49 protein-coding genes and 2 tRNA genes (1 of these 51 cut by a window edge) are annotated in these 56,712 nt (G+C 67.7%); 29 read left to right on the top strand and 22 right to left on the bottom strand.

What is annotated here, in order from left to right; genetic code table 11:
- Positions 1 to 60: 60 nt before the first annotated feature.
- From ppdK to FZ029_RS14840, 3 genes are all read right to left on the bottom strand, one after another.
- Positions 61 to 2,754 (bottom strand): pyruvate, phosphate dikinase, encoded by a 2,694-nt coding sequence (ppdK, locus tag FZ029_RS14850; RefSeq protein WP_149269902.1) that lies wholly within the window; start codon positions 2,752 to 2,754, stop codon positions 61 to 63.
- Positions 2,755 to 3,108: 354 nt separating this feature from the next.
- The gene (locus FZ029_RS14845) at positions 3,109 to 5,364 is read right to left on the bottom strand and encodes an EAL domain-containing protein (protein ID WP_149269901.1); all 2,256 of its coding nucleotides are present in this window, start codon (positions 5,362 to 5,364) and stop codon (positions 3,109 to 3,111) included.
- 254 nt (positions 5,365 to 5,618) lie between these two features.
- Positions 5,619 to 9,371, bottom strand: coding sequence for a vitamin B12-dependent ribonucleotide reductase (locus tag FZ029_RS14840; protein ID WP_149269900.1), 3,753 nt, complete (start codon positions 9,369 to 9,371; stop codon positions 5,619 to 5,621).
- Positions 9,372 to 10,131: 760 nt separating this feature from the next.
- Here FZ029_RS14840 and FZ029_RS14835 point away from each other — a divergent pair.
- The gene (locus tag FZ029_RS14835; protein WP_149269899.1) at positions 10,132 to 10,584 is read left to right on the top strand and encodes a PRC-barrel domain-containing protein; all 453 of its coding nucleotides are present in this window, start codon (positions 10,132 to 10,134) and stop codon (positions 10,582 to 10,584) included.
- A 146-nt stretch (positions 10,585 to 10,730) separates the two neighbouring features.
- On the opposite strand, the gene rpsA is transcribed toward FZ029_RS14835, so the two are convergent.
- The 3 genes from rpsA to aroA all read right to left on the bottom strand — a co-directional run bounded on the left by rpsA (position 10,731) and on the right by aroA (position 14,677).
- Positions 10,731 to 12,437, bottom strand: a complete 1,707-nt coding sequence (gene rpsA, locus FZ029_RS14830) for a 30S ribosomal protein S1 (RefSeq protein ID WP_042694362.1) — start codon at positions 12,435 to 12,437, stop codon at positions 10,731 to 10,733.
- A gap of 190 nt (positions 12,438 to 12,627) precedes the next feature.
- The gene (gene cmk, locus FZ029_RS14825) at positions 12,628 to 13,326 is read right to left on the bottom strand and encodes a (d)CMP kinase (protein ID WP_149269898.1); all 699 of its coding nucleotides are present in this window, start codon (positions 13,324 to 13,326) and stop codon (positions 12,628 to 12,630) included.
- Between the two features lie 4 nt (positions 13,327 to 13,330).
- Positions 13,331 to 14,677 (bottom strand): 3-phosphoshikimate 1-carboxyvinyltransferase, encoded by a 1,347-nt coding sequence (aroA, locus tag FZ029_RS14820; RefSeq protein ID WP_149269897.1) that lies wholly within the window; start codon positions 14,675 to 14,677, stop codon positions 13,331 to 13,333.
- A gap of 409 nt (positions 14,678 to 15,086) precedes the next feature.
- On the opposite strand from aroA, the gene FZ029_RS14815 reads away from it, so the two are divergent.
- Entirely contained in the window at positions 15,087 to 15,476 is a 390-nt protein-coding gene (locus FZ029_RS14815; RefSeq protein WP_149269896.1) for a TIGR02300 family protein, read from the top strand.
- 164 nt (positions 15,477 to 15,640) lie between these two features.
- A tRNA-Ala gene (locus FZ029_RS14810) sits at positions 15,641 to 15,716 on the top strand.
- Between the two features lie 176 nt (positions 15,717 to 15,892).
- On the opposite strand, the gene FZ029_RS14805 is transcribed toward FZ029_RS14810, so the two are convergent.
- On the bottom strand, positions 15,893 to 16,744 hold the full coding sequence (locus FZ029_RS14805) for a transporter substrate-binding domain-containing protein (RefSeq protein ID WP_149269895.1): 852 nt from the start codon (positions 16,742 to 16,744) through the stop codon (positions 15,893 to 15,895).
- 183 nt (positions 16,745 to 16,927) lie between these two features.
- Positions 16,928 to 17,002, bottom strand: a tRNA-Val gene (locus FZ029_RS14800).
- A gap of 194 nt (positions 17,003 to 17,196) precedes the next feature.
- Here FZ029_RS14800 and FZ029_RS14795 point away from each other — a divergent pair.
- The 6 genes from FZ029_RS14795 to FZ029_RS14770 all read left to right on the top strand — a co-directional run bounded on the left by FZ029_RS14795 (position 17,197) and on the right by FZ029_RS14770 (position 23,305).
- Positions 17,197 to 18,153 (top strand): N-formylglutamate amidohydrolase, encoded by a 957-nt coding sequence (locus FZ029_RS14795; protein WP_149197830.1) that lies wholly within the window; start codon positions 17,197 to 17,199, stop codon positions 18,151 to 18,153.
- A 583-nt stretch (positions 18,154 to 18,736) separates the two neighbouring features.
- The gene (gene otsA / locus FZ029_RS14790; protein ID WP_149197829.1) at positions 18,737 to 20,146 is read left to right on the top strand and encodes an alpha,alpha-trehalose-phosphate synthase (UDP-forming); all 1,410 of its coding nucleotides are present in this window, start codon (positions 18,737 to 18,739) and stop codon (positions 20,144 to 20,146) included.
- 62 nt (positions 20,147 to 20,208) lie between these two features.
- On the top strand, positions 20,209 to 21,216 hold the full coding sequence (locus FZ029_RS14785) for a glucokinase (RefSeq protein ID WP_149269894.1): 1,008 nt from the start codon (positions 20,209 to 20,211) through the stop codon (positions 21,214 to 21,216).
- Between the two features lie 136 nt (positions 21,217 to 21,352).
- On the top strand, positions 21,353 to 21,736 hold the full coding sequence (locus FZ029_RS14780; protein WP_149197827.1) for a LysR family transcriptional regulator: 384 nt from the start codon (positions 21,353 to 21,355) through the stop codon (positions 21,734 to 21,736).
- A 120-nt stretch (positions 21,737 to 21,856) separates the two neighbouring features.
- Entirely contained in the window at positions 21,857 to 22,435 is a 579-nt protein-coding gene (locus FZ029_RS14775) for a YqaA family protein (RefSeq protein ID WP_085090362.1), read from the top strand.
- 33 nt (positions 22,436 to 22,468) lie between these two features.
- Entirely contained in the window at positions 22,469 to 23,305 is an 837-nt protein-coding gene (locus tag FZ029_RS14770; protein ID WP_149269893.1) for an RNA methyltransferase, read from the top strand.
- Positions 23,306 to 23,311: 6 nt separating this feature from the next.
- On the opposite strand, the gene FZ029_RS14765 is transcribed toward FZ029_RS14770, so the two are convergent.
- Positions 23,312 to 23,773 (bottom strand): hypothetical protein, encoded by a 462-nt coding sequence (locus FZ029_RS14765; protein WP_149269892.1) that lies wholly within the window; start codon positions 23,771 to 23,773, stop codon positions 23,312 to 23,314.
- 184 nt (positions 23,774 to 23,957) lie between these two features.
- On the opposite strand from FZ029_RS14765, the gene msrA reads away from it, so the two are divergent.
- The 5 genes from msrA (at position 23,958) to FZ029_RS14740 (ending at position 28,388) form a co-directional block, all read left to right on the top strand.
- Positions 23,958 to 24,599, top strand: coding sequence for a peptide-methionine (S)-S-oxide reductase MsrA (msrA, locus tag FZ029_RS14760; protein WP_149197824.1), 642 nt, complete (start codon positions 23,958 to 23,960; stop codon positions 24,597 to 24,599).
- 182 nt (positions 24,600 to 24,781) lie between these two features.
- Positions 24,782 to 25,315: a PAS domain-containing protein gene (locus tag FZ029_RS14755; protein WP_149197823.1), complete on the top strand. Its 534-nt coding sequence runs from the start codon at positions 24,782 to 24,784 to the stop codon at positions 25,313 to 25,315.
- Entirely contained in the window at positions 25,312 to 27,249 is a 1,938-nt protein-coding gene (locus FZ029_RS14750) for a DNA translocase FtsK (RefSeq protein WP_149197822.1), read from the top strand. The genes FZ029_RS14755 and FZ029_RS14750 overlap by 4 nt, the downstream gene beginning before the upstream one ends.
- Positions 27,250 to 27,276: 27 nt before the next feature.
- Positions 27,277 to 27,777, top strand: coding sequence for a DinB family protein (locus FZ029_RS14745; RefSeq protein WP_149269891.1), 501 nt, complete (start codon positions 27,277 to 27,279; stop codon positions 27,775 to 27,777).
- On the top strand, positions 27,774 to 28,388 hold the full coding sequence (locus FZ029_RS14740) for a pyridoxamine 5'-phosphate oxidase family protein (protein WP_149269890.1): 615 nt from the start codon (positions 27,774 to 27,776) through the stop codon (positions 28,386 to 28,388). Before FZ029_RS14745 ends, FZ029_RS14740 begins: the two co-directional genes overlap by 4 nt.
- Before the next feature lie 10 nt (positions 28,389 to 28,398).
- Here FZ029_RS14740 and FZ029_RS14735 read toward each other — a convergent pair whose 3' ends face one another.
- Both FZ029_RS14735 and FZ029_RS14730 read right to left on the bottom strand, forming a co-directional pair.
- Complete coding sequence (locus FZ029_RS14735; RefSeq protein WP_149269889.1) at positions 28,399 to 30,411, bottom strand: sensor histidine kinase; 2,013 nt, start codon at positions 30,409 to 30,411, stop codon at positions 28,399 to 28,401.
- A gap of 195 nt (positions 30,412 to 30,606) precedes the next feature.
- On the bottom strand, positions 30,607 to 31,350 hold the full coding sequence (locus FZ029_RS14730) for an MgtC/SapB family protein (RefSeq protein ID WP_149269888.1): 744 nt from the start codon (positions 31,348 to 31,350) through the stop codon (positions 30,607 to 30,609).
- Positions 31,351 to 31,621: 271 nt separating this feature from the next.
- On the opposite strand from FZ029_RS14730, the gene FZ029_RS14725 reads away from it, so the two are divergent.
- The 5 genes from FZ029_RS14725 to FZ029_RS14705 all read left to right on the top strand — a co-directional run bounded on the left by FZ029_RS14725 (position 31,622) and on the right by FZ029_RS14705 (position 35,828).
- On the top strand, positions 31,622 to 31,816 hold the full coding sequence (locus tag FZ029_RS14725; RefSeq protein WP_149269887.1) for a periplasmic nitrate reductase, NapE protein: 195 nt from the start codon (positions 31,622 to 31,624) through the stop codon (positions 31,814 to 31,816).
- Between the two features lie 9 nt (positions 31,817 to 31,825).
- Positions 31,826 to 32,092: a chaperone NapD gene (locus tag FZ029_RS14720; RefSeq protein ID WP_109075228.1), complete on the top strand. Its 267-nt coding sequence runs from the start codon at positions 31,826 to 31,828 to the stop codon at positions 32,090 to 32,092.
- Between the two features lie 72 nt (positions 32,093 to 32,164).
- A complete protein-coding gene (gene napA / locus FZ029_RS14715; RefSeq protein WP_149269886.1) occupies positions 32,165 to 34,663 on the top strand; it encodes a nitrate reductase catalytic subunit NapA in 2,499 nt (832 codons plus the stop codon).
- A 14-nt stretch (positions 34,664 to 34,677) separates the two neighbouring features.
- Positions 34,678 to 35,214, top strand: coding sequence for a nitrate reductase cytochrome c-type subunit (locus FZ029_RS14710; protein WP_174757210.1), 537 nt, complete (start codon positions 34,678 to 34,680; stop codon positions 35,212 to 35,214).
- Positions 35,211 to 35,828, top strand: coding sequence for a cytochrome c3 family protein (locus tag FZ029_RS14705; RefSeq protein WP_149269885.1), 618 nt, complete (start codon positions 35,211 to 35,213; stop codon positions 35,826 to 35,828). Before FZ029_RS14710 ends, FZ029_RS14705 begins: the two co-directional genes overlap by 4 nt.
- 88 nt (positions 35,829 to 35,916) lie before the next feature.
- Here FZ029_RS14705 and FZ029_RS14700 read toward each other — a convergent pair whose 3' ends face one another.
- Both FZ029_RS14700 and FZ029_RS14695 read right to left on the bottom strand, forming a co-directional pair.
- Positions 35,917 to 36,288, bottom strand: a complete 372-nt coding sequence (locus FZ029_RS14700; RefSeq protein ID WP_149269884.1) for a hypothetical protein — start codon at positions 36,286 to 36,288, stop codon at positions 35,917 to 35,919.
- A 12-nt stretch (positions 36,289 to 36,300) separates the two neighbouring features.
- Complete coding sequence (locus FZ029_RS14695; protein WP_149269883.1) at positions 36,301 to 37,128, bottom strand: hypothetical protein; 828 nt, start codon at positions 37,126 to 37,128, stop codon at positions 36,301 to 36,303.
- A 262-nt stretch (positions 37,129 to 37,390) separates the two neighbouring features.
- Here FZ029_RS14695 and carB point away from each other — a divergent pair, with 262 nt between their 5' ends.
- Both carB and greA read left to right on the top strand, forming a co-directional pair.
- Positions 37,391 to 40,639, top strand: coding sequence for a carbamoyl-phosphate synthase large subunit (carB, locus tag FZ029_RS14690; RefSeq protein WP_149269882.1), 3,249 nt, complete (start codon positions 37,391 to 37,393; stop codon positions 40,637 to 40,639).
- Between the two features lie 96 nt (positions 40,640 to 40,735).
- The gene (gene greA / locus FZ029_RS14685; RefSeq protein ID WP_085090382.1) at positions 40,736 to 41,209 is read left to right on the top strand and encodes a transcription elongation factor GreA; all 474 of its coding nucleotides are present in this window, start codon (positions 40,736 to 40,738) and stop codon (positions 41,207 to 41,209) included.
- A gap of 102 nt (positions 41,210 to 41,311) precedes the next feature.
- On the opposite strand, the gene FZ029_RS14680 is transcribed toward greA, so the two are convergent.
- The gene (locus FZ029_RS14680; RefSeq protein WP_247892311.1) at positions 41,312 to 42,241 is read right to left on the bottom strand and encodes a dienelactone hydrolase family protein; all 930 of its coding nucleotides are present in this window, start codon (positions 42,239 to 42,241) and stop codon (positions 41,312 to 41,314) included.
- A 181-nt stretch (positions 42,242 to 42,422) separates the two neighbouring features.
- On the opposite strand from FZ029_RS14680, the gene chrA reads away from it, so the two are divergent.
- Positions 42,423 to 43,718: a chromate efflux transporter gene (chrA, locus tag FZ029_RS14675; RefSeq protein ID WP_149269880.1), complete on the top strand. Its 1,296-nt coding sequence runs from the start codon at positions 42,423 to 42,425 to the stop codon at positions 43,716 to 43,718.
- 18 nt (positions 43,719 to 43,736) lie between these two features.
- On the opposite strand, the gene FZ029_RS14670 is transcribed toward chrA, so the two are convergent.
- On the bottom strand, positions 43,737 to 44,303 hold the full coding sequence (locus FZ029_RS14670; RefSeq protein ID WP_149269879.1) for an Lrp/AsnC family transcriptional regulator: 567 nt from the start codon (positions 44,301 to 44,303) through the stop codon (positions 43,737 to 43,739).
- 152 nt (positions 44,304 to 44,455) lie between these two features.
- Here FZ029_RS14670 and FZ029_RS14665 point away from each other — a divergent pair, with 152 nt between their 5' ends.
- From FZ029_RS14665 to FZ029_RS14655, 3 genes are all read left to right on the top strand, one after another.
- The gene (locus FZ029_RS14665; protein ID WP_149269878.1) at positions 44,456 to 45,448 is read left to right on the top strand and encodes a mitochondrial fission ELM1 family protein; all 993 of its coding nucleotides are present in this window, start codon (positions 44,456 to 44,458) and stop codon (positions 45,446 to 45,448) included.
- A gap of 159 nt (positions 45,449 to 45,607) precedes the next feature.
- Complete coding sequence (locus tag FZ029_RS14660) at positions 45,608 to 46,264, top strand: 2OG-Fe(II) oxygenase (RefSeq protein WP_149269877.1); 657 nt, start codon at positions 45,608 to 45,610, stop codon at positions 46,262 to 46,264.
- A gap of 78 nt (positions 46,265 to 46,342) precedes the next feature.
- The gene (locus FZ029_RS14655; protein ID WP_149197805.1) at positions 46,343 to 46,978 is read left to right on the top strand and encodes a 2OG-Fe(II) oxygenase; all 636 of its coding nucleotides are present in this window, start codon (positions 46,343 to 46,345) and stop codon (positions 46,976 to 46,978) included.
- Positions 46,979 to 47,288: 310 nt separating this feature from the next.
- Here FZ029_RS14655 and FZ029_RS14650 read toward each other — a convergent pair whose 3' ends face one another.
- The gene (locus tag FZ029_RS14650) at positions 47,289 to 47,870 is read right to left on the bottom strand and encodes a protein-tyrosine-phosphatase (RefSeq protein WP_247871555.1); all 582 of its coding nucleotides are present in this window, start codon (positions 47,868 to 47,870) and stop codon (positions 47,289 to 47,291) included.
- A 280-nt stretch (positions 47,871 to 48,150) separates the two neighbouring features.
- Complete coding sequence (locus tag FZ029_RS14645; protein ID WP_247892310.1) at positions 48,151 to 48,786, bottom strand: tRNA-uridine aminocarboxypropyltransferase; 636 nt, start codon at positions 48,784 to 48,786, stop codon at positions 48,151 to 48,153.
- A 431-nt stretch (positions 48,787 to 49,217) separates the two neighbouring features.
- Between FZ029_RS14645 and FZ029_RS14640 the strand changes: the two genes are divergently transcribed.
- Entirely contained in the window at positions 49,218 to 49,412 is a 195-nt protein-coding gene (locus tag FZ029_RS14640; protein ID WP_149269876.1) for a hypothetical protein, read from the top strand.
- Positions 49,413 to 49,420: 8 nt separating this feature from the next.
- Here FZ029_RS14640 and FZ029_RS14635 read toward each other — a convergent pair whose 3' ends face one another.
- Positions 49,421 to 50,356 (bottom strand): hypothetical protein, encoded by a 936-nt coding sequence (locus tag FZ029_RS14635; RefSeq protein WP_247892309.1) that lies wholly within the window; start codon positions 50,354 to 50,356, stop codon positions 49,421 to 49,423.
- A gap of 125 nt (positions 50,357 to 50,481) precedes the next feature.
- Entirely contained in the window at positions 50,482 to 50,922 is a 441-nt protein-coding gene (locus FZ029_RS14630) for an SH3 domain-containing protein (protein WP_246457671.1), read from the bottom strand.
- 283 nt (positions 50,923 to 51,205) lie between these two features.
- Between FZ029_RS14630 and FZ029_RS14625 the strand changes: the two genes are divergently transcribed.
- Complete coding sequence (locus FZ029_RS14625; RefSeq protein ID WP_188051944.1) at positions 51,206 to 52,018, top strand: EF-hand domain-containing protein; 813 nt, start codon at positions 51,206 to 51,208, stop codon at positions 52,016 to 52,018.
- A gap of 114 nt (positions 52,019 to 52,132) precedes the next feature.
- Here FZ029_RS14625 and hemN read toward each other — a convergent pair whose 3' ends face one another.
- The 3 genes from hemN to nhaA form a co-directional block, all read right to left on the bottom strand.
- Positions 52,133 to 53,545 (bottom strand): oxygen-independent coproporphyrinogen III oxidase, encoded by a 1,413-nt coding sequence (gene hemN / locus FZ029_RS14620; RefSeq protein WP_149269874.1) that lies wholly within the window; start codon positions 53,543 to 53,545, stop codon positions 52,133 to 52,135.
- A 69-nt stretch (positions 53,546 to 53,614) separates the two neighbouring features.
- Positions 53,615 to 54,049, bottom strand: coding sequence for a DUF4112 domain-containing protein (locus tag FZ029_RS14615; protein WP_149269873.1), 435 nt, complete (start codon positions 54,047 to 54,049; stop codon positions 53,615 to 53,617).
- A 162-nt stretch (positions 54,050 to 54,211) separates the two neighbouring features.
- On the bottom strand, positions 54,212 to 55,414 hold the full coding sequence (gene nhaA / locus FZ029_RS14610; RefSeq protein ID WP_149269872.1) for a Na+/H+ antiporter NhaA: 1,203 nt from the start codon (positions 55,412 to 55,414) through the stop codon (positions 54,212 to 54,214).
- Between the two features lie 330 nt (positions 55,415 to 55,744).
- On the opposite strand from nhaA, the gene FZ029_RS14605 reads away from it, so the two are divergent.
- Together FZ029_RS14605 and FZ029_RS14600 are read left to right on the top strand one after the other, a co-directional pair.
- The gene (locus tag FZ029_RS14605) at positions 55,745 to 55,996 is read left to right on the top strand and encodes a hypothetical protein (RefSeq protein WP_149269871.1); all 252 of its coding nucleotides are present in this window, start codon (positions 55,745 to 55,747) and stop codon (positions 55,994 to 55,996) included.
- 188 nt (positions 55,997 to 56,184) lie between these two features.
- Positions 56,185 to 56,712 carry the 5' portion of a TerC family protein gene (locus FZ029_RS14600; RefSeq protein ID WP_149197797.1) on the top strand. 192 nt of this gene lie beyond the right edge of the window, so only the first 528 of its 720 coding nucleotides appear in the window; its start codon is at positions 56,185 to 56,187; its stop codon lies off the right edge, out of view.

The raw sequence follows: 56,712 nt of genomic DNA, 5'->3' as shown, positions 1-56,712 counted from the left end.
GAAACGGCCCCTTTCCCTTGCGGGAAGAGGGCCGAAGTCGTTTCAGCTAGCCGAAGCGGCTCAGTCGCGCTTGACCGTGTCGCTGTTCAGCGCGGCCTGGGCGGCGGCGAGGCGGGCGATCGGCACGCGGTAGGGCGAGCAGGAGACATAGGTCAGCCCGACCTTCTCGCAGAAGGAGATCGAGGCCGGGTCGCCGCCATGCTCGCCGCAGATGCCCAGCTTGATGTCCGGGCGAACCTTGCGGCCGCGCTCGGTGGCGATCTCCACCAGTTCGCCGACGCCGGTGACGTCCAGCGACTGGAACGGGTCCTGCTCCAGGATGCCCTGGCGCTGGTACTCCGGCAGGAAGCTGCCGGCGTCGTCGCGCGACAGGCCCAGCGTGGTCTGGGTCAGGTCGTTGGTGCCGTAGCTGAAGAACTCGGCCGACTCGGCGATCTCGCCGGCCTTCAGGGCCGCGCGCGGGATCTCGATCATCGTGCCGGTCAGGTACTCCACCGTCACGCCAGTCTCGGCCTTCACCTGCTCGGCGGCACGGTCGATCACCGCCTTGAGGATGTCGAACTCCTTCTTGGTGATGATCAGCGGGATCATCACTTCGGGAATGACGGCCTCGCCGGTGGTCTTGGCGACCTCGGCGGCGGCGGCGAAGATGGCGCGGGCCTGCATCTCGTAGATCTCGGGGTACGAGATGCCCAGACGGCAGCCGCGATGGCCCAGCATCGGGTTCGCTTCATGCAGCTGGATGGTGCGGTGGCGCACCCGCAGCGGATCGGTGCCGGTGGCCTGGGCGACCTCCGCCATGTCCTCTTCGGTGTTCGGCAGGAACTCGTGCAGCGGCGGGTCGAGCAGGCGGATCGTCACCGGCAGGCCGGCCATGATCGTGAACAGCTCGACGAAGTCCTTCTTCTGGAAGGGCTCCAGCTTGGCGAGCGCCTTGCGGCGGCCGGCCTCGTCCTCCGCCAGGATCATCTCGCGGACGGCCAGGATGCGCTCCGGGTCGAAGAACATGTGCTCGGTGCGCGACAGGCCGATGCCCTCGGCGCCGAACTTCCGCGCGGTGCGGGCATCCAGCGGGGTTTCGGCGTTGGCGCGGACCTTCATCCGGCGGATGCCGTCGGCCCAGCCCATCAGGGTGGCGAAGTCGCCCGACAGTTCCGGCTGGATCGTCGGCACCTCGCCCAGCATCACCTCGCCGGTGGAGCCGTCGATGGTGAGGATGTCGCCTTCCTTCACGGTGACGCCGCGGACCGCCATCTGCTTGGTCTTGTAGTCGATGCGCAGGTCGCCGGCGCCCGACACGCAGGCACGGCCCATGCCGCGGGCAACCACCGCCGCGTGGCTGGTCATGCCGCCGCGGCTGGTCAGGATGCCGCGGGCGGCGTGCATGCCGTGGATGTCCTCAGGCGAGGTCTCGATGCGGCAGAGGATCACCGACTCGCCCTTGCCGGCCATCTGCTCGGCCTCGTCGGCGGTGAAGACCACCTTGCCGGACGCGGCGCCGGGGGAGGCCGGCAGGCCCTTGGCGATGACCTTGCGGTCGGCCTTGGGGTCCAGCGTCGGGTGCAGCAACTGGTCGAGCGAGGCCGGATCGATGCGGCGGACCGCCTCGTTCTGGTCGATGACGCCCTCGTTCGCCAGATCGACGGCGATCTTCAGCGCCGCCGGGGCGGTGCGCTTGCCGTTGCGGGTCTGCAGCATGAACAGCTTGTTCTGCTGGACCGTGAACTCGATGTCCTGCATGTCGCGGTAGTGCTTTTCCAGCTTGAGGCGGACCTCGTTCAGCTGGTTGAACACCTCCGGCATCACCTCCTCCATGGCGGGGAGGTCGGACTTGTTGGCGATCTTGCCGGCGATGGTCAGGTGCTGCGGCGTGCGGATGCCGGCGACGACGTCCTCACCCTGGGCATTCACCAGATACTCGCCGTAGAAGGCGTTCTCGCCGGTCGACGGGTTGCGGGTGAAGGCCACGCCGGTGGCGCAGTCGTTGCCCATGTTGCCGAAGACCATGCACTGCACGTTGACCGCGGTGCCCCAGTCGGCCGGGATGTCGTGCAGCTTGCGGTAGGTGATGGCGCGGGCGTTCATCCAGGACCCGAAGACGGCGCCGATGGCGCCCCACAGCTGCTCCTGCACATCCTGCGGGAAGGGCCGGCCCAGCTCGCGCTCGACCGCCTTCTTGTAGTCCTCGATCACCGCCTGCCAATCCTGGGCCGACAGGTCGGTGTCGAGGTTGTAGGACTTGTCGCGCTTGTGGTTGTCGAGGATGTCCTCGAAATGGTGATGCTCAACGTCGAGCACGACGTTGGAGTACATCTGGATGAAACGGCGATAGCTGTCGTAGGCGAAGCGGCCGTCGCCCGACCGCTTGGCGAGACCGGCCGCGGTCGCGTCGTTCAGGCCCAGGTTCAGGACGGTGTCCATCATGCCGGGCATCGACGCGCGGGCGCCGGAACGGACCGACACCAGCAGCGGGTTGACCGGATCGCCGAACTTGGCGTCCATCGCCTGTTCCAGCCGCGCGATGGCGGCGTTCACCTGCGCCGTCAGCTCCGGCGGATAGGAGCGGCCGTTGGCGTAGAAATAGGTGCACAGCTCGGTGGTGATCGTGAAGCCCGGCGGAACGGGCAGGCCAAGATTGGCCATCTCGGCCAGATTGGCGCCCTTGCCGCCCAGCAGGTTCTTCATATCGGCCCGTCCTTCGGTGGCACCGGCCCCGAAGCTGTAGACCCACTTGGATTCACCCTGGCTCGCCATCGCGGAATTCCTCTCGCCCCATGGTCGTCCGGCATGCGGGTGCTCCCCTTGTGCTCCACGGGCGATCCACCGGGCGGGTCTTTTCCGCTCAGCGAAACGCCGTGGTCAGTTTGCTTGACCGCACATGCCGCTGAGTGGACCTTCTATCGCCCCAAACGTTGGGACACAAGACAGTCGCGTGGTCTAGAACGGGATGACCTGCGCTTTGCCGGCAAAGGAGCGTTGCGACTATATCGTATTGCCGGATCCCCATTACTCCGGCGGAACCGCATAAGCACCGATTCGAATGGTGAAATGCGGTCGAAGTACCCCGTAAATCCAAAGAAAAACGGGACCATTTCCACTGCAAATGTTTCAGATGCTGAAGCAGGCGTCGGCCGGACACTCCACCCAGTGCTTGCCCTCCCCTGCCAGCCAGCGGACCAGCGCATCGGCCGGCATCGGCCGGGCGAAGCGGTAGCCCTGGCCGATGGCGCAGCCCTCCGCCTCCAGCATGAGGTGCTGGGCCTCGCGCTCCACCCCCTCCGCCACGACGGTCAGCCCCAGCGCCTCGCCGATCTGGATGATGGCGCGCACCAGCGGCCGGTTGGCGGCGTCGATGTCCAGTTCCTTGACGAAGCTGCGGTCGATTTTCAATTCGCCGACGGGGAAGCGCTTCAGGTAGCTCAAGGACGAATAGCCGGTGCCGAAATCGTCGATCGACAGGGTGACGCCCAGCGCATGCAGGGCATCCAGCGCGTCATGGACGCCGACCTCCTCCGTCATCATCAGCCGCTCGGTGATCTCCAGCGTCAGGTCGTTGGCCGGGATGCCGTTGGCGGCCAGCGCGGCACGGACCTGATCCGGCAGATCGCCGCGGGCGAATCGGACGGCGGAGACATTGACCGCCAGCCCCGGCACCGGTACCCCCGCCGCACGCCAGCGGCCGAGCTGCGCCACCGAAGTCTGCAGCACCCAGCTGTCCAGCCGGTCGATCAGCCCGCATTCCTCGGCCAGCGGCACGAACTCCACCGGCGACACCGCGCCCCAGCGCGGGTGGGTCCAGCGGATCAGCGCCTCCACCCGATGCAGGCAATGCGGCTTCAGTCGGACCTGGGGCTGGTAATGCAGCTCGAACGGAGCCTCCTCGTCCGGGCAGCCGGCCTCCTGGCGGTCCAGCGCCTCGCGCAGCGCCGCCTCCATCTCCAGCCGGCGCACCGCCTGTTCGTTCATGTCGCGGCGGAAGAAATGGCAGCGGTTGCGGCCGGCCTGCTTGGCCCGGTACATCGCCGCGTCGGCTTGGCGCAGCAGCGTGTCGAAATCCATGCCGTCGTCGGGATGCACAGCGATGCCGATGCTGGCGGTCGGGGTCAGCGTCAGATCGGCGACCGTCAGCGGCACCGACAGGGTGACAAGTACCCGTTCCGCCAGCAGCGAGGCATGGGCGGCGTCGCAGCCCGGCAACAATGCCACGAACTCGTCCCCACCCAGCCGGGCCAGCGTGTCGCCCTCGATGAACAGCAGCTCCAGCCGGGTCGCCACCTCCACCAGCAGCCGGTCGCCGACCGCATGGCCCAGCGAATCGTTGATGGTCTTGAAGCGGTCGATATCCAGGAACATCAGCGTCACCGGCTGCCGCGTGCGTCCGGCCAGCGCCAGTGCCGCGGTGGCGCGGTCGGCCAGAAGCTGGCGGTTGGGCAGCCCGGTCAGCGTGTCGAAATAGGCCAGCCGGTTGATCTCCGCCCGTGCCCGGTCATGTTCGATGGCGAGCGCGCACAGATGCACGCAGGCTTGCACCAGTCGGCGATGGAAGGGCGCGGCGGGACGCGGCTCGCGGTAATAGAGCGCGAAGCTGCCCAGCATGCGGGCGTCCCGCCCCTTGATCGGGTTGGACCAGCAGGCGGCCAACCCATGGGCGAGCGGAATCTCGCGATAGGGTGCCCAGCGCGGGTCTTCGGCGATGTCGACGGACATCGCCGCCTCGCCCTGGCTCATCGCGCTGCCGCAGCAGCCGACGTCCGGACCGATGGCCAGCCCGTCGATGGCGTTGGCATAGACGGCGGGCAGCGACGGGGCCGCGGCCACCCGCATGCGGTTCTCGGCGTCACGCAGCATCACCGAACAGGCGACCTCCGGCGCGCAGGCCTCCACCTGCCGGCAGAGGAAATCCAGGACCTGCTTCAGCGACCGGCCCGCGGCCACCAGTTCCAGAACATCCTGCTGCAGGCGTGCCACCGCCTCCGCCCGTTCGCGCTCGTCGAAATCGCGCATCTCGCACAGAAGCAGGACGTCGTCGCCGTCGGTCAGATGCTGCCAGTGCAGATCGACCGGGACCGGATCGCGGCGGGGAACGCGCAAGGCACCGGTGCCGGGCGGTGGATGGTCGTTCTCCTGCGCCCCATCCCACACCGCCTGCCAGTCACGGCCACCGAAATCGAGCAGGCCGGGCAGCGGGCGGCCGATCAGCGCATCCAGCGGGACACCGGCCAGCCGGGCGAAACCGGGATTGGCGCCGACGATGGTGCCGTCGGCCGATGTCCAGACCAAGGCCGCGCTCCATTGCGCGGCGGTCGCCCGCAACAGGCGATCGGACGGCAGGCGGTCGTCCAGCGCGGTCCCGGCCGAATCCATGACCCCTGATCCCTCCGGACATGCTTCGGGAACGCCGCGCCGGCGCCCCGGGGGAGTCAGCTAACATGAACACACGCGGCGCGGTCAAGGCCCCTCATGATCCGGCCATCCTGTTGCATCCACACAAGAATGGTTCCAAACAGCGCGCGGCGATTTTGTTCGTACACAAGCAAAAGGGAGGAAGCGGTTTCCCGCTCCCTCCCTTTCATCGTTCATCGTCCGGCGAGGCTCCCGAGGGAGCGCTCTGTGGAGGATCAGCTGCAGCCGGTGGTCGACCCGCAGCTGTCGCACTTCAGGCAAGTGCCGTTGCGGACCAGGGTCATGTTGCCGCACTCGCCGCAGGGATCGCCCTCGTAACCGCGGGCGCGGGCCTCGCGGATGCGGTCGAAGCGCTGGTCGCTGGTGCTGCCGCCATAGGCCGTGCCGGTGGCCGCGGTGGCGGCGACATGGCCCTGGGCGGTGGCGGCGGCGACCGCCGGGCTGGCCGCCATGGCAGCCTGGACGGAAGCCTGGGTGCCGGCCGACGCGGTGACGCTCACGGCAGCCGTGTCGGTGCCGGTGGCGGCGAAGGCCGCCGCGGCGCTGGCCCGCTGGGTCTGGCCACCCGTCTGGCCACCATGCAGGACGCGCAGGTTGTTGCGGACATAGCCGGTCGACGCGATGCGGCGGACGATGTCGGACGGCTGCACCTGGGTGTCCGGCAGGTCGCCCTGCTTGTCGCCGCTGCCCACGGTGAAGGGCACCAGATCCTCCGGCGTGGCGTGCGCCAGATCGGTGCGGTTCAGGTAGGAGATGGCGATCTCGCGGAAGATGTAGTCGATGACCGAGGTCGCCATCTTGATGGTGTCGTTGCCGGTCACCATGCCCGACGGCTCGAAGCGCGTGAAGGTGAAGGCCTCCACGAACTCCTCGAGCGGCACGCCATATTGCAGGCCGATCGACACCGCGATGGCGAAGTTGTTCATCAGCGACCGGAAGGCGGCGCCTTCCTTGTGCATGTCGATGAAGATCTCGCCCAGGCGGCCGTCCTCATACTCGCCGGTGCGCAGGTACACCTTGTGGCCGCCGACGTTGGCCTTCTGGGTGTAGCCCTTGCGGCGGTGCGGCAGACGCTCGCGCGAGCTGCTCTTCCGCTCCACCACCCGCTCGATCACCTTCTCGACGATGCGCTCGGTGATCATTTGGGCACGGGCGGCGGCCGGCGCCTCGATCACCGCCTCGACCGCCTCGCCATCCTCCTCGTCGTCGAGCAGGGCGGCCTGCAGCGGCTGGCTCAGCTTGGAGCCGTCGCGGTACAGCGCGTTCGCCTTCAGGCCCAGGCGCCAGGACATCAGATAGGCGTCCTTGCACTCGTCGACCGTCGCCGTGTTCGGCATGTTGATGGTCTTGGAGATGGCGCCGGAGATGAAGGGCTGCGCCGCCGCCATCATCGTGATGTGCGATTCCCAGGACAGGAAGCGCTTGCCGATGCGGCCGCAGGGGTTGGCGCAGTCGAACACCGACAGATGCTCGTCCTTCAGGAAGGGGGCGCCTTCCAGCGTCATGGCGCCGCAGCAGAAGGTGTTGGCCGCCTCGATCTGCGCCTTGGTGAAGCCGATGTGGCTCAGCAGGTCGAAGCCCGGAGCGTCCAGCGTCTCGGCCGGGATGCCCAGCGTCTGGGTGCAGAAATCGGCGCCGATGGTCCAGCGGTTGAAGACGAACTTGATGTCGAAGGCGGTGGCGAGGTTGCCCTCCAGCCGCTCCAGCAGTTCGTCGGTGAAGCCCTTGGCCTTCAGCGACTCGTGGTTCACGCCCGGCGCGCTCTTCAGCGTGCCGTGGCCGACGGCGTAGAGCGCGATCTCTTCGATCTGGTCCGGGGTGTAGCCGAGCGTCTTCAACGCCTCCGGCACCAGCCGGTTGACGATCTTGAAATAGCCGCCGCCGGCCAGCTTCTTGAACTTCACCAGGGCGAAGTCGGGCTCGATGCCGGTGGTGTCGCAGTCCATCACCAGACCGATGGTGCCGGTCGGGGCGACCACGGTGGCCTGGGCGTTGCGGTAGCCGTGGGCCTCGCCCAGTTCCAGTGCCTCGTCCCACACGCGGACGGCGGCCAGAGCCAGTTCCTGGTCCGGGCAGAGGTCGGCGACGAAGGGCACCGGCTCGACCGCCAGCCCCTCATAGCCGTTCATCTCACCGTTGGCGGCGCGGCGATGGTTGCGGATGACCCGCAGCATGTGGTCGCGGTTGGCCTCGAAGCCCGGGAACGGCCCCAACTCCTGCGCCATCTCGGCCGAGGTGGCATAGGCGACGCCGGTCATGACGGCGGAGATGCCGGCGCAGTAGGCACGGCCTTCATCCGAGTCGTAGGACAAGCCGGACGCCATCAGCAGGCCGCCGAGATTGGCGAAACCCAGACCCAGCGTGCGGAACTCGTAGGAGAGCTGGGCGATTTCCTTCGACGGGAACTGCGCCATCAGCACGGAGATTTCCAGCACGATGGTCCACAGCCGGCAGGCATGCTCGAACGCCTCGACGTCGAAGGAACCGTCCTTCAGACGGAACGACATCAGGTTCAGCGACGCCAGATTGCAGGCGGTGTCGTCGAGGAACATGTACTCCGAGCACGGGTTCGAGGCGTTGATGCGCCCCGAGGCCGGGCAGGTGTGCCACTCGTTGATGGTGCTGTCGAACTGCACGCCCGGATCGGCGCAGGCCCAGGCGGCGTAGCCGACCTTGTCCCACAGGTCGCGGGCGCGGACGGTCTTCACCACCTTGCCGTTGGTGCGGCCGATCAGGTTCCAGTCGGCGTCGTCCAGCACCGCCTGCACGAACTCGTTGGAGATGCGCACGGAGTTGTTGGAGTTCTGGCCGGAGACCGTCAGGTAGGCTTCCGAATCCCAGTCGGTGTTGTAGGTCTTGAACTCGATGGAGGTGAAGCCCTGGCCGGCGAACTGGATCACACGCTGGATGTAGTTCTCCGACACCTGATCCTTGCGGGCGGCGAGGATCGCCTTCTTCAGCTCCTTGTTCTCCTTCGGGTCCAGGCCCGACTGGGCGGCGGCCATCACCGCCGTCAGGTGCTTCTGGCAGATCTTGGAGCCGGTCACGAGCGCCGCGACCTTCTGCTCCTCGTTCACCTTCCAGTCGATGTAGCCTTCGATGTCCGGGTGGTCCATGTCCACCGTGACCATCTTGGCCGCACGGCGCGTGGTGCCGCCCGACTTGATGGCGCCGGCCGCGCGGTCGCCGATCTTCAGGAAGCTCATCAGGCCCGACGACTTGCCGCCGCCGGCCAGCTTCTCGCCCTCGCCGCGCAGCTTGGAGAAGTTGGAACCGGTGCCGGAGCCGTACTTGAACAGGCGGGCCTCACGCACCCACAGGTCCATGATGCCGCCCTCGTTGACGAGGTCGTCGGCGACGGACTGGATGAAGCAGGCGTGCGGCTGCGGATGCTCGTAGGCCGAGGCGGACGAGGTCAGCAGGCCGGTCTTGAAATCGACGTAGAAGTGGCCCTGGCTCGGGCCGTCGATGCCGTAGGCCCAGTGCAGGCCGGTGTTGAACCACTGCGGGCTGTTCGGGGCCGCCATCTGGGCGGCCAGCATGAAGCGCATCTCGTCGAAGAAGCTGCGGGCGTCGGCCTCGGTGTCGAAATAGCCGCCCTTCCAGCCCCAATAGGTCCAGGTGCCGGCCAGGCGGTCGAAGACCTGGCGGGCCGAGTTCTCACCGACGAAACGCTTTTCCTTCGGCAGCGCGGCCAGCTTTTCCTGGTCGGCTTCCTTGCGCCACAGCCAGGACGGAACGGTGTTCTCTTCCACGGCGCGGAGCGCGGCGGGAACGCCGGCCTTGCGGAAATACTTCTGCGCCAGGATGTCGCTGGCGACCTGCGAGAAGTTGTCCGGCACCTCGATGCCGGTCTGCTGGAAGACGATCGTTCCATCCGGGTTGCGGATCTCGCTGGTCGCCTGGCGGAAGCCGAGGCTGGCGTAGGCGTCCTGACCTTCGTGCGTGAAACGACGCTCGATCCGCATGATGAGACTGTCCCCTGCTTGGAGCACGCCGCGGCGCGCTCGAATGGAAATGTGGTGCGACCCGTACCGATCCGAAGCGGCCGGCGGTTCTGTCCGCCGTCCAGCCCGTCAACGCAGATGGCGCCGTACAAACAGGGGCCTCTTGCCCGACTGTCCGCCGTCGCCGCTGTGCTGCCGGGACCGGGGCCGCCGCTTGAGGCCGGCCGGGTCACGTGGGCCGCATCCTAGCCAGCGCGACGGGGCCAAGCAAGCCCCACTCTGCTAGATATTGTGGTTGACATGACCGAACCCCTCAAAACCTTGATCTTGTGGTGTTCAACCCGTTACCGGGGATCCTGTTCCCGCCCGCCAAGCAAATTTTTTGGGGGAGGCGGCGGCTGGGCCGCATCGCGGCCGGAAGGCACCAACTGTGGGCACTCAATGGCCGCCGGTGCCGAAGATGACCGGGGCACCCCCGATTAGAGCGCAAAACGCGCCCGACCGCCAGAGCTTCCTTGCAGTGAAAATCAACATGTTGTTGCTAATATGCCGTTGTACCCACCACCGATTCGCCACGGGGCGACTCGGACCAAGCCGGCGGAATCCCAGGGGCGACTCGAAAAGGCACACCATCCCCACCCCCGAGTCGCCGCCGGCCCGCCCAAGGTTCGGCACGGAAGAGGGGTAGGGACGGCCATCCCGCAACTAATTCATGCGTCCCCGGTTGAGGCGCATGGAGCCAAGGTGGATCCCGCGTGATCCTGGGGGAGGAGAGGCGCCCATGTTGAAGATCACCCACAAGATGTGGTTCACGTTGCCCGCGCTGACACTGCTGGTCGGCCTGGCGACTCCGCCGGGGGCCATGGCCCAGACCGTCATCATCAACGGTTCGACTCCGGCCGTCGGCGCGACGGTGGAGCGCAAGACCGGTCCCAGCGTCGACCAGTTGATGAACCGCAACGTCGTCGGCGCCGACGGGTCGAAGATCGGCACCGTGACCGACGTGATCCTCGACGACAAGGGCGAGGCCCAATACATCGTCATCCACTCCGGCGGCATTCTGGGCTTCGGCGGCAAGGACATCGCGGCCGACCTGACCCTGGCCGACCTGCGCACCGGCAGCGAGGCGATCCGGCTGCGCGAGGTGACTGCCGCCAGCGTCCGCGACATGCCGGAATTCCGCTACGACGACAGCATCACGTCCCTGACCCGCAGCCCGGAGCCGCAGCGGTAACAACCGAATGGAACAATGAAAAAGGCCGCGCCCCAACCGGGACGCGGCCTTTCTCTTACCCTTCCGGGAGATCGCGAGCACCCTCCCCTGCTCTCGGCGGACCGAAGGTCCGTCCGATCACCGCAGGGGAGGATGGCCTCAGACGATCACTCGTCGTTCTGCTGCTTGCGCTTCAGAGCGGCGCCCAGGATGTCGCCCAGCGAGGCGCCCGAGTCGGACGAACCGAACTCGGCCATCGCCTGCTTCTCTTCCTCCATCTCGCGAGCCTTGATGGACAGCGAGATGCGGCGGGAAGCGCGGTCGATCTGGGTGACCTTCGCGTCGACCTTCTCGCCGACGGCGAAACGGTCCGGGCGCTGTTCGGAACGGTCGCGGGACAGGTCCGACTTGCGGATGAAGCCGGTGTAGCCCTCGCCGACGGTCACTTCGATGCCGCCGTCCGTCACCTGCGTCACGGTGCAGGTCACGACCTCGTTCTTCTTCAGGCCGGCGGTGGCCGACTCGAACGGATCGCTGGCCAGCTGCTTGATGCCGAGGCTGATGCGCTCCTTCTCGACGTCGACGTCGAGAACCTTGACCTTGACGCGGTCGCCCTTCTTGTACTCGGCGATCGCCTCTTCACCCGACTTGTTCCAGTCGAGATCGGACATGTGGACCATGCCGTCGATATCGCCCGGCAGGCCGACGAACAGACCGAACTCGGTGATGTTCTTGACTTCGCCTTCCAGCTCGGTGCCAGGACCGAACTTGTCGGTGAAGGTCTCCCACGGGTTGTCCAGGCACTGCTTCAGGCCGAGGCTGATGCGGCGCTTCTGCGGATCGACGTCCAGGACCATGACCTCGACTTCCTGCGAAGTCGACACGATCTTGCCCGGATGGACGTTCTTCTTGGTCCAGGACATTTCCGACACGTGGACCAGGCCCTCGATCCCCGGCTCCAGCTCCACGAAGGCGCCGTAGTCGGTGATGTTGGTGACGCGGCCCTTGAACTTCGCGCCGACCGGATACTTGGCCTCGACGCCTTCCCACGGGTCGGCTTCGAGCTGCTTCATGCCCAGGCTGATGCGCTGGGTTTCCGGGTTGAAGCGGATGACCTGGACCGTGACGGTCTGGCCGATCTGCAGGGCTTCCGACGGATGGTTGATGCGGCGCCACGCGATGTCGGTGACGTGCAGCAGGCCATCGACGCCGCCCAGGTCGACGAACGCACCGTAGTCGGTGATGTTCTTGACGACGCCCTGGAGGATCTGGCCTTCCTTGAGGTTGGCCACCAGCTCCGAACGGGCCTCGGCGCGGCTCTCTTCGAGCACGGCGCGACGCGACACGACGATGTTGCCGCGCGAGCGGTCCATCTTCAGGATCTGGAACGGCTGCGGGGTGCCCAGCAGCGGGGAGATGTCGCGGACCGGACGGATGTCGACCTGGCTGCCCGGCAGGAAGGCCACGGCGCCCGACAGGTCGACCGTGAAGCCGCCCTTGACGCGGCCGAAGATGACGCCGGTGACGCGGGTCTGGTCGTTGAACGACTTCTCCAGCAGGGCCCAGGCCTCTTCGCGCTTCGCCTTCTCACGGCTCAGCATCGCTTCGCCGTTCTTGTCTTCCATCCGCTCGAGGTAGACCTCGACGGTGTCGCCCGCCTTCAGCTCGGGCGGCTGGCCGGCAACGGCGAATTCCTTCAGCGCGACGCGGCCTTCCGACTTCAGACCGACGTCGATGGTGACCATGTCGTTCTCGACGGCGACGACGCGTCCCTTGACGACCGTACCTTCGAGCGACTCGGCCGCGCCCAGCGACTCTTCGAGCAGAGACGCAAAGCTTTCCTTTTCGACCGTGCGGGCCAGTGACTGTGCCATTGAAACTCCTAAAGGTGGCGCGAAAGCGGCCCCGTTCCGGTCCCTCCCGCGGCAAAACGGGTGGAACCTCGACCGAACCGCCGCGCCGGGCACCACGCCCGGCGACTTGGTTGATGGTTTTCCGTGGAGGGAGTCGGACCCGTTCGCGCCGCCACCGGCGGCCCGTCAACGGAGGTCGGAAGCGGCGGCGTCAGGCCGTGGGCTTCAGACCGGTTTTCGAACCGATGTGGGCGACCGCCATCGAGAACACCTGATCGGCATCGAGAGCGGACGTATCAAGCACAAAAGCGTCGGCAGCCGGACGGAGCGGGGCCACCGCTCTCTGGCTGTCGCGCGCATCACGAGCCTTCATGTCCTCCAGGACATCGGAGGATATAGCCGGAATCCCCCGTCTCTGCAACTCCTTGAGTCGCCGTTCGGCCCGGACCTCCACCGAAGCGGTAATGAACAGTTTGGCCTGGGCATCGGGGCAGACCACCGTTCCGATGTCGCGCCCGTCCAGAACCGCCCCCGGCGCGCCGCCCGGCGGATGGGATGCGAAGCGCCGCTGGAAGTCGAGCAGAGCGGCCCGCACCTCCGGCACCGCCGCCACCTTGCTGGCCGCCTGCGCCGCCTCATCGGTGCGCAGCGCCACCTCCTGCAGGATCGGGTGTTCGGGGTGCAACTCATAAGCCGCGCGCGCCGCCGCCGCATTGTCGGCCGGGTCGCCGCCGGCCCGCAGGACCGACACGCCGACCGCGCGGTACAGCACACCGGTGTCGAGATGGGCGAAGCCGAAGGCGTCGGCGATGCGCTGCGACAGGGTGCCCTTGCCGCTGGCGGCCGGGCCGTCGATGGCGACGACGACCGCCCTGGCCGGAGTCTCCTGGTTGGAAAGCGGCTGCGTCATCGCCTCACGCCTCACCGATCTTCGCACCGAGCCGGTTCATCAACCCGACGAAGTCGGGGAAGCTGGTGTCGATGAAGGCGCCGTCGTCGACCGAAATCGGCTCTTCCGACGCCATGCCCAACACCAGGAAGCTCATGGCGATGCGGTGGTCCATGGCGGTGGCGACGGAGGCGCCGCCCTTCGGCCCCTTGCCGGTTCCCCCGGTGCCGTGCACCGTCAGGCTGTCGTCGGCGCCGACCTCGACCGACACGCCGCAGCGGGTCAGGCCTTCCGCCACCATGGCGAGACGGTCGCTCTCCTTCACCCGCAGTTCCTTCAGGCCCAGCATCACCGTGGTGCCTTCCGCACAGGCGGCGGCGGCGGCCAGGACCGGGTATTCGTCGATCATGCTGGGGGCGCGGTCGGCCGGCACCACGATGCCCTTCAGGGCACTGTGCTTCACCCGCAGGTCGGCCACCGGCTCGCCCGCCTGGTCGCGGCGGTTCTCGAAGGCGATATCGGCGCCCATCTCCACCAGCGTGTCATAGAGGCCGGTGCGGCGCGGATTCATGCCGACGTCGTTCAGCAGCAGGTCCGAGCCCGGCCGCAGCAGGGCGGCGACCGCCGGAAAGGCGGCGCTGCTGGGATCGGCCGGCACATGGATGGTTCGGCCGGTCAGTTCCGGCTGACCGATGACGGTGACGGCCAGCGCACCGTCCTCCAGCCGCTCGGTCGTCACGGTTGCGCCGAAATGGCGCAGCATCAGTTCGGTGTGGTCGCGCGTCGGCTCCGCCTCGATCACCGTGGTGGCCCCGGCGGTGTTGAGGCCGGCCAGCAGGATCGCCGACTTGACCTGGGCGGAGGCCACCGGCAGGCGGTAGGTGATCGGGACCAGCTCGCCGCTGCCGACCACGGTCAGCGGCAGCCGCCCGCCGGAGCGGCCGACGAAGCGGGCGCCCATCTCCTCCAGCGGCTTGGTGACGCGGGCCATCGGCCGCTTGTTCAGCGAGGCGTCGCCGGTGAAGACGCAGGTGATCGGATGGCCGGCGACCAGCCCCATCAGAAGGCGGGCGGCGGTGCCGCTGTTGCCCATGTCCAGAACCTGCGCCGGCTCCTGCAAGGCCCCCAGCCCAACGCCGCGCACGCGCCAGACGCCGTCTTCGCTCCGCTCCGCCTCAGCTCCCAGCAGGCGCATGGCGGCCGCGGTGTGCAGGACGTCCTCCCCCTCCAGCAGGCCGTGGATGACCGTCTCGCCCACCGCGATGGCGCCCAGCATCAGCGACCGGTGCGAGATCGATTTGTCGCCGGGCACACGGATGCTGCCCCGGATCGCGCCGGTGGTGGTGGAGCGCAGCGGCCTTGCGTGCGTCATGGGACGGGTCCTTCGGATCGGAACGGGAAGCGGATATGGCCGCCGTTCCTATCACAGCCCCCGCCCCGATGCGAGAGGGCCGGGGCTCTCCCCCCTCCCCTCCTTGGGCCCTCCCTCGGGCAGACCTGGCAAATACGGCCGGGCACCAATGAAAAGAGGCCGCCCGAAGGCGGCCCCGAGTTCAAGGAGGAAACCAAATGGAGGAGTTGCACACTGTGCAGGTCCGTTCTAGCGAGTTATGGTTAACAGCCTGTAAAGGCAATCCCTGCCCGGGCGGGATACCTCCTTCCCGCTGTTGCCGCGATGCAGCGGGAACCCGGCCGCTTCATCTTTTTTTTGACAAGCGTCTCAGGGCATGGCAAAGGGCGCCTCTTGAGAACCCCCTGATTTTTGTGACGGAGGACGTGGCGTGGCCAAACCCGAATGGGGCGTCAAGCGCATCTGCCCGAGCTGTGGCGCTCGTTACTATGACATGCGCAAGGACCCGCCGGTCTGCCCGAGCTGTGGCGCGCAGTTCGATCCCGAGGCTCTGCTGAAGTCCCGCAAGGCCCGTCCGGCCCCGGTCGACGACACCAAGAAGGTGGTGGCCGTGGCGGAGGACGAGGAAGAGGTCGAGGCTGAGACCGAGACCACGGAGCTGGAGGACGTCGAGGACGACATGTCCGTCGACGACATCGAGGAAGCCGACGACGCCACCGAGGATGAGGACGACGTCCTGATCGAGGACACGTCGGAACTGGGCGAGGACGACATGGACGAGGTCGTCGATGTCGAAGGCGAGGACGAGGAGGAGCGCTGACCGGCGCCCTTCCCGCTGACTGCTTTCCGGTGAGTGCGGGAGGTCCGGCGGGGTGGTGAAAAAAAGCGCGGCGGGGCGAATTTTCCGCTTGCATCACTCCACCGCCTGACTATTATCCCGCTCCACCAAGGCCGGACGGAAACGACCGGCCCCCAGAGTTAAAAGGGGCCATAGCTCAGCTGGGAGAGCGCTACAATGGCATTGTAGAGGTCAGGAGTTCGATCCTCCTTGGCTCCACCAAATCGATCAAGGGCTCGGCGAGCAATCGCCGGGCCCTTGATGCTTTTGCACCATGCTCCCGGTCGAACCGCCGGCTTTGCCCATACTTGCCGGTTCGGTCCGGACATATTGACGGACACATGCAGATGCCGCCGCGCTGGCAAACGGCGTGGCGGCATCCGCATGGTTCCGGCCGGCTACTTCAGCCAGCGATCGAACACCGCCTGATACTCGCCGGTGGCGACGGCACGGCGCAGCCACTGGTCGATCCACAGCTTCAGCACGATGTCGCGCGGCAGCAGGAAGGCCTTTTCCGAAAAGTCGAAGGGCTTGTCCGGATGGACGGCGCACAGCTCCGGATGCAGCTTCTGCTGAAGCCGGGTCTCCACCGCATCGGTGATCATCAGGTCGGCCTTGCCGGCGACGATCTGGTCGAAGATGGTGACGTTGTCCGGATGCACCTCGATCTGGGCAGTGTGGATGTTGGCGCGGGCGAATTTCTCGTTGGTGCCGCCGGGGTTGACGATCAGGCGGACGCCGGGCTTGTCGATGTCGGCGACGGTCTGGAAGCGGTCCTTGTTCTCGCAGCGGGTGATCGGCGTCTTGCCGTCGCGCATCAGCGCATCGGAGAACAGTGCCTTCTTCTGCCGCTCCAGCGTCACGGAAACACCACCGACGGCGATGTCGTACTTGTCGGCCAGCAGGTCGGGCAGCAGGTTGCCCCACGTCGTCTTCACGAACTCAACCTTGACGCCCAGCGCCTTGCCCATGGCTTCGGCGAGGTCGATGTCCATGCCCTCGAACTTCTGGGTCTGCGGGTTCAGGTAGGTGAAGGGCTTGTAATCCCCGGTGGTTCCGACACGCAGCGTGCCCGCCGACAGCACGGAATCCAGGCGCGACGCTTCGGTGGCCGTGCCGGCGGCCTGTGCGGCGGGAGCCGTCTGCGCCGCGGCTCCGGTGGGCGACAGGGCGGCGACGGCACAGACCAGAACCGCGCCGACGGCGACGGCAAGGCTCCGGCCGCGACGGCGCAGGGTACGGACAGGCATGAAGGATCCTCCCAATGCTTTGTTTGCGAACCGGATGGTACGGCGCAGGGAAGGATCTGGCGAGGGGGCTTGGCGGGGGAAGCAAACCGTGCGGGCGGAATGCAGATATGCGGCGTCCTTGGGGGTGCGGACGCGCCAAAATGGAGAAGGCCGCGAACCCGTTCCGGTTCGCGGCCTTCAGAATGGTGGGCGGTACTGGGATTGAACCAGTGACCCCTACGATGTCAACGTAGTGCTCTCCCGCTGAGCTAACCGCCCACTTTGGCAGCCGGTGGAGGAGCGCTTGGCGTCGTTCCGTCCGGCGTGGGCGGGTGTATACCGACCTCCTTGCCGACACGCAAGCCCTTTCATCGCCCCACCCGCTTTTTTTATCCGCCGGTGATAGAGCGGCGGCCAATCCCGTGACAGAGGTCCCGTGACACGGCGGCTGGCGTCCATTACATCATTCGACCATGGATGCCTCCTTCGACGCGCAGCGCGACGCCGGCGCCGGTCCCGATCCGGCCGCCGTCGCTTCGCCGCCAAACGCCCCGGCCTTCGAAATCCTGGCCCCGCAGAGCCAGAGGCTGCCGCTCGTGCTGGCGTCGCCGCACAGCGGGAACGCCTATTCCGCCGCGTTTCTCGCCTCATCCCGCCTGGATGCCCGCGCGTTGCGCAAGTCGGAGGACTGCTTCGTCGACGAGATTTTCGCCTTCGCCCCCGGCTTGGGCGTGCCGCTGATCCGCGCCCTGTTCCCGCGCGCCTATCTGGACGTCAACCGCGAGGCCTACGAGTTGGATCCGGAGATGTTCACCGATCCGCTGCCGGCCTATGTCAACACCCGCTCGCCCCGGGTGGCGGCGGGGCTGGGCACCATCGCCCGCGTGGTCGCCAACGGCGAGGACATCTACAAAGGCAAGCTGCGCTTCGCCGAGGCGCTGGATCGGGTCAGCCGCTGCTACACCCCCTATCACAACGCCTTGCGCCAGCTGGTGGACGCAACCCGCGACGCCTTCGGCCACGCGCTGCTGATCGACTGCCATTCCATGCCTTCCGCCAGCGCCACCACCGATGGAAGGCGGGGCAACGGACGAGGCGGCGGCCGCGGCGGCAGCCATCCCGACATCGTGCTGGGCGACTGTTTCGGCAACGCCTGCGCCCCGGCGGTGATCGACGCAGCGGAGGAGTATCTGTGCGGGCTGGGCTATGCCGTCAGCCGCAACAATCCCTATGCCGGCGGCTACACCACCCGCCATTACGGCCGGCCGCGCCAGGGCATCCACACGCTCCAGATCGAAATCGCCCGCGACCTCTACATGGACGAGGCGGCACTGACACCCCTGCCCTACCTGGACGTTCTCGCCCGCCACATGACCGAGCTGGTCGACACGCTGGGCCTGCTTCCGCCGCACAGGCTGGGTCCGCGCTGATCCGCGGATGAGGCGCCTGCAGGGGACCATTGCCCCGTCCCTGCCACAGTTCCGCCTTATCACGTCAAGGCCAAGCTTCGGCTTGGCACCGCCCCCCGCCCCCTTCCGGGCCGGCGCGCCGTCGCGTCGGATCCGGGCGCTTTTCCCATAAAAAAAGGGCCGCGGGCGAACCCGCGGCCTCAGTCTAGGGAGGAAACGCCCAAGAAGTGCGTTACGCCAATGTCCACGCCGAGGCGCGACCGTTGCCGCACTGCACAATATGAACGCGGCGGCGCCCGGCTTCAAGCTCAAAAAGAATTTCTTATTCATTACATCGCGTTAACCGGAGTTGGAGGTATCGCGAACCGGATAGCGCCTAGGCGGTTTATGTTGCACTGCACCATGACCTTTCGTGGAGTGATCTGACCCAAAGGACAGGAAGCACCGGACCTTCGGACCAGCGTCTTGAGCTTGACGGCCGGCGCTCGGAACCAAGCCCGCCCACGGTCGTTTCGTAGTGGTCCCGCATAGGGTGTCCGCAAGGACAGCCGGACTTCGCGGACTGCGGAACGCCCTGCCGGCGGCCAATAAGGAGAAGAACATCGTGAGCAGGCTCGTCGTCGTATCCAACCGGGTGGCCCTGATGGAAGAGGGCAAGCAGGCGGCCGGCGGTCTCGCCGTCGCCATCCTGGCGGCCTTGAAGAAGACCGGCGGCATCTGGTTCGGGTGGAGCGGAAAGGTCGTCGATGGCGAGTCCCAGGTGGAACCGACCCGGACGGAAGCCGGCAAGCTGACCTATGCCACGCTGGATCTGGGCCGCCGCGACCACGAGGAATATTACAACGGCTTTGCCAACCAGACCTTATGGCCGCTGTTCCATTACCGGCTGGGCCTGATCTCGGTGAACCGGCGCACGCGTGAAGGATACGAGCGGGTCAACGCCTATTTCGCCGACAAGCTGGAGCCGCTGCTGCGCACCGACGACATGATCTGGGTCCACGACTATCACCTGATCCCCTTCGGCGACGAACTGCGCCGGCGCGGCTGTTCGCAGCGCATGGGCTTCTTCCTGCACACGCCCTTCCCGCCGCCGGAACTGCTGACCGCCCTGCCCAACCACCGCGACCTGATCCGCGAACTGTGCGCCTATGATCTGGTCGGCTTCCACACCATCACCGACCTGCGCGGCTTCTGCGACTACATCCGCACCGAGACCGACGGCACGGTGGAACAGCGCGGCGCCTATGGGACGGCGATGATCCGCGCCTTCGGCCGCACCCTGCTGGCGAAGGTCTTTCCCATCAGCATCGATACCCCGGCGCTGGAAAGCCTGGCCCGCACCGCCGGCCGCTCCCGCCAGGCCGAACGGTTGCGCGAGAGCCTGGTCGGCCGCCGCCTGATCATCGGCGTCGACCGGCTCGACTATTCCAAGGGCCTGCCCCAGCGATTCGCCGCCTTCGAACAGCTTCTGGAAAGCTATCCGGAGCATTGCAACCGAGTCTCCTTCCTGCAGGTCGCCCCGCCCTCGCGCGAGGATGTGCCGGAATACATCGCCATCCGCCGCGAACTGTCGGAGATGGCCGGCCGCATCAACGGCCGTTTCGCCGAGTTCGACTGGCAGCCGATCCGCTACCTGAACCGCAGCTTCGGCCAGCGCGTGCTGGCGGGATTCTACCGGCTGGCCAACGTCGGGCTGGTGACGCCGCTGCGCGACGGCATGAACCTCGTCGCCAAGGAATATGTCGCCTGCCAGGACGCCGACGATCCGGGCGTGCTGGTGCTGTCGCAGTTCGCCGGCGCCGCCCACGAGATGGGCGAGGCGCTGATCGTCAACCCCTTCGACATCGAGGGCGTCGGCGATGCGCTGCAGCGGGCGCTGACCATGCCGCTGGGCGAGCGCAAGGAACGCCATGCCGCCCTGATGCAGACCTTGCGGCGGCACGACATCAGCTGGTGGCGCGAAAGCTATGTAGACGCACTGACCCGGGCACCGTATGACTTTCCGGTCACCTGAGCATCCGCTCGGCCCATCAATCGAGCATCCGCTCGGCCCACCAACAGCGCAGACCCGGATCCATGGCCGCCGACCTCTCCTCCGCCCCCAGTCTCGCCTCCAGCCTCGCCCCCATTCTGGTTGCCGACATCGGCGGCACCAATGCCCGCTTCGGCCTGATCGACGGCCGTATCGTGCGCGACACCCGCGTGCTGCGCTGCGCCGATTACTCCTCGATCGAGGATGCGGCCACCGCCTATCTGTCGGCGGTCGGACTTGCGGCGGTCGGCACCCCCGGCCGGCCGCGGCGCGGCGCCTTCGCGGTGGCCGGGCCGGTCACCGGCGATCACATCGCCATGACCAATCTGGTCTGGCAGTTCTCCGTCAACCGGGTGCGCGACGCCCTGGGGCTGGACGGGCTGGCCGTCATCAACGACTTCACCGCCGTCGCCCTGTCGGTGCCGCGTCTGGCTGACGAGGACCGGCGCCAGATCGGCGACGGTGCGCCGCAGCCAGGGGCCGTCGTCGGGGTATTGGGGCCGGGCAGCGGGCTGGGCGTGTCCGGTCTGGTGCCGGGCGCCAACGGCCGCTGGACCGCGCTCTCGGGCGAGGGCGGCCATGTCAGCATGGCGCCGATCAGCGACCGCGAGAGCGCCGTGCTGGGCCAGCTGCGCAAGAGCTTCGACCATGTCTCGGCCGAGCGGGTGCTGTCCGGGCCGGGCCTCGTCAACCTCTATGGCGCGCTGTCGATCCTGGATGGGCGGGAACCGGCCGCCCTCACCCCCGCCCAGGTGGCCGACAACGCCATGACCGGCAGCGAGCCCCATTGCGTGGAGGCGGTGGAGATGTTCTGCGCCATGCTGGGCACCGTCGCCGGCAACCTCGCCCTGACGCTGGGCGCGCGCGGCGGCATCTATATCGCCGGCGGCATCGTGCCGAAGCTGGGGACGCTGTTCACCCACTCCCGCTTCCGCAAGCGCTTCACGGAAAAGGGCCGCATGCGCGACTTCCTGGCCCCGATCCCCACCTATGTCATCACCCACGATCTGCCCGCCTTCCTGGGGCTCGCCGAGGCCGCCGGGGCGGAGTAGGTGCGATCTAGGCCGGGGGTGCGGCGGATCGCACCCCCAATCGGCGGCGCCCCCTTTCGCCCCACTTGCCGCTTGAACCGGTGGGGCGGACCCCACATGGTTGTTCCCATCCCTTTCGGATTCGTAACGGAACACCATGCCCGCCGACCTTCGTGTCCGCTTCCTGCACCCGTCGGGCGCCATCGGCCCCGGCAAGATCGCCCTGCTGGAGGCCATCGACCGCACAGGCTCGATCTCCGCCGCCGCGCGCGCGCTGGACATGACCTTCCGCCGCGCCTGGTTCCTGGTGGAGACGATGAACACCGCCTTCCGCGAACCGGTGATCCGCACCAGCGTCGGCGGGCGTGAAGGCGGCGGCGCCGGCCTGACCCCGTTGGGCCAGGAAGTGGTCGCCCGCTACCGCCGGACCCAGGAAGAGGCGCGCAAGGCCGCCGAGCCGCACCTGCGCTGGCTGGACGAGGTGCTGAAGGAGGAAGCTCCTGAAGAAAAGCCCGGCACGGGTCCGGCCGGAACGGGCTAACGCCTCCGGAGGGCTTCACCCTGTCCGGGGGCGGTCGAATTGGGCACTGGCGCACCGCGACCGTCGCGCCTAAAAGATGCCTCGTGCACCGCAACGGCAGCGACGAAGGACGGCCCATTCATGCTGAAGCGTCTTTACGACTGGACGATGGCCAAGGCCGCGTCGAAGGATTCGACGGCCTGGCTGGCCGGGGTGTCCTTCGCCGAAAGCTCCTTCTTCCCGCTGCCGCCGGACCTGCTTCTGGTGCCGATGGTCATCGCCAACCGCAAGGCGGCGTGGAAGCTGGCGACGATCTGCACGCTGGCCTCCGTCGTCGGCGGCATCGCCGGCTACATGATCGGCTATTTCCTGTACGAGACGATCGGCCGCTGGGTGATCGAGTTCTATCACCTGACCGACAAGTTCGAGCAGCTGCGCCACACCTTCGTCGAGTATGGGGCCGAGATCCTCATCATCAAGGGCATGACGCCCATTCCCTACAAGCTGCTGACCATCACCGCCGGCGTCGCGCATCTGCCGCTGTGGGTGTTCATCGGCGCCTCGATCATCTCGCGGTCGATCCGCTTCTATCTGGTGGCGGCTCTGCTGTATTTCTTCGGCCCGCCGATCCGCGCCTTCATCGAAAAGCGCCTGACCCTGGTCACCAGCGTGTTCGCGGTGGCGCTGATCGGCGGCTTCCTGGTGGTGAAGCTGCTGTAAGCCGCCACTTCTTTCCAGACAGACAGGACCTCCATGCCTCCGCGCGGGCGCCCGCCCCAACCCAGCCGCGCCCGTACCCGGACCGCCGCCCCCGTCCCCTCGTCAGCCCCGGAGCCCACCGAATCCCGCAAGCTGTTCCGCGTCGCCGGGCTGTCGGCCGTCTCCGCCCTCTTCACCCATGAGCCGGAGCGGGTGGAGCGCCTGTTCTTCGACGATCGGCTGAAACCGGCGGTGGGCGCCTTCTGCAAGGCGATGGCGGCGGCCCGCAAGCCCTACCGCATGGTGGAGGGCGACGAACTGGCGAAGGTCGCCGGCACCGTGTTGCATGGCGGGGTGGTGGCGCTGATGGCGCCGCGGACGCTGCCGCTGTTCGATACGGAGACCGCGCGCCGGGCGGCGGAGCCGCTGCTGATCCTGGACGGGGTCGGCAATCCGCACAATCTGGGGGCCATCCTGCGCACCGCCGCCTTCTTCGGCCTGCCCCGCGTGCTGGTTTCCGACCATCCCGGCCAGGCCCTGCCGTCGGAGGCGGCCTATCGCGTGGCGGAGGGCGGGTTCGAGTGGGTGACGCTTGAACGCGCGCCCGCCCTGCCGGCCGTGCTGAAGCGGCTGCGCGCCAGCCACCGGGTGTTCGGAACGGCGCTGGACCAGACCCGGCCGACGGTCGATGCCGGCGCACTGACCGGTTGGCGCGGCAAGCAGGGAGCAAAGCCCCCGGCGGTCGTCTTGGGCAACGAGGAGGACGGCATCCCGCCGGCCAGTCTGGCGGCGTGCGAGGCGGTGCTGACCATCCCCGGCAGCGGACGCGTCCAGTCGCTGAACGTCGCCGCCACCGCCGCCATCCTCATCCACGCGCTGGCCGCCGGGTAAGCCGGCTTAACCGAGCGCCGCGATCAACACCACCGCAACCACGGCCATCGAGGCCAGCGGCAGCAGTTCCACGCCGTCACGCATCCAGGTCGGCGCATTGCCGTGATGGCCGCCGGCATGGCCGTCCGCGATGTCGTCGGCCCAGCCATGGCGCGACGGCACCGCACCCGGAGCCGATACCGCCGGAGCCGCCGGGTTCGCCATATCGACGACTCCGTCGCCGCGGTGATAGTCGCCGCGCCGGCGTGCCAATGCCGGATTGGGGCGGCCCCGCATCAGGCGGGAATCGTCCAGTTCGACCTCGACTCCGGCAGCCTCCACCCGCTCGATCACCGCGGCGGTTTCCTCCGGGGTCATGGTATCGACGGGCAGGAGTTCACCCAGCGCTTCGGCGCTCAGGCGGTTGCCGTTGCGGCGGCCACGGTCGATCAGCGATTGGATGAGGCGGTCGTCGGCGGTGCTGGCCATGATGGCTTTTCCTTCTTCAAGGTCCTTGCGAGATACAGGTCAAACGCCTGGAACCGCCCGAAGGTTCACTGGCACACCCTTCCCCTGCGCCACCTTGCCGCGGCCCGGACTCCACCCGACATAAGTGGTCACTCCAACGGATCGTCATCGATCCACCGGATCGTCATTGATGGGAGACCCGACCATGCTGGGGCATTTTCTGCGCAAGCCGGCGACGCTGCCGACGCCGGAGGAGGCGCTGCCCGGCCGCAGCCAACCCGTTCCCGTTCCCGAACAGCATCACGTCAACGGCCATCGCCTGACCGGCCCCTACCCGCCGGGGCTGGAGGTCATCGACCTCGGGCTCGGCTGCTTCTGGGGGGCGGAGCGCAAATTTTGGCAGCTTCCCGGCGTCTGGGTGACCGCCGTCGGCTATCAGGGCGGCCACACCCCGAACCCGACCTATGAGGAGGTCTGCTCCGGCCGCACCGGCCACACCGAGGCGGTGCGCGTCGTCTTCGACCCGTCGATGGTGAAGGTCGAGGATCTGCTGCGCGTCTTCTGGGAATCGCACGACCCGACCCAGGGCATGCGCCAGGGCAACGATGTCGGCACCCAGTACCGCTCGGCCGTCTACACCCACAGCCCTGCCCAGAAGGCGGCGGCGGAGTCGACGCTGGCGGCCTACCAGGAACGGCTGGCCCAGGCCGGCTACGGCCCGATCACCACCGAGATCCGCGAGGCCCCGCCCTTCTACTTCGCCGAAGGCTATCACCAGCAGTATCTCGCCAAGAATCCCAACGGCTATTGCGGGCTGGGCGGGACCGGCGTCACCTGTGCGGCTTGATGGGCGCGGCCTGATGAAGCGCGGGTAAACGCCGGCCGGTAAAAAGCGGGGATGCGGCGCCGCTGCCGGGCTTAGCCCTTGCGGTTGCGCCGCACCGGCGCTTGCGGGTATGGTTCGGGCGGCTCTTGAAAGCTCCGGCGGCGTCACCGCGCGGGAGCGCCGCCCGTCCAGCTGCGATTGTCATGACCAAGGAAAGAACCGAGCTGGCGACGCCGTATCTCAGCGGCCTGCTCGAATTCTGGCTCACCAAATCCGTCGCCGGCCGTCCGCCGGTCCCCAGCAGCATCGCCCCGGCCGATTTGCGGCCGTGGAAGGACAACATCGCCGTGTTCGAGGTGATCGGAGAGGAATCCGGCACCTTCGTCTATTCCTATTACGGCAAGGCGCTGGCCGCCGCCTTCGGCCAGTCGCGCCTGGGCGCCACGCTGGACGACCTGCCGCCGGAACAGCGGGCATTGCTGCAGCCGGAATACGAGACGGTGCGCCGCGAACGGCTGCCCGTCGCCCGTGTCCACACCGCCGTCTTCGGCGGGCGCACCCGCAGCTTCGAGCGGCTGGTGCTGCCGATGTCCAGCGACGGGGTCAGCATCGACAAGCTGCTGGTCGCCGCCTACGAGATGACGCCGCGCGAACTGGCTGCGCGCCGACCCCTGCCGGGCGGCTCCTCCTCCGGTCCAGTCCCCCTCACCGTTCAGAAGCCGGGAGCCTCGGCATGACCCCGCGTATGCCGCATCTCGCCGCCCCGCCCACCCAGGCGGGCGTGGTGACCGCCGACGAGTTCAATCTGTGGTGCGCGCTGAACGGCCGCCCCTTCAACCTCGTCCCCAACCCGCGCCCCGACGGCCGCGTGATGTGGGATGTGGAGGTTCTGCCCGGCACGCCGCGCGCCGGCACCGTCTATTCCACCAACCTTTCGGACGAGGCGCTGGCGGTGGTCGCCGGCTTCGCCTTCCTGTCGGGCGTCGAATGGGCCTATGAGGCGCGCGACCCGGCGGAGGCCGAAGCGCCCGCCACCGCCCCGTGCGAGGCCGCCCCGGCTGCCGCAACCTCCGTTTCAGCCCCCATGCCGGCGGCGGTGGCACCCTGCGCCCCGGCCGCGCCCGCCGCTCCGGCGGAGCCGGTGGAGTATCCCGCCGTCTATTCGCTGCCCGCCGTCTCGCTGCTGCAGAACCCGCCGCCGCGCCCGGTCCAGCAGCATGACGAATCGGTGCTGGCCCGCAACGCACGGATGCTGGAAACCGTCCTGAAGAACTTCCGCGTCCGCGGCGAAATCATGGACGTGCGCCCCGGCCCGGTGGTGACGCTGTACGAGTTCGAGCCGGCCCCCGGCACCAAGTCGGCCACCGTCATCAACCTGACCGACGACATCGCCCGTTCGATGAGCGTGGTCACCGCCCGCATCGCCATCGTCCCCGGCCGCAGCGTCATCGGCGTCGAGCTGCCGAACCCGGTGCGCGAGATGGTCTACCTGCGCGAAAGCTTCGACCACGACGCCTTCCGCAACACCACGGCGCAGCTCGCCATCGCGCTGGGCAAGGACATCAGCGGCGAGCCGGTGGTGGCCGACCTCGCCCGCATGCCGCACCTGCTGGTCGCCGGCACCACCGGATCGGGCAAGTCGGTGGCGATCAACACGATGATCCTGTCGCTGCTCTACCGGCTGCCGCCCGAGCGCTGCCGCTTCATCATGGTCGATCCCAAGATGCTGGAGCTGTCGGTCTATGACGGCATCCCGCACCTGTTGACCCCGGTCGTCACCGATCCCAAGAAGGCGGTGGTGGCATTGCGCTGGGCCGTGCGCGAGATGGAAAGCCGCTACGAGGCGATGTCCAAGCTCGGCGTGCGCAACATCGAGGGCTACAACGCCCGCATGACGGAGATGATCGCCGCCGGCGAGAAGATGCCGCGCCGCACCCCGGCGCCGGGCGAGCCGGAGAATGTCTTCGACCTGACCCCGTCGGAGCCGACGCCGCTGCCCTACATCGTCGTCATCGTCGACGAGATGGCCGACCTGATGCTGGTCGCCGGCAAGGAGATCGAAGCGGCGATCCAGCGTCTGGCCCAGATGGCGCGCGCCGCCGGCATCCACCTGATCATGGCGACGCAACGCCCGTCGGTCGACGTCATCACCGGCACCATCAAGGCCAATTTCCCGACCCGCATCAGCTTCCAGGTCACCAGCAAGATCGACAGCCGCACCATCCTGGGCGAAGCCGGGGCGGAACAGCTGCTGGGCCAGGGCGACATGCTGTACATGCAGGGCGGCGGCCGCATCACCCGCGTCCACGGCCCCTTCGTCTCCGATTCGGAGGTCGAGGAGATCGTGCAATACGTCAAGGCCCAGGGCGCACCCAACTACGTCACCGCCATCACCGAGGAGGAAGAGGAAACCGCCGCGGTGGAGGACGAGGAGGGCGGTTCTGCCGCGACCGGCGACGACCTCTACATGCAAGCCGTCAATCTGGTGGTGCGCGAGGGCAAGGTGTCGGTCAGCTTCATCCAGCGTCAGTTGCAGATCGGCTACAATCGCGCCGCACGCCTGGTCGAGCGGATGGAGACCGAGCGCGTGGTCGGCCCGGCCAACCACCAGGGCAAGCGCGAAGTCCTGCTGTCCCACGCCGGCCTGTCCGCCAAGCGCGCGGGGGTTTGATCCTCTCTCCCCCGTAAGAGGCTCCCCATGGATCCCAAGCCGCATTTCGAGACCCTCGCCCGCTACAACCGCTGGGCCAACCGCCGCCTGTACGACGCGGCGGCGCAACTGTCCGACGCCCAGTTCCGCGAGGATCGCGGCGCTTTCTTCGGCTCGATATGCGGCACGCTCAACCACATCCTGGTCGCCGACCGGGTTTGGCTGGAGCGGATCGAGTGCAGCGGGCCGAAGCCGTCGTCGCTCGACGAGATCCTGCATGACGATTTCGCCGCGTTGCGCGCCGCCCGCGAGGCGGAGGACGAGCGCATCCTGCGCGTGGTCACCGCGACTCCGGCGGAGCGGTTCGAGTCGGTCCTCTCCTACCGCAGCATGGCCGGCGCGCCCTATGAGCTGCCCTTCGCCCAGATCCTGACCCACGTCTTCAACCACCAGACCCATCATCGCGGACAGGCCCACACGCTGCTGGGCCAATTTGGGCTGGCGACTCCGGTGCTGGATTTCGTCTATTTCCTGCTGGAGTCGAAATGAGCCGCCGCATCACCGACATCGCCGCACTGGAAGCCCTTTATGGCGAGCCGGCCACCGCCTCCATCGCCAAGGAGGTGCCGGCGCTGACCCCCGGCTACCGCGCGCTGATCGAGGCTTCGCCCTTCCTCATCCTCGCAACCAGCGGACTGGACGGGCTGGACGCTTCACCGCGCGGGGACGGGCCCGGCTTCGTCCGGGTGGCGGACGACCGAACCCTGCTGATCCCCGACCGCCGCGGCAACAACCGCATCGACAGCCTGCGCAACATCCTGGCCGATCCGCGGGTCGGGCTGCTGTTCCTGGTGCCGGGCCTGAACGAGACCCTGCGCGTCAACGGCCGCGCGGTCATCGACACCGATCCCGCGCTGTGCGGCAGCTTCGCCGTCGACGGCAAGGCGCCGAAGTCGGTGCTGGTGGTCACCATCGAGACGGTGTTCTTCCAGTGCGCCCGCGCCCTGCTGCGCTCCCGCCTGTGGGACCCGGCGGCCCAGGTACCGCGGAGCGACCTGCCGTCGGTGGGCGCATTGCTGGCGGAGGCCAGCGCCGGACGCGAGGGCGGCGACGCCTATGACCGGTCGCTGGCCGAGCGGATCCCGAAGTCGCTCTACTGAACCACCGCCGCTATTGCGCGGCGAGCCTGCCGACGGCCGGCAGCTTTCCGCCGTCATCGGGCAGCCTGATGGTGAAGACGGAGCCCTCGTCGCGCACGCTCTCCACCGTCAAAGTTCCGCCATGGGCGGCGACGATCTTCTGCGTCATGTAGAGCCCCAGCCCCGACCCCTTGGTCCCACGCGAGGACGAGGCGCGGAAATAGATCGAACCGATGCGCTCCACCTCGTCGGGGCTCATGCCGAGGCCCCGGTCGGCGACGCGGATGACGATGCCGCCCCCATCCTCGCCGGCGCTCACCCGAACCGGCGTTTCCGGAGGCGAGTAGCGCAGTGCGTTCTGCACCAGATTGCCGATCGCCACCCCCAGGAACGGCGCGTCGGCCAGCAGAGCGCGGTCGGGGACCTCCACCGACAACTCCAGACGCTCTTCCGCCTCCGTCCCCGTCAGGCCGGCCCGAACCTCCTCCAACAACTGGCCCAGCGCCACCGGCTCCGGCTTCAGGGCCAGCGCCCCCTGGTCCAGCGCATCGGCGGACAGGAACAGTTCCACCAGTTCCGCCATCTTGCGGGTGGTGTTGCGGATGCGCTGCAGCCGGGTCACCGCCGACGGTGCCTCCACCGCGCCCGACAGCTCGATCATCTGCGCGGCGCTGTCGATGGAGGCCAGGGGGGTGCGGAACTCGTGCGACAGCATGGCGACGAAGCTGCGCTGCTCCTCCGCACGCTTGGTGGCGAAAGCCGATTCCTCGCGGGCGCGCAGCCGCTCCGTCTGCAGGCGGCCGATGCGCAAGGCCAGACCGATGCCCAGCACCAGCACCGCCAGCATCGAAGCGACCTGATAGGGATCGGCAAAGAAGAAGTCGGCGGGCAGGACACCGCGCAGGATCATCTGCGCCATCGTCAATCCGGTGAGCGACACCAGGGTGCTGGCGAGATAGAAGCGCGGAGTCGGGTCGCCGCGATTCAGCCAGGCCATCCGCGCGGTCAGCACCAGTGCAATCACCACCACGATCAGCGCCGACACCGTCACCACCGGATTGGTCAGGGCATAGAGCGGTGAAACCGTCGACGGCAACATCAGCAGGGCCAGCAGCGCCAGCCCCTGGTAACAGCGGCGAAGCCAGGGCGCCCAGGTCCGCAGGTCGAGAATATAGACCCACATGATCAGCGCCGCGGCAAAGCCCAGGAAACCGCTGCTGCCCACCATCATGTTCATGAACCAGCCCGGCAGGTCCGGCAGCAGGGTGGCGGCGATGCCGTTGGCGAACAGGTAGTAACAGAAGACGGTGGCGACATAGCCGGTATAGGCGAGCAGCGCACCGTCGCGCAGAAGCAGGCCAAGCGCGACATAGCCCAGGACCAGGATGCCCAGCACACCCAGGAACAGGCCCTGGAACAGCAGATCGGTCGTCTGGTGGCCGATATAGGCGGAGGGTGACCACACCCGCGCCGACAGGCGGATGGCGCTGACCGAATCGATGCGCAGATAGAGCGACACCGGCTTTCCCTCCGGCAGGGTCAGCGGCAGGGCGTGCAGACGGGTCTTCATCGGCCGCTGGCTGAAGGGGACGAAATCGCCCAGCCGGACCAGCCGGTAGGCGGCGGCCTCCTGCGGCCGGCCCCCCGCCGCCTTTGCCGCTGCCGTCGCCTTTGGAATGAACAGGTCGAGATGGTCGATATAGGCCTCGCCCATCTCCAGCAGCCAGTCCGCCGGGGCGCCGGGGGCGCGCATCAGGTCGAAGCGGTACCAATGGATGTCGCGGGTCTGGCCGGCGCCGCGGAAATCCTCCCGCGGCTCCATCCCGCCCTCGGCATCGGCGTTCAGAACCTCGGCGAAGTCCATCTTGCGGTCGGGATCGATCAGCCGGGCGAAATGGCCGGCCAGAGTCGCGCTGGTGGTGGTGGGGCCAAGCAGCAAGGGCTCCACGGCCGCTCCCGCCGCATGCGCCACACCGGCGAACCACGGCAGGGCCGCCCAGAGCAGGACGAACAGCCTTGCGATCCGGCGAAGACGAACGGACATCGAAGCCGCGGGAGCCGCGTCGCATGCGCCGCCGACGGACCGCCGGGCCGGCAAACAGCCTTTCCCGCTTCCGCCTCCACGGCCGTTGTTCAAGTCCGTCGTCATCGTAAGGCATCGATAAAGCTAAAGTTTTAGGAAAAGATTAAGCTGGTATGCATTTTGTCTTCCTGAATTTCCGTGCTTTTTCAGACCGGCTCAGATGCGCGAGGGGGACAGCCTGAACTCAACGACGGCGTCGGTCGAGGCGAGGGCGCCGACCAGCGCCATCGGATCGGGATCGCCCTTTCCCTGCAGCACCAGCTGGCATTCGAATTGGCCGCTGCCGCTGGCGAGGTGAAAGGCCCAGTCGATCACCTCGAACCCGTGCGCCTTGGCCTGCGCCCGCAACGCCTCAGGCGGCGGCGCCTTGTCGCGGGGGAAAACCAGCATCAGATGGACCACCGACTGGTGGGGCAGCAGGCGCTCGATCGGCCGCAGCAGGCTCATCACCAGGATGGACAGCACCGCTCCGGCGACGGCCGCCGCATAGAAGCCGAGCCCGATGATGATGCCGATGGCCGAGGTCGCCCAGATCGACGCGGCGGTGGACAGGCCGCGGATCGACAGCCCTTCGCGCATGATGACCCCGGCGCCGAGGAAGCCGATGCCGGTGACGATGCCCTGGATCACCCGCGTCGGATCGCCGGCCAGCGCCACCCCCTGCGCCGCCCCCTGCGTCCCGATGCCGCCATACCACATCGACGGGTAGGCGTTGACCACCGTCAGCGCGGCCGACGCCAGGCAGACCAGCCCATAGGTCCGCATCCCGGCCGCCCGGCCGTGATAGCTGCGCTCGTACCCCAGCAGCAGCCCGACCGCCAAAGCCCCTAAAAGATGAAGGAGAATCAACCCGTTGGTCACCAGTTCGGCCGACGACCAGTAGGAGCGCAGCAAATCCATGGTCCATCCTATCGCAAACCGGAGCCTCCGGTTCATGCCCTCGGCGCCAGTCTAGCGCAGCCGGGGCCGGAGCGCCCGCGCGGCGCAAGGCGCCATTCCGTCACAGGGCGTGTATGGCCTCGCTTGACCTGCATCAATTCCAGCCCACCGGAAAGTACCGATACTCAGGACCGAAAACCGGTACCTAAGGACCAACCAGAAGGACTGGTTGCCGCGACCGGCTCAAACCGTTCCCGCCCGATCCATTCCCGCTCTGCCCGAGAGTGTCACCATGAGGCCCATCCCCTCCCCCGTCCTGTCCCATCCGTCCGACCGGAAGGCGACCGACTCCGCGCCGGCCCCGACCCGCCGGGCCGAAGGGCTGATGTTCCTGTGGCTGGCATTCCTGGTCTGGCCGCTGATCGCCGTCGGTACCGTCTCCGCCTACGGCTTCTCGATCTGGATGTACCAGCTCCTCACCCACTGAGTCCCCGACATGCCCCGCGCCCCCGAAGTCCACATCTCCAGCCTCGTCATCCAGCACAGCCCCGACCGCACCGACGCGGTGCGCGAGGCGGCGGCCTCCGTCGCCGGGCTGGAGTGGTGCGCGGCGGAGAACGGCAAGGCGGTGGTGACCCTGGTCACCGCCAGCGCGGCCGAGGTCGTCGACCGCATCGCCGTGCTGAACGCCGTCCCCGGCGTGCACAGCACCACCATGGTCTACCACCACTATGAACCCGCGGACGCGATCGACGCCGCCTGACGGCACCGCCATCCGGGCGCGCCGCATCCGCTCTTCCGACCGAATTTCCTCCAAGACTGGAGTCTCCTTGCCATGTTCCTGTCCCGCCGCGAATACCTGAAGGCGCAAGCCGCCGCTGCCGCCGCCGCGGCGGCCGGAATCTCGCTGCCCGCCTCCGCCGCCAACATCCTGACCGGTGAAGGCGCCAAGCTGAACTGGTCGAAGGCGCCCTGCCGTTTCTGCGGCACCGGCTGCAGCGTGATGGTCGGCGTCAAGGACGGCCGCGTCGTCGCCACCCACGGCGACGTGAAGGCCGAGGTGAACCGCGGCCTGAACTGCGTGAAGGGCTATTTCCTGTCGAAGATCATGTATGGCGAGGACCGGCTGAACCAGCCGCTGCTGCGCATGAAGGACGGCAAGTTCGACAAGGACGGCGAGTTCGAGCCGATCACCTGGGATGCCGCCTTCGACATCATGGCGCAGAAGTGGAAGGAGACCCTGAAGAAGAAGGGCCCGACCGCCGTCGGCATGTTCGGCTCCGGCCAGTGGACCATCTACGAGGGCTATGCCGCCTCCAAGCTGATGAAGGCCGGGCTGCGCTCCAACAATCTGGATCCGAACGCCCGCCACTGCATGGCGTCGGCGGTGGCCGGCTTCATGCGCACCTTCGGCATGGACGAGCCGATGGGCTGCTACGACGACATGGAGAACGCCGACGCCTTCGTGCTGTGGGGCTCCAACATGGCGGAGATGCACCCCATCCTGTGGACCCGCGTCACCGACCGCCGCCTCAGCCACCCCGGCTGCAAGGTCGCCGTGCTCTCCACCTTCGAGCACCGCAGCTTCGACCTCGCCGACATCGGCCTGGTCTTCACCCCCGGTTCCGACCTGGCGATCCTGAACTACATCGCCAACCACATCATCAAGACCGGCCGGGTGAACAAGGAGTTCATCGAGAAGCACTGCAACTTCAAGCGCGGCCGCGACGACATCGGCTATGGCCTGCGTCCCGACAACCCGCTGGAGCAGAAGGCGAAGAACGCCGCCAAGGCCAACGACTCCGATCCGATCACCTTCGACGAGTTCGCCAAGTTCGTCGAACCCTACACGCTGGACAAGGCGCACGAGCTGTCGGGCGTGCCGAAGAACCGGCTGGAGGCGCTAGCCGAGCTGTACGCCGACCCGAAGGTGAAGGTCGTGTCCTTCTGGACCATGGGCTTCAACCAGCATGTCCGCGGCGTCTGGGCCAACAACCTCGTCTACAACATCCACCTGCTGACCGGCAAAATCTCCCAACCCGGCAACGGTCCCTTCTCGCTGACCGGCCAGCCCTCGGCCTGCGGCACCGCGCGCGAGGTCGGCACCTTCTCCCACCGGCTGCCCGCCGACATGGTGGTGACCAACCCCGAACACCGCAAACACGCCGAGGAGATCTGGAAGCTGCCGGAGGGGACCATCCCCGACAAGGTCGGCTACCACGCCGTCCAGCAGGACCGCATGCTCAAGGACGGCAAGCTCAACGCCTACTGGGTCATGTGCAACAACAACATGCAGACGGCCCCGAACACGGCGAAGGAGACCTTCCCCGGTTACCGCAACCCGGAGAACTTCATCGTCGTCTCCGATCCCTACCCGACCGTCACGGCGCTGGCCGCCGACCTGATCCTGCCCACCGCCATGTGGGTGGAGAAGGAGGGCGGTTACGGCAACGCCGAGCGCCGCACCCAGCTGTGGCGCCAGCTGGTCGATGCGCCGGACGGCGCGCGGTCCGACCTGTGGCAGATCATGCAGTTCTCCAAGCGCTTCCAGATCGAGGAGGTGTGGCCGGAGGAACTGCTGAACAAGAAGCCGGAGCTGCGCGGCAAGACCCTCTACGACGTGCTGTTCCGCAACGGTCAGGTCGACCGCTTCCCGCTGTCCGACCTCGACCCGAACTACAACAACTTTGAGGCCAAGGAAGCCGGCTTCTACGTCCAGAAGGGCCTGTTCGAGGAATATGCCGCCTTCGGCCGCGGCCATGGCCACGACCTGGCGCCCTTCGAACAGTACCACCAGGAACGCGGCCTGCGCTGGCCGGTGGTGGACGGCAAGGAGACCAAGTGGCGCTACCGCGAGGGCTCCGACCCCTACGTGAAGGCCGGCGAGGGCATGCGCTTCTACGGCAACAAGGACGGCAAGGCCAACGTCTTCGCCCTGCCCTACGAGCCGCCGGCCGAGGCGCCCGATGCCGACTATCCGTTCTGGCTCAGCACCGGCCGCGTGATCGAGCACTGGCACAGCGGGTCGATGACCATGCGGGTTCCCGAACTGCGCAAGGCCTTCCCCAATGCCGTGGTCTTCATGCACCCCGACGACGCCAAGGAGCTGAACGTCCGGCGCGGCCAGGAGGTGCGCGTCACCTCCCGCCGGGGCGAGGTGCGGGTGCGGGTCGAGACGCGCGGGCGCAACAAGCCGCCGCGCGGCCTGGTCTTCGTCCCCTTCTTCGACCAGACGGTCCTCATCAACAAGGTGACGCTCGACGCCACCGACCCCATCAGCAAGCAGACCGACTACAAGAAATGCGCGGTCAAGATCACGCCCGTGAACGCCTGAGGAGTGTCGGCATCATGAAGACCCGTTTCCTGATTGCCGCGCTGGCCCTTCTGGCCGGCGTTCCGGCCCTGACCATCGGCGTCGCCACCAACGGCGTGGCCGCCGACAAGCCCGCGGTTTCCAGCGGCATCGTTTCCAGCGGCACCGGCACGGTCGGGGGGATCAAGGTCCCCTCCGCCAACCACCCGATCACGCTGGATGTCCCGGCCGAGGCGACCCACCGCGAGATCACCGACGACCAGAAGCGCGTGCGCAACTACGCCGACCAGCCGCCGCTGATCCCGCATGCCATCCGCGACTACCAGATCGACCTGAACATCAACAAGTGCCTGACCTGCCACGACCGCCGCAACACGGCCGGCTCGCAGGCGCCGATGCTGTCGGTCACCCATTTCCAGGACCGTGACGGCCAGACCCTGGGCACGGTGGCGGCGCGCCGCTACTTCTGCACCCAGTGCCATGTGCCGCAGACCGACGCCCAGCCGATCGTTCCCAACAGCTTCCAAGACTTCGACTCGGTCCTGGGCCATGCCCAAGGCGGCCAGAAATGACGATCCGCTCCGCCCTGCTGGGCCTCTGGCGGCTGTTCGCCCGTCCCAGCGTCCATTTCAGCCTGGGCTTCCTGACGCTGGGCGGCTTCATCGCCGGCGTCGTCTTCTGGGGCGGCTTCAACACCGCCCTGGAGGCCACCAACAAGGAAGCCTTCTGCATCAGCTGCCACGAGATGCGCGACAATCCCTATGAGGAGCTGAAGCAGACCATCCACTTCACCAACCGGTCGGGCGTGCGCGCCAGCTGCCCCGACTGCCACGTCCCGCATGAATGGACCGACAAGATCGCCCGCAAGATGCAGGCGTCGAAGGAGGTCTGGGGCAAGATCTTCGGCACCATCGACACCCGCGAGAAGTTCCTGGACAAGCGCCGCGAGCTGGCCGAGCACGAATGGGCGCGGCTGAAGAACAACAACTCGCTGGAATGCCGCAACTGCCACAGCGCCGATTCGATGGACATCACCAAGCAGAATCCGCGCGCAGCCAAGATGCACGAGACCTACCTGTTCACCGGCGAGAACACCTGCATCGACTGCCACAAGGGCATCGCCCACCGCCTGCCCGACATGCACGGCGTGGAGCCGGGCTGGAGCATGAAGACCAGCGCCAAGTAAGGATCAGGTTGCTGCAACAGCCCCGTCTCCGGAAGGAGCGGGGCTGTTTGCGTTTCACGGGAAACGTGGGGGCATTCGAAGCCGACACCTACCCCAGCATCGCCACCACCCACAGAGCCAGCAGCGTCACCAGCACCGCCTCGCCCAAGCCCACCAAGCCGCGCAAACCCAACGCCACCCACCAACTCGCCCAATCGCGCCGATGGCGGACCTCCTTCAGCAGGCGTTCCTGGATGCCGCCTACGGTGCGGCGGGCCGACAGGCCGGCGATGCCGCCGACCAGCGCCACCACCCCCGTACCCAGCACGAAATACAGAGCGCCCTTCCAGCCGGCGAAATGATCGGGATCGTTCAAGTAATGCCCGGCGCCGACGATGATCCACACCGCCGCCGGCCAGACGCCGACGATCTCCGGTCCTGGCCCATTCTGCGGCGGTCCTTCCTTAGGTTGCTCGCCCATCCCCGCCGCTCCTCAACCGCCCGGCACGTGGCGGTAGGCGAGCACGCGCGTTGCCGGACCACCCTCGACATCGGCCAGCGGCAGCAGCAGTTCGACGAACTTCGCCCCCGGCAGCATCGGGTCGTCGCGCACCAGCAGGCAGCGCGGCTCGCCGCTCTCCAGGCAGGCGCGCAGGTCGGACAGCCAGCGCTGCGCCGCCTGCTCCGGATGGCAGTCGGTCACCCGCCGCGTCGTCGGCCGCTCGGCCAGCCGGCGTTGCAGGGCGCGGCCGCAGGACTTGTAGACGAAGTCGCTGCCGTCGGCGGTCGGCTCCATCAGGGCGATGCGCGGCACGCTCTCGCGCACCTGCGAGGTGTCGATCTCGGTCGCCAGCGGCATGCGGCGCTTGCGCTTCAGCCGGAGCCAGTGGGTGTAGAGCACCCGGACCTGCGGCGACTGCTCCACATCGATCGGGTCGGCCCGGCAGGGCGGCGGCGGCACGTCGAGCACCGGCGTCGCCACCGGCGCGTCGGCAAAGGCGGCGGCGGCCGGCACCGGTTGGGAGACGGGAGGCACCGGCCGCGACGCCGCGGCGGTGACCAGCGTGTGCGCCTGTCCCGCCGGCGTGTGGCCGATCCGTCCGCCATGCTTCTTCAGCATCGGCAGCGGCGCCCAGGCGGTGCAGGTGTGATAGCCCTTGGTGATGCGGCGGTAGTCCTGGCTGCTGGCGGTGCGGCATTCGCCCTCCACCCCGTGGCGGGCGACGTACACCAGCGTGTTGTCCTCCGACAGCGCGCGCTCCCCGCCCCACGAGACGCAGGCGGCGCAGGCGCGGCTGTCCTTGGCGAATGCGTGGCTCATCGGGGCGTATCTCCAAAGGGTATGCGAAACGGGAGAATGGGAATTGATGCGTCCCTTTCCCCATCGGTTCAAGGGCCGCATGGGCCGGAACTGTCCTGCCCGAGATTCAGTCATGCGAGGGTGGCATCCATGCCACCCCTTCCCCCCCGGCCCGGAACCCCCTATAAGGGGGCCTTGCACGACATGCCCATCCCCGCTCTCCGTCTCCGGTCCTCCGGCGCCGGGGGGTTTTCGGCTGACCACACTTCAGAGAAGCGGACCCATGCCCAAACGCACCGACATCAAATCCATCTGCATCATCGGCGCGGGTCCGATCGTCATCGGACAGGCTTGCGAGTTCGACTATTCCGGCGTTCAGGCGTGCAAGGCGCTGCGCGAGGAAGGCTATCGGGTCATCCTCGTCAACTCCAACCCGGCCACCATCATGACCGACCCCGGTCTGGCCGACGCCACCTACATCGAGCCGATCACCCCGGCCGTCGTCGCCAAGATCCTGGAGAAGGAGCGTCCCGACGCCCTGCTGCCGACCATGGGCGGCCAGACCGCGCTGAACACGGCGATGGCGCTGTCCGACGACGGCACGCTGGAGCGGCTCGGCGTGGAGATGATCGGCGCCAAGCGTGACGTCATCGCCAAGGCCGAGGACCGCATCCTGTTCCGCGACGCCATGGACAAGCTGGGCCTGGAGTCGCCGAAATCGCGCATGGTCCGCACGCTGGACGAGGCGATGGACGCGCTGGAGATCGTCGGGCTGCCGGCGATCATCCGTCCCAGCTTCACGCTGGCCGGCACCGGCGGCGGCATCGCCTACAACCGGGCGGAGTTCGAGGACATCGTGCGCGGCGGCCTGCGCGCCAGCCCGGTCGGCGAGGTGCTGATCGAGGAATCGGTGCTGGGCTGGAAGGAATATGAGATGGAGGTCGTGCGCGACGGCGCCGACAACTGCATCATCGTCTGCGCCATCGAGAACATCGATCCGATGGGCGTCCACACCGGCGACTCGATCACGGTCGCGCCGGCGCTGACGCTGACGGACAAGGAATACCAGATCATGCGCAACGCCTCGATCGCGGTGCTGCGCGAGATCGGGGTGGACACCGGCGGGTCGAACGTCCAGTTCGCGGTCAACCCGGCCAACGGCCGCCTGATCGTGATCGAGATGAACCCGCGCGTGTCGCGCTCCTCGGCGCTGGCGTCGAAGGCCACCGGCTTCCCGATCGCCAAGATCGCCGCCAAGCTGGCCGTCGGCTACCGCCTGGACGAGCTGACCAACGACATCACCGGCACCACGCCCGCGAGCTTCGAGCCGACGATCGACTATGTCGTCACCAAGATGCCGCGCTTCACCTTCGAGAAGTTCAAGGGGTCGGAGCCGCTGCTGACCACCTCGATGAAGTCGGTGGGCGAGGCGATGTCGATCGGCCGCACCTTCCAGGAGTCGGTGCAGAAGGCGCTGCGCTCGATGGAGACCGGCCTGACCGGCTTCAACGAGCTGAAGATCGGCGGGGAGGAGAACCCGGACCGCACCGCCATCCGCGGCGCGCTGGCCACCCCGACCCCCGACCGCCTGCTGGTGATCGCCCAGGCCTTCCGCCACGGCTTCACCATCGACGAGGTGCAGGCCGTCTCCAAGTACGACCCGTGGTTCCTGGAGCAGATCAAGGAGATCACCGACCGCGAGGCGACGATCCGCGACGGCGGCCTGCCGACCGACAAGGCCGGTTGGCTGAAGCTGAAGCAGATGGGCTTCTCCGACGCCCGTCTGGCCGAGCTGGCCAAGACCAGCGAGGCGGCGGTTGCCGCGGCGCGCCGCATGGCCGGCGTCACCCCGGTCTACAAGCGCATCGACACCTGCGCCGCCGAATTCGCGTCGGCCACCCCCTACATGTACTCGACCTACGAGACCGACGGGACCGGCGAGGCGGAGTGCGAGTCCGAGCCGACCGAAGCGAAGAAGGTCGTCATCCTCGGCGGCGGTCCGAACCGCATCGGCCAGGGCATCGAGTTCGACTATTGCTGCGTCCATGCCGTCTACGCCCTGCAGGAGGCCGGCATCGAGACCATCATGGTCAACTGCAACCCGGAGACCGTCTCCACCGACTACGACACCGCCGACCGCCTGTATTTCGAGCCGCTGACGGCCGAGGACGTGGTGGAACTGGTGCGGGTCGAGCAGCGCAACGGCACCGTGCTGGGCTGCATCGTGCAGTTCGGCGGCCAGACCCCGCTGAAGCTCGCCGCCGCGCTGGAGGCCGCCGGCATCCCGATCCTGGGCACCTCGCCCGACGCCATCGATCTGGCCGAGGACCGCGAGCGCTTCCAGAAGCTGCTGCATGAGCTGAACCTGAAGCAGCCGGCCAACGGCCTCGCCCGCTCTCTGGAGGAGGCCGAGGCGGTCGCCACCCGCATCGGCTTCCCGGTCGTCATCCGCCCGTCCTACGTGCTGGGCGGCCGGGCGATGGAGATCGTCCACGACATGGCCGGGCTCCAGCGCTACATGGGCACCGCCGTGCAGGTGTCGGGCAAGAACCCGGTGCTGATCGACAGCTACCTTCAGGACGCCATCGAGGTCGACGTGGACGTCGTCTGCGACGGCACCGACGTCTATGTCGCCGGCGTGATGGAGCACATCGAGGAGGCCGGCATCCATTCCGGCGACAGCGCCTGCGCCCTGCCGCCCTACACGCTGCCGGCCGACATCATCGCCGAGATCAACCGCCAGTCGGACGCGCTCGCCCATGCGCTGAAGGTGGTCGGCCTGATGAACGTGCAGTTCGCGGTCAAGGACGGCACCGTCTACATCCTGGAGGTCAACCCGCGCGCCAGCCGCACGGTGCCCTTCGTCGCCAAGGCCACCGGCACCGCCATCGCCAAGATCGCGGCCCGCGTCATGGCGGGCGAGAAGCTGGGCGCCTTCACCCTGAACGGCCCGACCCCGCCGCACACCGCGGTGAAGGAAGCGGTCTTCCCCTTCGCCCGCTTCCCCGGCGTCGACATCGTGCTGGGTCCGGAGATGAAGTCGACGGGCGAGGTCATGGGCCTCGACCACAACTTCGCGCTCGCCTTCGCCAAGGCGCAGCTCGGCGCCGGCGTCACCCTGCCGGTCAAGGGCAGCGTCTTCGTCTCGGTCAAGGACCACGACAAGCCGGCGCTGGCGGTGATCTCCAAGAAGCTGCACGAGATGGGCTTCCGCATCCTCGCCACGTCCGGCACCGCCAAGGTGCTGAACGATGCCGGCGTGCCGGCGGAGACCATCAACAAGGTGGTGGAAGGCCAGCCGCACATCGTCGACGCCATGATCAACGGCGACGTGCATCTGGTCATCAACACCACGGAAGGCGCTCAGGCGCTGGCCGACAGCTTCAGCCTGCGTCGCACCGCGCTGACCTACAACATTCCGTATTACACCACCGTAGCGGGAGCACGCGCGGCGGTGGAAGCGATTGCCGCACTCCGGAACGGCAGCCTTGAAGTCGCCCCGTTGCAGTCGTACCTTAGCGGATCGTATTAAGGACGGACGACGGCGCGGCGGACCTCCTCCGCGCCGTCTTCGTCCTTGATGTCGCTTTGGACAGGTCGAACGACTGCAAGCGGTGATGGACCGAACATGGAAAAAGTTCCGATGACAGCGGCGGGCTTCAACCGCCTCCAGGAGGAATTGAAGCACCTTAAGATCACCGAACGCCCGGCGGTCATCAAAGCCATCGCGGAAGCCCGCGAACATGGCGACCTTTCGGAAAACGCCGAATATCACGCGGCGCGCGAACGTCAGAGCTTCATTGAAGGCCGCGTTCTGGAGCTTGAGGACAAGATCAGCCGGGCGGAGGTCATCGACCCGGCCAAGCTGACCGGCAACACCGTGAAGTTCGGTGCGACCGTGACCCTGGCCGACCAGGACACGGACGAGGAGACGACCTATCAGATCGTCGGCCAGGACGAGAGCGACATCAAGAACCGCCTTCTGTCGATCCAGGCGCCGCTGGCCCGCGCCCTGATCAACAAGGCCGTCGGCGACAGCGTGGAGGTCTCCACCCCCGGCGGCTCCAAGCTGTACGAGATCGTTTCGGTCGAGTTCCGTTGAGGGTGTAACCCTCTCCCCCAAAATCCCCCTCTCCCCCCCGGGGAGAGGGTCGGGGTGAGGGGGATGCACAGGGTGGATTCTCGGTAAGGGGCCGCCGCCCCCTCACCCCCCAAGCTTCTCCTTGAAGAACTCCATCACCCGCCGGATCGCGTCCGAGCGGGCGTCTTCGTTCGTGCCGACATGGGCGGTGCCGCCGGGGGCGGTGGCGAGGTCCTGGCGCTTGCGCACCGGGGCGTCCGGCGCATCGAAGCCGTGATAGGCGTCGGGATAGACCACCAGATCGACCTTGTCCTTGACCCCGTCGCGGCCGGCCAGCTCGACGCAGCTCTCCGGCGGGGTCCAGTCGTCCTTGCCGCCGACCAGCAGCAGCAGCGGGCCGTCGGGTTGCCAGTCCTCGTCGCTCAGCGGCGCCCTGCAGCCGGGGTAGAAGGCGACGGCGGCGCGGAAGCCGCCCTCCTCCGTCCCGGCCGGCCCACCCTCGCCCGCCCCATAGGCGGCCAGCACAGTGCCGGCGCCCTGCGACCAGCCGATCAGGCCGATGCGGTCATGGTCGACCTCCGGCCGCTTGCGCAGGAAGGCCAGCGCCGCCCAGGCATCGCGCTTGCGCTCCACCGTGGCGCGGACGGTGCGGTCCTTCAGCGCGGTGGTGCAGACCTCCTCCACGTCGCGTGGACCGAAGCTGTCGACCATCAGCACCTCGAAGCCCTGCCGCTGCAGGTGGGTGGCCCACCAGACATGGCGCGGCGACACCCGGCCGTTGCGGGCAAAGAGGCCGCCGCAGCCATGCAGCATGACCACCGCCGGATGCGGGCCGTTTCCGGCGGGGCGCAGCAGCCGGCCGCTCAGCATCGTCGGCGCGCCACCGGTCAGATCCCCGTCGACGGACGGGAAACGCACGATCTCTTCGGCATGGACGCCGACGGCGGCCTGCGCCGGCCCCGCCAGCGCCAATTGTCCAAGAGCCGTCAACCCGACACCGGCACACAACGCCGCGCCCAACACAGCCGCGCGACCGCGGGCGGAAGCCTTCATTCTGCAACGTCCCCGACGTCCGGCGCCGGCCACGACGGCGGCGCTCGCGGTTGCAATATTAAACCTCCGCGATGCGGAAGACCATGGGCGCCCCGCAATTGTCCCCATCGCCGGGATTGGGTGTCGGTGGCTTCCCTGCGGCGGCTGCCTTGCGGCGGCGTTTGCGCTAGGGTGCGGGATCATGATCGAATCCCCCTCCCCCACTCCGCCCTTCGGCGCCTTCTGTCTCTATTGGCTGCGGCTGGGGCTGACCAGCTTCGGCGGGCCGGCCGGGCAGATCGCGATGATGCAGGGCGAGCTGGTCGACCGCCGCCGCTGGATCGATCAGACCCGCTTCCTGCATGCGCTGAACTTCTGCATGCTGCTGCCGGGCCCGGAGGCCCAACAGCTCGCCACCTACATCGGCTGGCGGATGTATGGCGTGCGAGGCGGGCTGGTGGCGGGCGGGCTGTTCGTGCTGCCCGGCGCGCTGGTGCTGCTCGCCCTGTCCTGGATCGCCGCCGCCCATGGCGACGCCGGACCGGTCGCTGCGCTGTTCGACGGCATCAAGCCGGCGGTGGTGGCGATCATCGCCGCCGCGGTCTGGCGGATGGGCCGCCGCACGCTGAAGGGGCCGGCGGCCGTCGCCATGGCCGGAGCCGCCTTCCTGGCGCTGTTCGCGCTGCACCTGCCCTTCCCGCTGGTCATCGGCGCGGCGGCGGTGGTCGGCGGCGTGGCGGCACGCATGGGCCGCCATTGGTTCGCCCACCCGCATCCGTTGGCCGACGGCGATGCCGGCCCGGTGGAGCCGGCGCCGGGACGCGGCCGGCTGGCGGCCCTTGCGGGCCTGTTCGTGCTGCTGTGGCTGGTTCCGGTCGTGGCGGTCCTGCTGGCCTTCGGAACCGATCCCTGGCGGGGCATCGCGGCGCTGTTCACCAAGGCTGCCTTCGTCACCTTCGGCGGCGCCTATGCCGTGCTGCCCTACATCGCCGGGCAGGCGGTGGACGCCTATGGCTGGCTCGGCCCGCGCGAGATGGTCGACGGCTTGGCATTGGCCGAGACGACTCCGGGTCCGCTGATCCTGGTGACGCAATATGTCGGCTTCTTCGCCGGCTGGAACCGGCCGGGCGCGCTGTCGCCGGCGCTGGCGGGGACGCTGGGGGCGGCGCTGACGACCTACCTGACCTTCCTGCCCTGCTTCCTGTTCATCTTCGCCGGCGCGCCCTATGTGGAGCGGCTGATCCACAACCGTCTGGCCACGGGGGCGCTGGCCGCCATCGCCGCGGCGGTGGTGGGGGTGATCCTGAACTTAGGCGTCTATCTGGGTGTGGCTGTGCTGCTGCCGGACGGCCAGACGGCCGGGCACCTGATCTGGACCTGGGCCATCATGCTGGCCGCGCTCTATGCGCTGACCCGCCGCAACATGGCGATCCACTGGGTGGTGCTGGGGGGAGCGGCGGCGGGCCTGCTCCAGGCGCTCGCCGCATCTTCCCTGTAAAACGAGCCCCTGCCCCGCTCAGCGCCGGGTGGCGCGGGCGGGCGTCTCGGTCTCGTCCTCGACGAAATCCTCGTCCTCGTCGTCCTCGGTCCCTTCCGGGATGTCGGGCGAATCGACGTCGATGGGAACGCCGGGGGTGTGCTTGCTGGTGCGGATCGACAGGGCCGACTTCACATGGGCGACGTTGGGGGCCGCCGTCAGCTTGGTCGTCAGGAAGCGCTGGTAGTCGTCCCAGTCCTCCGCCACGATCTTCAGGATGAAATCATATTCGCCGGCCAGCATGTTGCACTCACGCACCAGCGGCCAGCTGTTGACGAGCTCCTCGAATTTCTTTAGGTCCGCTTCGGCCTGGCTGCTGAGGCCGACCTGGGCGAACACCGTGACACCGAACCCCAGTGCATCGGGGTTGACGTCGGCGTGGTAGCCACGGATGAATCCCGCCTCCTCCAGCGCGCGGACGCGGCGCAGGCAGGGCGGAGCGGAGATGCCGGCACGTCGGGCAAGCTCCACATTGGTCATCCGGCCGTCGTTCTGCAGATCACGCAGAATCCGACGGTCAATTCGGTCGAGTTTGACCCGCCGCATGGTTTACTCGGTCGCTCCGGGGGTGATTTGGAGAAAGGATATTACACGGGCATGGTGTCTACGCCAAGACGGAAACCCCCGCAAGGGCGAGCAACCCGGATAACGGTCTTTTCGCCGCAATCCCCTTCGCAGCCTCAACGATCCGAGTTCTCATGCAACCTTTGACCTGCTGGCCCCTTACCTGCTGGGTCGTGTCGGACGGCAAGGCCGGCATGGAAAACCAGTGCATCGGCCTGGCGGAGTCGCTTGGCCTGACGCCGGTCGTCAAGCGCGTCCACCTGCGCACGCCCTGGCGCCAGTTGACCCCCTACTGGCGCATCGGCAACCGCTTCGCCGCCGGTCCGAAGGGCGATCCGGTGGAGCCGCCCTGGCCCGACGTGCTGATCGGCACCGGGCGGCAGTCCATCGCCGTCTCGCTGGCGGTGCGCCGCCAGTCGGGCGGCCGGACCTTCACCGTCCAGATCCAGGATCCGGTGATGAACCCGCGCCGGTTCGACCTCGTCGTCGTGCCGCGCCACGACAAGCTGCGCGGCGACAATGTGCTGGTGACCCGCGGCGCCCTGCACCGGGTGACTCCTGCCATCCTGGCCGACGCGGCACAGCGATTCGCTCCACGGCTGGCCCATCTGCCGCACCCGCGCATCGCCGTGCTGATCGGCGGCGACAACGGCGTCTACCGCCTGACGCCCACCATCATGGGCGACGTGGCCGAACGGCTGGCCAACCTGACGCGCAGCCACGGCGCCGGGCTGATGGTCACCCCGTCGCGCCGCACCGGCGCCGACAACGAGGCGATCCTGCGCGCCCGCCTGTCCGGCCTGCCGGCGGAGGTGTGGGACGGCACCGGCGAGAACCCCTATTTCGCCTATCTCGGTTTGGCGGATGCGGTGGTGGTGACCTGCGACAGCGTGTCGATGACGTCGGAGGCCTGCTCCACCGGCAAGCCGGTCTATGTGATCGAACTGGAGGGCGGATCGCCCAAGTTCCGCGCCTTCCATGACGGGCTGTACCAGGACGGCATCACGCGGCCCTTCGACGGCTCCCTGGACCATTGGCACTATGCGCCGCTGAACGAGACGGAGGTGGTGGCCGACGAGGTGCGCCGCCGCCTGTCCCTGCACCGGAAGCGCTTCGGCCTGTCCTGATGACGCCGGCGGGGTGCGGCGCGACCAATGCGCGCACCCCGCTGGTAAGACCGGTTTGGGTGCGGAGTTCCGCCGTGGGCCGTGCCATAAGCGCTGACGAACCGGCCGTCTCCGAAAAGCACGGTCCGGGGCCGTCCTTCCATCCGGAACTTCGCCGCCATGACCACCCCCGACGCCGTTTCCGCCTCCTTCCTGCGTTGCCTGGAAAACAGCCGGCTGTTCGACCAGCCGTACAATCACTGGCTGCTGTCCGAGGCACTGCCGGAGGAGTCCGCCGACGCCATCGCCGACCTGCCCTGGGGTCCGCCCCCGGTGTCCGACACCTATGGCAAGCGCGAGACCAACAACGCGTCGCGCACCTATTTCGGCGAGGAGAACCGCGGCAGGTACGCGGTGTGCGAGACGGTGGCCCAGGCCTTCCAGAGCCGCCCGGTGGTGGACGCGATCCAGAAGACCTGCAACGTCGACCTGACCGGCACCAGCCTGCGCATCGAATATTGCCAGGACACCGACGGCTTCTGGCTGGAGCCGCACACCGACATCGGCGTCAAGAAATACACGATGCTGATCTATCTCTCGAAGGGGCCGAACTGCTCGCACTGGGGCACCGACGTGCTGGACGAGAGCCGGACGGTGGTCGCCCGCGCGCCCTACGCCTTCAACGAGGGGCTGATCTTCATCCCCGGAAGCAATACCTGGCATGGGTTCGAGAAACGTCCGATCGACGGCGTGCGCAAATCGATCATCGTCAACTATGTCGGCCCCGAATGGCGGGCGCGGCAAGAATTGTGCTTCCCAGACAAACCTGTTGCATAAAACTTCCGTCGTGGTTAAGTGACGCCGGTTTTGGGGGGCAAAGCCATCGTCGGCACGCTCTTTGGGAGTTCCGTAGCCATGTCCATGCTTGATCTGGACAAATTCCGCGCCACCCCCCTGCAGCACGATCCCTATGATTTCCTGTGCGTTCCGGGTTTCGTGAAGCGGGAGTTTCTTGAAGAGCTGCACCGCGACTATCCCAAGGTCGACAAGCCCGGTTCGATCCCGCTGGGCGTCTTCCCGCAGGGGCCGAGCTTCGACCGGATGATCGGCGAGTTGAAGGGGCCGGAGGTCTGCAAGGCCTTCTCCGACAAGTTCGATCTGGATCTGTCGAAGTATCCGACCATGTTCACGGCGCGCGGCATGTGCCGGCCGACCGACGGCAAGATCCATCCGGATTCGGCCAGCAAGGTCATCACCGTGCTGATCTACATGAACCCGCCCTGGGAGGCGACCGGCGGCCGCCTGCGCATCCTGCGCTCCCAGAACCTGGAGGATTACGCCGCCGAGGTCCCGCCGGAGGAAGGCACCCTGATGTGCTTCCGCCGCAGCGACACCTCCTGGCACGGCCACTATCCCTTCGAAGGCCAGCGCCGCGCGATCCAGATGAACTGGGTCAAGGGCAGCGTCTATATCTGGCACGAACAGTGGCGCCACCGCATCGGCGCCTGGGCGAAGGGCGTCTTCGGCGGCCAGCAGTCAGCAGGCTATTGAGAACTGGTGAGTTTTCAGGAACGATTATCAGCCGTCATCCCCGCGAAGGCGCTACGGGATGCACAGACCTCATGGGCCTTTAAGCCACTGGAACCATGACATTTATTCGGCCGTCATTCCCGCGAAGGCGGGAATCCAGCCGTGTCAGCCGCTTCATTGCGGAGTTTCCTGGATCCCCGCCTTCGCGGGGATGACGTAAAGTTCCTTTTATTCCAGAGGTTTAATATCGCTCTGAGTTGTGTGTATCCCGTAGCGCGAAGGCGGGAATGACGGCCGAAAGACGTGAAACTCCGAAGGACCGCATCCCTTCTCAGTCGATCAGATCCTCGACCTCGCGGATGCGGCCATTGTCGATCATGAACTGGACCAGTTCCGGGCGCTGCTTGCCCAGCGTGCGGTGACGCTGGCGGACGGCGGCGATCAGATCGCCGTTGCGGCCGAGGATGTCGTCGGCGAACTCGATCATGCGCAGGTTGGGCCAGGTCTGGGCGCGGATGCCGACCACCGTCCCCACCGCATCGGCCGCCGGAAGGTCGGGGCGCGCCTGGGCCAGGATCATGGTCAGCGCGGCGGTGGACCGCGACACGCCGGCATGGCAGTGGACCAGCAGATGGCGGCAATCCACCGGCTCGGCCAGCAGGTCGCGGCCGAAGGCCAGGATACGCTCCACATCCGACCGTTCCGGCGCGATCTGGCCGCGGGTCGGTTCGATGACGTCGTGGAAGCGCAGTTCCAGCCGCTCATGCTCGCCGTAATCGCCGAACTCGCTCGGCTCCGTCATCTCGGGGTCGAGGATGGACAGGACGTGGCTGACCTTGCCGCCGCCGAAATTGCATAGCTCGCTGAGACCGCAGACGGTCAGGCCGAAAGGCACGAAATCGCTGGCCATCATTCTCTCGTTCGATTGCGGGGGGAAAGAAACGGAGCGCTGGGGAGCCGTATTTGGCACCCGGCGCCGCAGCGCCGTCAACCCGGCGGTCAGGTCAAAGAATGTTGAACAGGTAGAGCAGGAGGATGATGGGGATCGGAATGCCGACCAGCCACAGCAGAATACCGCGCACGAAGCCTCTCCTTCCGTCGTTGCAACGGGCGACGCGGCCGGCCGGAGCCGGCCCTCTCACCCGTCATCAACGGCTCAAACCGCCGGTTGGTTGCAGCGGCGGACAGAACGCTCAGACCTCGTCGCCCCCCTCACCGTCGGAAACCGCCGGACCGGCGTCCTCTCCGGCCGGCGGCGTGGGGCGCGGACGGCGGGTGCGCAGCTTCTTCAGCAGCAGCGAGAAGGGCTTCAGCGCGGTGTCCATGATGGTCTGGTCACCCTCCAGCCGCGACAGCAGGAAGGCGCCGGCCTCCAGGGTGGAGACGCTGTCGCGCCGCGGCTCCTTGCGCGCCTGCCCATAGAGCGAGCGGAACTGCGGGTTCAGCACGATGCGGCGGCATTTCAGCAGCCATGCATTGCGCCACCACAGGGTCTTGGCCTGGCTCCAGGTGCCGTCCAGGACGATGACGCCCTCCAGATCCTCCAGGATCCCGGCGCTGTCGCGGAGCGGCTGGCCGTCCTTGTCGACCACCGCCACCTCCGGCCGGGGAGCGCCGCCGTCCTTCACCGGGCCGAGATACAGCACGCCCCAGCGCTTGGGATCGACCTCCCGCCCCAGGATGCGCTTCAGCCCCGGCCAGCTCAGCCCGACCTTCACCATGGAATTGGCGAACTGCAGATGGGCGATCTGGGCGGTGCCCAGATTTTCCCGCTTCTCCTGCGGGTGCTGCAGGATCAGCAGGAACACGCCGTTGTCGATCGGCTGCACTGCCTCGCAAATGCACAGATGATTAGGTTTTAGGCAGGTCGGGCAAGAATCGGGTACGGGGGCGCTGTGCATGGGAGGTACGCATTCCTTGAAGAGGATTGGCCCCGAATATGGGTTGGAACGGCACGGAAGGGAACACATCTCACACAGGACGGCGGCGATGCCCGATCGAAGGGCGATGACCGCCACGGCGTGTACGACAGATCCCCCCAGAGTCCCTCGTGTCATACCGGTTCATGTGGGTTCAAGTGGCTTCGTATAAACCGTTTGTAGAGACTTCGTCGTGTGTCATGGAACTTGTGTGACGCGCTTAACAGCTGGCCTGGAACTTGCGTAGTTAATATCCAGGCAAACAGGACGACGGGTGGGCCAGGACCGGCCTTAGTCAGGCTGATCCGCGGTGCCATCCGGCGCTCAGAAGGAGACCTGCCATGCTGCCCGCCCACCTTGCCGACCGCCTGCTGAAGCAGCGCCGCGATGCCGACAGCGCGGAGTTCGCCCGCCAGCTGCCGCTCTACGCCCCGCTGCATGCGCCATTGGACGCGGATGACCCGCGCTGGATGACCGAGCCGGACGGGTCGGAGCAGCCCGCCCGCCGCGAGCCTGACTGGGCCACCAACTACTGATTCGGCGCTCAGCGCGCGATAGCCGGTTTGCGGTGATCCGACAAGCGACCCTGTCGGTTGTCGGACATCGAGTCCAGGGCCATCGAGTCCAGAGCTATCGAGTGCCGGGCCGGCCATAGCCCCGAGTCGCTTCGCGCGGCCTGCCCAAGGCCGCTTCCATCCTCTTTCCCCACGTCGCGCCAGCCCTCTCCGTCCCAGGAGAGGGTCCAGTGGCCCGGGCGACCGCCCCGGCAACGCTCCAGCGCGACGGACCAGCGCGGTTTTCCCAGCCCCGGCGGGCCTCCGGCCGGGCGCGGGGCCGCATCCTCCTCCCCATCCAGGCTGGGTGCCGCATCCAGGCGCCAGCGGGTCACTGCGGCGCTGAGTCCCTCCGTCCGCCGGTTGCGCCCACCCGACGCGCCCGCGGCCAAACCCGCGCTCAGGTCCAGCAGGAATCCGGTCACCCCCGACGACTCGGCGGCGAGCTGCAGCCGCCGGCTGGCGGTGAGGTCCAGCCCCTCCAACTCGCCCAGCACCGCCGACAGGGCGGAGCAGCGCAACGCCTCCTCCATCGCCCACAGCGCATCGACCGGCCGCATCGCCCGCACCGCCACCAGCCGGTCCGGCGTCAGCCCATAGGCCGCCAGCCCTGGGGCATACAGGTCGCGCCCGCGCAGGATCCACAGCGCCGGCGTTCTCGGAGTCGCCAGCCGGGCCAGCAGCGCCGCGGCGAAACCGGTGCCCGCCCCCGGATCCTGCGCCGCCACCGCATGCAGACAGCCCAGCGGCAACCCACCGTCGGGCAGATGGCCGTCGACCGGGTCGATGCCGAACGGCAGGATCCTCCCGCCCTCCCCGCCCGCCCCCTCGATCCGCCGGATGCGCGCGCGCAGATCGGCCAGCACCCCGGCACGATCGCGCGGCGCAGCCTCCGCGGACGGGGAAGGGGACGACAGGACAGGCATGACTCGGCTCCGCTCGACAGGCATATGTTCCTGATATGTTCTATCACGGAGCCATGTCGAGGGGGAGTCTGCGACTCCTGTCTTGTCCTGTGACCGATTGCCCGAAGGCTCGCCGACCTCTCAGGTCAATTGGCGATGGGGGTGACGCCGATCTTGCTGCGCGGGGCGGCTTTGATGGTCGGGCCGGCATTGTCGGTCGGCTTGGCCAGGGTGCTGGAGGTGCCGCGGCTGCCGCGCGGCGTGTTGCTCTTCAGGCTGAGCAGATGCAGCCGGACATAGGCGGTGGACCCGCCGGCCTTCACCGCCACCCAATCGCTGTTGCGCACCCGGCCCAGCGTGGTCACCGCCTGCCCCGCTCCCAGCGTGGCGACGACGCCCGCACCGGCGGACGGCTGGGCGTGGAGCGGAGTCGGCTTGTCCACCTGCCATTCCCCATAGATCGGTTCCAGCCCCGTCCCGGTATCGGGCGCGGTGCGCACGGTCGGCGGATTCGGAATCCGCTGGTACGGCATGCAGCCGGGAACCATCAGCGTGGCCAGGGCCACCATCAGCGGAAGGGAACGCACACGCCGGATCATCGCTCACCTTGATATGGATCGGTGATTTGCAGGAAGGGCGAAAGGGGTTGGCAGACAGGAGCAATGGACCTTCGGCGCGACCATACAGGAGGTGCCCCCCTCTTCGCCACCGCAGCACACCCAACCTCGCTATGCGCTTTTTGGGGCACGTCGCCCAGACCGAAAAAAATTAATGCAAATCCAATCTTTCTCGCACCGCCCCAGCGCAGGAGTCCGGCCGCGTGCCCCGTATCTTGACCATCACGATGGCACCTTACGGGGGCATCCGGCCATGATCTCCTCCCTCGGCAGTTCCAGCAGCGCGGCGACGCTCCAGAAATTCTTCTCCAAGGCGGATGCCAACAGCGATTCGTCGCTGTCCAAGGACGAGCTTCTCGGTGCGCTCGGCGGCACCTCGGCCGCGTCCGACAGCGACACGCTGTCCTCGGCGGTCGACAGTCTGGTCGGCAGCCTGGACAGCGACAAGAACGGCTCGCTCAGCGCGACGGAGTTCAGCTCCTTCTCCAGCCAGTTCGACTATGGCAGCGGCAGCGCCCTGCTGGCGGCGCAGGAGCAGGCGAGCGCGATGCAGCAGCAATTCGCGCAGAACCTCTATTCCAGCCTGGACAGCGACAGCAGCGGCGGCATCAGCGCCGACGAGCTGACCTCGGCCCTCACCTCCGCCGGCCAGTCGTCCACCGACGCCTCGTCGCTGTTCAGCAGCCTCGACAGCGACGAGGACGGATCGGTTTCCGAGGACGAGCTGAGCAGCGCGCTGAAGCAGGCCGACGCCAACCGCCCGCCGCCTCCCCCGCCTCCCGCCAACGACAGCGGCACGGCCAGCGCTTCGGAGAGCACATCCGACAGCAGCAGCGGCGCATCGGCAACGTCCTCCGCCTCGTCTTCGGGCAGCACCGCGTCGGCGGGCGGCACGACCAGCTACGACCCGCTGGACACCAACAAGGACGGCTATGTGTCGGAACAGGAACGGATGGCCGCCTATGGCGGCGGCACGCAACAGCAGGCGGGCGGCGTGACGTCCAACCGCCTCAGCGGCGACATGCTGCGGACATTGATGCAGGGCATCAACGAGGTTGCCGCGTAGCCTTGTGGGTTCGGATGCGCGGCACGGGAAAAGGCGGTCGGCGGGTGGCGCCGACCGCCTTTTCTTCTTTAAGAACGGCCCTCAGACCGCCCGGCCCCTCAAACGGCCCGGCCCTCAGACCGCCCGGCTGTGCCGCCCGGCGCCCTTGGACAGGTGGGTGTCGAAACGGGCGGCGACGATGCGCATCAGGGGGCGGGCGCTCTCCGGCACATGGACGCGCCGGCCCTCCACCACCGCGACGCCGTCGGCGACCAGATCGGCCATGCCCTCCAGCTCCGCGTCGAAGGCCGACCCAGGCAAGCCGTGAGCTTGGGCGATGGCCGCGGTGTCGACCGACAGGTCGCACATCAGCCGCATGATCAGGTCGCGCCGCACCTTGTCGTCCGTGGTCAGCGCGATGCCCTTGCCGGTGGGCAGGCGGCCTTCCTCGATGGCGGTGGCGTAATGGTCGAAGGGCACGGCGTTCTGCACATAGCCCTGCGGCAGCGCGCCGATGGAGGAGGAGCCGAAGCCAAGCAGCACCTCGGCGTCGTCGGTGGTGTAGCCCTGGAAGTTGCGGCCCAGCCGTCCTTCCTCCTGCTGCACCGCCAGTTCGTCGCCGGGACGGGCGAAATGGTCGAGACCGATGGCGCTGTAGCCGGCGGCGGCCAGCGTGTCGCCGATGGCGGCGAACTGCTCCCACCGGCCGAGCGAACCGGCCAGGACCGACTCGTCGATCTTCTTCTGGTGGGTCTTCATCCACGGCACATGGGCGTAGCCGAAGACCGACAGCCGATCCGGCGCCATCTCCAGCGCGATCTCGGCGGAGCGGGTGACGCTCTCCACCGACTGGTGCGGCAGGCCGTACATCAGGTCGAGGTTGACGCTGGTGATCCCGGCCTCCTTCAGCCAGGCCAGCGCCTGCTCGGTGACGGCGCGCGGCTGGACGCGGTTGATCGCCTGCTGCACCGTCTCGTCGAAATCCTGCACGCCCAGCGAGGCGCGGTTGACGCCGGCACGGCCCAGCGCCGCCGCCATTTCCGCCGTCAGGGTGCGGGGGTCGATCTCCACCGCCAGTTCGGCATCGGCGACGACGTCGAAGCGGGTGCGCAGCAGCGCGATGATCGCCTCGAAATCGTCCGGCGCCATCATGGTCGGGGTGCCGCCGCCGAAATGGATGTGACGCACCGCCAGCCGGCCGGGAACGCGCTCGGCCACCATGGCGATCTCGCGCCGCAGATGGCCGAGATACTCGGCGATCGGCTCGTAGCGCGCGACGATCTTGGTGTGGCAGCCGCAGTACCAGCACATCTTCTGGCAGAACGGAATGTGCAGGTAGAGCGAGCCCGAGCGCGCGGGATCGATCGCCTCCAGCCAGCCGCCATAGACGTCGCCGTTCACCTCGGGCGTGAAGTGCGGTGCGGTCGGGTAGCTGGTGTAACGCGGCACCCGCAGCCCGTCATACTTGGCGAGCAGCGCGGGATCGACACCGTGGGAACGGGACGGGGCGGGGGCCGGCTTTACGGCCAGGGCGGTGATGGCGTTCATGAGCGACAGGTTGCCGCAGTCCCCCCACCCCTGCCTTGATCCACGTCAAGATCGCAGGGACCGCATTTTTCAGCGCTTCGCCGCGGCGGCCAGACGCTGTTCCAGATGCTCGTGCAGCAGGTTCAGGTTCATCCGGTTGGCCTTGAAGGCGATGTCGAAGACGGTGCCCAGCACCGGGACGGAGCCGCCGGCCCAGTCCAGCAGCACGTTGAAGACCATGCGGGCCACCAGCGTCTTGGGCAGGTCGAAACGGGCGGCTTCCATGATGATGTAGGCGGAAACCAGCGCGGTCGCGGTGTCGCCCGCCACCGGCACCAGGCTGGCGATGCCGTCCAGCCCGACCGGGATACGGGTGAAGGGGATGCGCCAGCGGCTGTCCATCAGGCGGGACAGGCGGCGCAGCCGCTCCAGCCGCTGGAAATCGATGGGGACCGAGCTGCCGGACCCGCCCGGTGGAGGATCTTCGGCAACGGTGCGCCGGCGTGTGCGGATGGCGTCGATCATCGCATGTCCCCCCCGATCTGTCGGTCCCGCGCCTGCCGCGCGACTCCCCCACACGGAAAGAACCGCCCAGCACACCCACGGGTTCCGCCGTACCGGAACAAAGTTCGCGCACCCAACAGATATCATGACCAGCTATCGTTGACGATAACCTTCCGACCGGCATCAGGTCGCCCGCGCCGCCGCCCGTGCCCGACCGGTGCCGGCGGCGTAGAGCAGGCCGTAGCCGACCAGCGCCGAGGCGAGCGAGCCGGTCAGCACGCCCAGCCGCACCGCCACCGCATGCTGCGGGTCGGCGAAGGCCAGCGTCCCGATGAACAGGCTCATGGTGAAGCCGATGCCGGTCAGCACGGCGACGCCGTAGACCTGACTCCAGCTGGCCCGCGCCGGCCGCTCGACCACGCCGATATGCACGGCGATCCACACGGCCAGGAACACGCCCACCTGCTTGCCCACGAACAGGCCGAGCGCGATGCCCAGCGGCACCGGCTCCAGCAGGCTGGCGGGGGTGATGCCGTCCAGCGGCACGCCGGCGTTGGCCAGCGCGAAGACCGGCATGATGAGGAAGGCGACCCAGGGGTGCAGCGCATGCTCCAGGCAATAGAGCGGCGCATCCTCCGCCCGCTTGCCGTCGGCATCCTTGACCCGCAGCGGAATGGCGAAGGCCAGAACGACACCGGCCACCGTGGCATGGATGCCCGATTTCAGCACGCACACCCACAGCACCAGCCCCAGCAGCAGATAGGGCGTCAGCGAGCGCACCCCGGCCCGGTTCAGCAGCCACAGCCCGACGGCCGATGCCGCCGCCAGCCCCAGCGCCATCGGCACCAGCCCGTGGCTGTAGAAGACGGCGATGATCACGATGGCGCCCAGATCGTCCATGATCGCCAGCGCCAGCAGGAAGACGCGCAGGCTGCCTGGCACGCGGTTGCCCAGCAGGGCCAGCACGCCGAGAGCGAAGGCGATGTCGGTGGCCGCCGGGATCGCCCAGCCCTGCAGGGCGCCCGGTTCGGCCTGGGCGAACAGGCAGTAGACCAGCGCCGGCACCGCCATGCCGCCCAGCGCGGCGATGCCCGGCAGCATCGCCTTGGCCGGGCTGGACAGTTCGCCCTCCAGCACCTCGCGCTTGATCTCCAGCCCGACCAGCAGGAAGAAGATCGCCATCAGCCCGTCGTTGATCCACAGGATCAGCGGCTTGTCCAAGCCGACGCCGCCCGCCGTCACCGCCAGCTTCGCCGCCAGGATCGTGTCGTACAACGGGGCCGCCGGCGAGTTCGCCCACAACAGGGCGAGCACCGCCGCGATCATCAGGACCACGCCGCTGGCGCTTTCGGTTTTCAGGAAGGTGGCGAGGCGTCGAAGCGTCATCGCATATCGTCTTTCCGGGCTGTTGGCCGAAAGGAACAAATGGCACCGTCAGGCTCCCGTTGGAAGATGCGGAGGTCGAAAAAATCCGTGCACCAACGATCGGCAGAGCATCGCGGCGAATTGACGCGCCCGTGCATCTAAGCTGCTGCTGCCGCTCCGAATTTCGATGCCGAATACTTGAGGCCGATCGGGCTTATGTCTTTTGATCGCTGGCGACGTCTGAGGGCAGCCGACACAATTCACCCAACAGCATCAGCAGAGCCGAAGGGCAATCGCCCGCAAGGCTTTGGGCAGGCCGGCAAACGGCCGCCCGTTCCGGAGGAAACGACCATGACCACGCTTTACTGCGCCTGCTGCGGCAGGCCCTTCGTCCGCACTTCCGCCCGCGGTCCGGCGCCCTTCTATTGCTCCCAGGATTGCCGGCTTCAGATGGCGATCCGCCGGCGCGCCTGGAGCGATCGGGTGAGCAACGACAGGACGGCCACCCGGCAGACCGTCGAGCGGCACGAGGGGGAGCCGGCCCCCTTCGGCCGCCTCCCCGCGACAGCGGGCGGACAGCGGGCCGCAGCCTCCTGGAGGTGAAACGCACCGCCCCCGGATCAGCGGCAAGACGGCGGTAAGACGGGGGAGGAATGGCGGAAAAATGGAACTGGCCCCTCTTGCAGCGGACCGCGACCGACCTCATGTGGTCGCGGTCACGCTGGTGCCCTGCGGTGCCGGCGTGCAGCCTGTCGACTGCACCCATTTGACCGCCGGAGCCCCGCCCCTTCATGCTCGACCTGCTCGCCGACCCGAATGTCTGGGCCAGCCTTCTGACGTTGACCGCGTTGGAGATCGTGCTGGGCATCGACAACATCATCTTCATCTCGATCATGGCGTCGAAGCTGCCGCCCGAACGGCAGCACAGCGCGCGCCGCGTCGGCCTGGCGCTGGCGCTGCTGACCCGCCTGGCCCTGCTGGCCTCCATCGCCTGGGTGGCGCAGCTGACCCAGCCGCTGTTCACCGTCGCCGGCTGGGAGGTGTCGGGCCGCGACCTGATCCTGATCCTGGGCGGCCTGTTCCTGCTGGCCAAGGGCACGCTGGAGATCCACCACACCGTCGAAGGCCATGAGGAGAGCGGATCGGCGCCCAAGCACGCCACCTTCACCTCGGTGGTCGTCCAGATCATGTTCCTGGACATCGTCTTCTCGCTCGACAGCGTCATCACCGCCGTCGGCATGTCCGACCATCTGCCGGTGATGATCGCCGCCGTCGTCATCGCCATGGCGGTGATGCTGTTCGCCTCCGGCCCGGTCGGC

It is taken from the genome of Azospirillum sp. Sh1, from assembly GCF_008365135.1.
GTDB lineage: Bacteria > Pseudomonadota > Alphaproteobacteria > Azospirillales > Azospirillaceae > Azospirillum > Azospirillum oryzae.
Note: the sequence above shows the minus strand (reverse complement) of the source record. Positions and strands in the feature narration are given on the sequence as shown.

Coding starts and splice junctions, on each gene's coding strand:
- FZ029_RS14705 (WP_149269885.1), top strand. CDS start 35,211: ATGACGATCCGCTCCGCCCTGCTGGGCCTCTGGCGGCTGTTCGCCCGT.
- aroA (WP_149269897.1), bottom strand. CDS start 14,677: ATGACGCACGCAAGGCCGCTGCGCTCCACCACCACCGGCGCGATCCGG.
- napA (WP_149269886.1), top strand. CDS start 32,165: ATGTTCCTGTCCCGCCGCGAATACCTGAAGGCGCAAGCCGCCGCTGCC.
- FZ029_RS14785 (WP_149269894.1), top strand. CDS start 20,209: ATGGCCGCCGACCTCTCCTCCGCCCCCAGTCTCGCCTCCAGCCTCGCC.
- FZ029_RS14775 (WP_085090362.1), top strand. CDS start 21,857: ATGCTGAAGCGTCTTTACGACTGGACGATGGCCAAGGCCGCGTCGAAG.
- FZ029_RS14680 (WP_247892311.1), bottom strand. CDS start 42,241: ATGAAGGCTTCCGCCCGCGGTCGCGCGGCTGTGTTGGGCGCGGCGTTG.
- FZ029_RS14720 (WP_109075228.1), top strand. CDS start 31,826: ATGCCCCGCGCCCCCGAAGTCCACATCTCCAGCCTCGTCATCCAGCAC.
- FZ029_RS14835 (WP_149269899.1), top strand. CDS start 10,132: ATGTTGAAGATCACCCACAAGATGTGGTTCACGTTGCCCGCGCTGACA.
- FZ029_RS14660 (WP_149269877.1), top strand. CDS start 45,608: ATGACCACCCCCGACGCCGTTTCCGCCTCCTTCCTGCGTTGCCTGGAA.
- carB (WP_149269882.1), top strand. CDS start 37,391: ATGCCCAAACGCACCGACATCAAATCCATCTGCATCATCGGCGCGGGT.
- FZ029_RS14795 (WP_149197830.1), top strand. CDS start 17,197: ATGGATGCCTCCTTCGACGCGCAGCGCGACGCCGGCGCCGGTCCCGAT.
- FZ029_RS14770 (WP_149269893.1), top strand. CDS start 22,469: ATGCCTCCGCGCGGGCGCCCGCCCCAACCCAGCCGCGCCCGTACCCGG.
- hemN (WP_149269874.1), bottom strand. CDS start 53,545: ATGAACGCCATCACCGCCCTGGCCGTAAAGCCGGCCCCCGCCCCGTCC.
- FZ029_RS14640 (WP_149269876.1), top strand. CDS start 49,218: ATGCTGCCCGCCCACCTTGCCGACCGCCTGCTGAAGCAGCGCCGCGAT.
- msrA (WP_149197824.1), top strand. CDS start 23,958: ATGCTGGGGCATTTTCTGCGCAAGCCGGCGACGCTGCCGACGCCGGAG.
- FZ029_RS14740 (WP_149269890.1), top strand. CDS start 27,774: ATGAGCCGCCGCATCACCGACATCGCCGCACTGGAAGCCCTTTATGGC.
- FZ029_RS14625 (WP_188051944.1), top strand. CDS start 51,206: ATGATCTCCTCCCTCGGCAGTTCCAGCAGCGCGGCGACGCTCCAGAAA.
- nhaA (WP_149269872.1), bottom strand. CDS start 55,414: ATGACGCTTCGACGCCTCGCCACCTTCCTGAAAACCGAAAGCGCCAGC.
- FZ029_RS14710 (WP_174757210.1), top strand. CDS start 34,678: ATGAAGACCCGTTTCCTGATTGCCGCGCTGGCCCTTCTGGCCGGCGTT.
- FZ029_RS14755 (WP_149197823.1), top strand. CDS start 24,782: ATGACCAAGGAAAGAACCGAGCTGGCGACGCCGTATCTCAGCGGCCTG.
- chrA (WP_149269880.1), top strand. CDS start 42,423: ATGATCGAATCCCCCTCCCCCACTCCGCCCTTCGGCGCCTTCTGTCTC.
- FZ029_RS14700 (WP_149269884.1), bottom strand. CDS start 36,288: ATGGGCGAGCAACCTAAGGAAGGACCGCCGCAGAATGGGCCAGGACCG.
- FZ029_RS14695 (WP_149269883.1), bottom strand. CDS start 37,128: ATGAGCCACGCATTCGCCAAGGACAGCCGCGCCTGCGCCGCCTGCGTC.
- FZ029_RS14735 (WP_149269889.1), bottom strand. CDS start 30,411: ATGTCCGTTCGTCTTCGCCGGATCGCAAGGCTGTTCGTCCTGCTCTGG.
- FZ029_RS14725 (WP_149269887.1), top strand. CDS start 31,622: ATGAGGCCCATCCCCTCCCCCGTCCTGTCCCATCCGTCCGACCGGAAG.
- FZ029_RS14670 (WP_149269879.1), bottom strand. CDS start 44,303: ATGCGGCGGGTCAAACTCGACCGAATTGACCGTCGGATTCTGCGTGAT.
- FZ029_RS14730 (WP_149269888.1), bottom strand. CDS start 31,350: ATGGATTTGCTGCGCTCCTACTGGTCGTCGGCCGAACTGGTGACCAAC.
- FZ029_RS14805 (WP_149269895.1), bottom strand. CDS start 16,744: ATGCCTGTCCGTACCCTGCGCCGTCGCGGCCGGAGCCTTGCCGTCGCC.
- ppdK (WP_149269902.1), bottom strand. CDS start 2,754: ATGGCGAGCCAGGGTGAATCCAAGTGGGTCTACAGCTTCGGGGCCGGT.
- rpsA (WP_042694362.1), bottom strand. CDS start 12,437: ATGGCACAGTCACTGGCCCGCACGGTCGAAAAGGAAAGCTTTGCGTCT.
- FZ029_RS14745 (WP_149269891.1), top strand. CDS start 27,277: ATGGATCCCAAGCCGCATTTCGAGACCCTCGCCCGCTACAACCGCTGG.
- FZ029_RS14780 (WP_149197827.1), top strand. CDS start 21,353: ATGCCCGCCGACCTTCGTGTCCGCTTCCTGCACCCGTCGGGCGCCATC.
- FZ029_RS14635 (WP_247892309.1), bottom strand. CDS start 50,356: ATGCCTGTCCTGTCGTCCCCTTCCCCGTCCGCGGAGGCTGCGCCGCGC.
- FZ029_RS14615 (WP_149269873.1), bottom strand. CDS start 54,049: ATGATCGACGCCATCCGCACACGCCGGCGCACCGTTGCCGAAGATCCT.
- greA (WP_085090382.1), top strand. CDS start 40,736: ATGGAAAAAGTTCCGATGACAGCGGCGGGCTTCAACCGCCTCCAGGAG.
- FZ029_RS14845 (WP_149269901.1), bottom strand. CDS start 5,364: ATGGATTCGGCCGGGACCGCGCTGGACGACCGCCTGCCGTCCGATCGC.
- cmk (WP_149269898.1), bottom strand. CDS start 13,326: ATGACGCAGCCGCTTTCCAACCAGGAGACTCCGGCCAGGGCGGTCGTC.
- FZ029_RS14605 (WP_149269871.1), top strand. CDS start 55,745: ATGACCACGCTTTACTGCGCCTGCTGCGGCAGGCCCTTCGTCCGCACT.
- FZ029_RS14750 (WP_149197822.1), top strand. CDS start 25,312: ATGACCCCGCGTATGCCGCATCTCGCCGCCCCGCCCACCCAGGCGGGC.
- FZ029_RS14765 (WP_149269892.1), bottom strand. CDS start 23,773: ATGGCCAGCACCGCCGACGACCGCCTCATCCAATCGCTGATCGACCGT.
- FZ029_RS14655 (WP_149197805.1), top strand. CDS start 46,343: ATGTCCATGCTTGATCTGGACAAATTCCGCGCCACCCCCCTGCAGCAC.
- FZ029_RS14840 (WP_149269900.1), bottom strand. CDS start 9,371: ATGCGGATCGAGCGTCGTTTCACGCACGAAGGTCAGGACGCCTACGCC.
- FZ029_RS14650 (WP_247871555.1), bottom strand. CDS start 47,870: ATGATGGCCAGCGATTTCGTGCCTTTCGGCCTGACCGTCTGCGGTCTC.
- FZ029_RS14665 (WP_149269878.1), top strand. CDS start 44,456: ATGCAACCTTTGACCTGCTGGCCCCTTACCTGCTGGGTCGTGTCGGAC.